Annotated in this window: 49 protein-coding genes and 2 pseudogenes (2 of these 51 only partly in view); 19 read left to right on the forward strand and 32 right to left on the reverse strand. The window is 64.4% G+C overall.

What is annotated here, in order from left to right; translation table 11 throughout:
* Together AKI39_RS21750 and AKI39_RS25795 are read left to right on the forward strand one after the other, a co-directional pair.
* A protein-coding gene (locus tag AKI39_RS21750) for an SDR family NAD(P)-dependent oxidoreductase (RefSeq protein ID WP_235610698.1) crosses the window boundary here: on the forward strand, positions 1–44 show its final stretch. The gene continues 871 nt to the left of window position 1, outside the view; only the last 44 of its 915 coding nucleotides appear in the window; its start codon lies off the left edge, out of view; it ends in the stop codon at positions 42–44.
* A gap of 331 nt (positions 45–375) precedes the next feature.
* Positions 376–675, forward strand: coding sequence for a hypothetical protein (locus AKI39_RS25795; protein ID WP_066640871.1), 300 nt, complete (start codon positions 376–378; stop codon positions 673–675).
* Between the two features lie 341 nt (positions 676–1,016).
* On the opposite strand, the gene AKI39_RS21760 is transcribed toward AKI39_RS25795, so the two are convergent.
* Positions 1,017–1,490: a TlpA family protein disulfide reductase gene (locus tag AKI39_RS21760; RefSeq protein WP_066640875.1), complete on the reverse strand. Its 474-nt coding sequence runs from the start codon at positions 1,488–1,490 to the stop codon at positions 1,017–1,019.
* Between the two features lie 516 nt (positions 1,491–2,006).
* On the opposite strand from AKI39_RS21760, the gene AKI39_RS21765 reads away from it, so the two are divergent.
* Positions 2,007–2,612 carry a sulfite oxidase-like oxidoreductase gene (locus AKI39_RS21765; protein ID WP_066640877.1) on the forward strand — a complete coding sequence of 202 codons (606 nt, stop codon included), beginning with the start codon at positions 2,007–2,009 and terminating at the stop codon, positions 2,610–2,612.
* Entirely contained in the window at positions 2,605–3,351 is a 747-nt protein-coding gene (locus tag AKI39_RS21770; protein ID WP_066640878.1) for a ferredoxin reductase, read from the forward strand. The genes AKI39_RS21765 and AKI39_RS21770 overlap by 8 nt, the downstream gene beginning before the upstream one ends.
* 303 nt (positions 3,352–3,654) lie before the next feature.
* On the opposite strand, the gene AKI39_RS21780 is transcribed toward AKI39_RS21770, so the two are convergent.
* The 7 genes and pseudogenes from AKI39_RS21780 to AKI39_RS26295 all read right to left on the reverse strand — a co-directional run bounded on the left by AKI39_RS21780 (position 3,655) and on the right by AKI39_RS26295 (position 11,496).
* A complete protein-coding gene (locus tag AKI39_RS21780; RefSeq protein ID WP_066640881.1) occupies positions 3,655–3,972 on the reverse strand; it encodes a hypothetical protein in 318 nt (105 codons plus the stop codon).
* Positions 3,973–4,417: 445 nt separating this feature from the next.
* On the reverse strand, positions 4,418–4,981 hold the full coding sequence (locus tag AKI39_RS26285) for a tripartite tricarboxylate transporter permease (RefSeq protein WP_443103668.1): 564 nt from the start codon (positions 4,979–4,981) through the stop codon (positions 4,418–4,420).
* A 176-nt stretch (positions 4,982–5,157) separates the two neighbouring features.
* Positions 5,158–5,332: pseudogene (locus AKI39_RS26290) on the reverse strand (tripartite tricarboxylate transporter TctB family protein); the annotation flags it as partial.
* A 1,246-nt stretch (positions 5,333–6,578) separates the two neighbouring features.
* Positions 6,579–7,283: an MAE_28990/MAE_18760 family HEPN-like nuclease gene (locus tag AKI39_RS21790; protein ID WP_066640885.1), complete on the reverse strand. Its 705-nt coding sequence runs from the start codon at positions 7,281–7,283 to the stop codon at positions 6,579–6,581.
* Positions 7,283–8,431, reverse strand: coding sequence for a DUF262 domain-containing protein (locus AKI39_RS21795; protein WP_066640886.1), 1,149 nt, complete (start codon positions 8,429–8,431; stop codon positions 7,283–7,285). Before AKI39_RS21795 ends, AKI39_RS21790 begins: the two co-directional genes overlap by 1 nt.
* A 10-nt stretch (positions 8,432–8,441) precedes the next feature.
* A complete protein-coding gene (locus AKI39_RS25635; protein ID WP_145925347.1) occupies positions 8,442–9,767 on the reverse strand; it encodes a DNA methylase in 1,326 nt (441 codons plus the stop codon).
* Positions 9,768–11,100: 1,333 nt separating this feature from the next.
* On the reverse strand, positions 11,101–11,496 hold the full coding sequence (locus AKI39_RS26295) for a helix-turn-helix domain-containing protein (RefSeq protein WP_083228986.1): 396 nt from the start codon (positions 11,494–11,496) through the stop codon (positions 11,101–11,103).
* Positions 11,497–11,985: 489 nt separating this feature from the next.
* Here AKI39_RS26295 and groES point away from each other — a divergent pair, with 489 nt between their 5' ends.
* Together groES and groL are read left to right on the forward strand one after the other, a co-directional pair.
* Complete coding sequence (gene groES / locus AKI39_RS21800; protein ID WP_066640887.1) at positions 11,986–12,273, forward strand: co-chaperone GroES; 288 nt, start codon at positions 11,986–11,988, stop codon at positions 12,271–12,273.
* A 38-nt stretch (positions 12,274–12,311) separates the two neighbouring features.
* Positions 12,312–13,955, forward strand: coding sequence for a chaperonin GroEL (gene groL, locus AKI39_RS21805; protein ID WP_066640889.1), 1,644 nt, complete (start codon positions 12,312–12,314; stop codon positions 13,953–13,955).
* Positions 13,956–14,157: 202 nt separating this feature from the next.
* Here groL and AKI39_RS21810 read toward each other — a convergent pair whose 3' ends face one another.
* Together AKI39_RS21810 and AKI39_RS21815 are read right to left on the reverse strand one after the other, a co-directional pair.
* Positions 14,158–15,735: a hypothetical protein gene (locus AKI39_RS21810; protein WP_066640891.1), complete on the reverse strand. Its 1,578-nt coding sequence runs from the start codon at positions 15,733–15,735 to the stop codon at positions 14,158–14,160.
* Positions 15,736–15,782: 47 nt separating this feature from the next.
* Positions 15,783–17,279 carry a hypothetical protein gene (locus AKI39_RS21815; RefSeq protein ID WP_145925348.1) on the reverse strand — a complete coding sequence of 499 codons (1,497 nt, stop codon included), beginning with the start codon at positions 17,277–17,279 and terminating at the stop codon, positions 15,783–15,785.
* 239 nt (positions 17,280–17,518) lie between these two features.
* On the opposite strand from AKI39_RS21815, the gene AKI39_RS21820 reads away from it, so the two are divergent.
* A complete protein-coding gene (locus tag AKI39_RS21820) occupies positions 17,519–18,676 on the forward strand; it encodes a C45 family autoproteolytic acyltransferase/hydolase (protein WP_066640895.1) in 1,158 nt (385 codons plus the stop codon).
* Positions 18,677–18,693: 17 nt separating this feature from the next.
* A complete protein-coding gene (locus AKI39_RS21825) occupies positions 18,694–20,280 on the forward strand; it encodes an ABC transporter substrate-binding protein (protein ID WP_066640897.1) in 1,587 nt (528 codons plus the stop codon).
* Positions 20,281–20,336: 56 nt separating this feature from the next.
* Here AKI39_RS21825 and AKI39_RS21830 read toward each other — a convergent pair whose 3' ends face one another.
* Complete coding sequence (locus AKI39_RS21830) at positions 20,337–20,708, reverse strand: nuclear transport factor 2 family protein (protein ID WP_066640899.1); 372 nt, start codon at positions 20,706–20,708, stop codon at positions 20,337–20,339.
* Between the two features lie 784 nt (positions 20,709–21,492).
* Between AKI39_RS21830 and AKI39_RS21835 the strand changes: the two genes are divergently transcribed.
* Positions 21,493–22,743 carry an IS256 family transposase gene (locus tag AKI39_RS21835; protein WP_066631610.1) on the forward strand — a complete coding sequence of 417 codons (1,251 nt, stop codon included), beginning with the start codon at positions 21,493–21,495 and terminating at the stop codon, positions 22,741–22,743.
* A 276-nt stretch (positions 22,744–23,019) separates the two neighbouring features.
* Here AKI39_RS21835 and siaD read toward each other — a convergent pair whose 3' ends face one another.
* From siaD to AKI39_RS21875, 9 genes and pseudogenes are all read right to left on the reverse strand, one after another.
* Positions 23,020–23,820, reverse strand: a complete 801-nt coding sequence (siaD, locus tag AKI39_RS21840) for a biofilm regulation diguanylate cyclase SiaD (protein ID WP_066640902.1) — start codon at positions 23,818–23,820, stop codon at positions 23,020–23,022.
* Complete coding sequence (gene siaC, locus AKI39_RS21845) at positions 23,820–24,194, reverse strand: biofilm regulation phosphoprotein SiaC (protein ID WP_066640904.1); 375 nt, start codon at positions 24,192–24,194, stop codon at positions 23,820–23,822. The genes siaD and siaC overlap by 1 nt, the downstream gene beginning before the upstream one ends.
* Before the next feature lie 27 nt (positions 24,195–24,221).
* Positions 24,222–24,764, reverse strand: a complete 543-nt coding sequence (gene siaB / locus AKI39_RS21850) for a biofilm regulation protein kinase SiaB (protein WP_066640906.1) — start codon at positions 24,762–24,764, stop codon at positions 24,222–24,224.
* An 18-nt stretch (positions 24,765–24,782) separates the two neighbouring features.
* The gene (gene siaA, locus AKI39_RS21855) at positions 24,783–26,771 is read right to left on the reverse strand and encodes a biofilm regulation protein phosphatase SiaA (protein WP_066640908.1); all 1,989 of its coding nucleotides are present in this window, start codon (positions 26,769–26,771) and stop codon (positions 24,783–24,785) included.
* 279 nt (positions 26,772–27,050) lie between these two features.
* On the reverse strand, positions 27,051–27,755 hold the full coding sequence (locus AKI39_RS21860) for an ABC transporter ATP-binding protein (RefSeq protein WP_066643582.1): 705 nt from the start codon (positions 27,753–27,755) through the stop codon (positions 27,051–27,053).
* A 104-nt stretch (positions 27,756–27,859) separates the two neighbouring features.
* Positions 27,860–28,690, reverse strand: coding sequence for an ABC transporter ATP-binding protein (locus tag AKI39_RS25835; RefSeq protein WP_443103670.1), 831 nt, complete (start codon positions 28,688–28,690; stop codon positions 27,860–27,862).
* A 114-nt stretch (positions 28,691–28,804) separates the two neighbouring features.
* Positions 28,805–29,770: pseudogene (locus AKI39_RS25840) on the reverse strand (branched-chain amino acid ABC transporter permease); the annotation flags it as partial.
* A gap of 2 nt (positions 29,771–29,772) precedes the next feature.
* The gene (locus tag AKI39_RS21870) at positions 29,773–30,693 is read right to left on the reverse strand and encodes a branched-chain amino acid ABC transporter permease (RefSeq protein ID WP_066640913.1); all 921 of its coding nucleotides are present in this window, start codon (positions 30,691–30,693) and stop codon (positions 29,773–29,775) included.
* A 7-nt stretch (positions 30,694–30,700) separates the two neighbouring features.
* Positions 30,701–31,864: an ABC transporter substrate-binding protein gene (locus AKI39_RS21875; RefSeq protein ID WP_066640914.1), complete on the reverse strand. Its 1,164-nt coding sequence runs from the start codon at positions 31,862–31,864 to the stop codon at positions 30,701–30,703.
* A gap of 160 nt (positions 31,865–32,024) precedes the next feature.
* On the opposite strand from AKI39_RS21875, the gene AKI39_RS21880 reads away from it, so the two are divergent.
* The 6 genes from AKI39_RS21880 to AKI39_RS21905 all read left to right on the forward strand — a co-directional run bounded on the left by AKI39_RS21880 (position 32,025) and on the right by AKI39_RS21905 (position 37,824).
* Positions 32,025–32,990 (forward strand): alpha/beta hydrolase, encoded by a 966-nt coding sequence (locus AKI39_RS21880; protein ID WP_083228987.1) that lies wholly within the window; start codon positions 32,025–32,027, stop codon positions 32,988–32,990.
* On the forward strand, positions 32,987–33,475 hold the full coding sequence (locus AKI39_RS21885; RefSeq protein WP_066640915.1) for a MarR family winged helix-turn-helix transcriptional regulator: 489 nt from the start codon (positions 32,987–32,989) through the stop codon (positions 33,473–33,475). The genes AKI39_RS21880 and AKI39_RS21885 overlap by 4 nt, the downstream gene beginning before the upstream one ends.
* 27 nt (positions 33,476–33,502) lie before the next feature.
* Complete coding sequence (locus tag AKI39_RS21890) at positions 33,503–34,546, forward strand: hypothetical protein (RefSeq protein ID WP_066640916.1); 1,044 nt, start codon at positions 33,503–33,505, stop codon at positions 34,544–34,546.
* A gap of 131 nt (positions 34,547–34,677) precedes the next feature.
* Positions 34,678–35,904, forward strand: coding sequence for a bifunctional glutamate N-acetyltransferase/amino-acid acetyltransferase ArgJ (gene argJ, locus AKI39_RS21895; RefSeq protein ID WP_066640918.1), 1,227 nt, complete (start codon positions 34,678–34,680; stop codon positions 35,902–35,904).
* Between the two features lie 89 nt (positions 35,905–35,993).
* Positions 35,994–36,863, forward strand: coding sequence for an ATP-binding protein (locus tag AKI39_RS21900; protein ID WP_066640919.1), 870 nt, complete (start codon positions 35,994–35,996; stop codon positions 36,861–36,863).
* Positions 36,856–37,824, forward strand: coding sequence for a Nudix family hydrolase (locus AKI39_RS21905; protein WP_066640920.1), 969 nt, complete (start codon positions 36,856–36,858; stop codon positions 37,822–37,824). The genes AKI39_RS21900 and AKI39_RS21905 overlap by 8 nt, the downstream gene beginning before the upstream one ends.
* On the opposite strand, the gene AKI39_RS21910 is transcribed toward AKI39_RS21905, so the two are convergent.
* The 7 genes from AKI39_RS21910 to AKI39_RS21940 all read right to left on the reverse strand — a co-directional run bounded on the left by AKI39_RS21910 (position 37,802) and on the right by AKI39_RS21940 (position 49,549).
* Positions 37,802–39,442 (reverse strand): efflux transporter outer membrane subunit, encoded by a 1,641-nt coding sequence (locus AKI39_RS21910; RefSeq protein WP_083229151.1) that lies wholly within the window; start codon positions 39,440–39,442, stop codon positions 37,802–37,804. The two genes, AKI39_RS21905 and AKI39_RS21910, sit on opposite strands and share 23 nt — an antisense overlap.
* Positions 39,439–42,570 carry a multidrug efflux RND transporter permease subunit gene (locus AKI39_RS21915; RefSeq protein ID WP_066640923.1) on the reverse strand — a complete coding sequence of 1,044 codons (3,132 nt, stop codon included), beginning with the start codon at positions 42,568–42,570 and terminating at the stop codon, positions 39,439–39,441. Before AKI39_RS21915 ends, AKI39_RS21910 begins: the two co-directional genes overlap by 4 nt.
* The gene (locus tag AKI39_RS21920) at positions 42,567–45,746 is read right to left on the reverse strand and encodes an efflux RND transporter permease subunit (RefSeq protein WP_066640925.1); all 3,180 of its coding nucleotides are present in this window, start codon (positions 45,744–45,746) and stop codon (positions 42,567–42,569) included. Before AKI39_RS21920 ends, AKI39_RS21915 begins: the two co-directional genes overlap by 4 nt.
* Positions 45,743–47,074, reverse strand: coding sequence for an MdtA/MuxA family multidrug efflux RND transporter periplasmic adaptor subunit (locus AKI39_RS21925; RefSeq protein ID WP_066643585.1), 1,332 nt, complete (start codon positions 47,072–47,074; stop codon positions 45,743–45,745). Before AKI39_RS21925 ends, AKI39_RS21920 begins: the two co-directional genes overlap by 4 nt.
* A 166-nt stretch (positions 47,075–47,240) precedes the next feature.
* Complete coding sequence (zapD, locus tag AKI39_RS21930) at positions 47,241–47,990, reverse strand: cell division protein ZapD (RefSeq protein ID WP_066640926.1); 750 nt, start codon at positions 47,988–47,990, stop codon at positions 47,241–47,243.
* A gap of 73 nt (positions 47,991–48,063) precedes the next feature.
* On the reverse strand, positions 48,064–48,702 hold the full coding sequence (gene coaE / locus AKI39_RS21935; protein ID WP_066640927.1) for a dephospho-CoA kinase: 639 nt from the start codon (positions 48,700–48,702) through the stop codon (positions 48,064–48,066).
* 16 nt (positions 48,703–48,718) lie between these two features.
* Positions 48,719–49,549 (reverse strand): prepilin peptidase, encoded by an 831-nt coding sequence (locus tag AKI39_RS21940; RefSeq protein WP_066640928.1) that lies wholly within the window; start codon positions 49,547–49,549, stop codon positions 48,719–48,721.
* Positions 49,550–49,824: 275 nt separating this feature from the next.
* Between AKI39_RS21940 and AKI39_RS21945 the strand changes: the two genes are divergently transcribed.
* Positions 49,825–50,625 carry a copper resistance protein NlpE N-terminal domain-containing protein gene (locus tag AKI39_RS21945; RefSeq protein WP_066640929.1) on the forward strand — a complete coding sequence of 267 codons (801 nt, stop codon included), beginning with the start codon at positions 49,825–49,827 and terminating at the stop codon, positions 50,623–50,625.
* A 115-nt stretch (positions 50,626–50,740) separates the two neighbouring features.
* Here the strand turns inward: AKI39_RS21945 and AKI39_RS21950 are convergent, their stop codons facing one another.
* The 4 genes from AKI39_RS21950 to AKI39_RS21965 all read right to left on the reverse strand — a co-directional run bounded on the left by AKI39_RS21950 (position 50,741) and on the right by AKI39_RS21965 (position 53,171).
* Positions 50,741–50,974 carry a LuxR C-terminal-related transcriptional regulator gene (locus AKI39_RS21950; RefSeq protein ID WP_083228988.1) on the reverse strand — a complete coding sequence of 78 codons (234 nt, stop codon included), beginning with the start codon at positions 50,972–50,974 and terminating at the stop codon, positions 50,741–50,743.
* A 213-nt stretch (positions 50,975–51,187) separates the two neighbouring features.
* Positions 51,188–52,030 (reverse strand): pantoate--beta-alanine ligase, encoded by an 843-nt coding sequence (panC, locus tag AKI39_RS21955; RefSeq protein WP_066640933.1) that lies wholly within the window; start codon positions 52,028–52,030, stop codon positions 51,188–51,190.
* Positions 52,031–52,074: 44 nt separating this feature from the next.
* Positions 52,075–52,965: a segregation and condensation protein A gene (locus AKI39_RS21960; RefSeq protein WP_066640935.1), complete on the reverse strand. Its 891-nt coding sequence runs from the start codon at positions 52,963–52,965 to the stop codon at positions 52,075–52,077.
* A gap of 17 nt (positions 52,966–52,982) precedes the next feature.
* The gene (locus tag AKI39_RS21965; RefSeq protein WP_066640936.1) at positions 52,983–53,171 is read right to left on the reverse strand and encodes a DUF3460 family protein; all 189 of its coding nucleotides are present in this window, start codon (positions 53,169–53,171) and stop codon (positions 52,983–52,985) included.
* Between the two features lie 166 nt (positions 53,172–53,337).
* On the opposite strand from AKI39_RS21965, the gene AKI39_RS21970 reads away from it, so the two are divergent.
* From AKI39_RS21970 to AKI39_RS21980, 3 genes are all read left to right on the forward strand, one after another.
* Positions 53,338–54,726, forward strand: coding sequence for a DHA2 family efflux MFS transporter permease subunit (locus tag AKI39_RS21970; protein WP_083229152.1), 1,389 nt, complete (start codon positions 53,338–53,340; stop codon positions 54,724–54,726).
* Complete coding sequence (glpK, locus tag AKI39_RS21975; protein ID WP_066640939.1) at positions 54,716–56,275, forward strand: glycerol kinase GlpK; 1,560 nt, start codon at positions 54,716–54,718, stop codon at positions 56,273–56,275. The genes AKI39_RS21970 and glpK overlap by 11 nt, the downstream gene beginning before the upstream one ends.
* A 164-nt stretch (positions 56,276–56,439) precedes the next feature.
* Positions 56,440–57,336 carry a LysR family transcriptional regulator gene (locus AKI39_RS21980; protein WP_066640941.1) on the forward strand — a complete coding sequence of 299 codons (897 nt, stop codon included), beginning with the start codon at positions 56,440–56,442 and terminating at the stop codon, positions 57,334–57,336.
* Positions 57,337–57,450: 114 nt separating this feature from the next.
* On the opposite strand, the gene AKI39_RS21985 is transcribed toward AKI39_RS21980, so the two are convergent.
* Positions 57,451–57,671 carry the 3' portion of an HD domain-containing phosphohydrolase gene (locus tag AKI39_RS21985; RefSeq protein ID WP_145925349.1) on the reverse strand. The gene runs 1,369 nt beyond the window's last position, so 221 of the gene's 1,590 nt are visible here — the last part of the coding sequence; its start codon lies beyond the right edge, outside the window; it ends in the stop codon at positions 57,451–57,453.

Genomic DNA, 57,671 nt, shown 5'->3' on the forward strand with positions numbered 1-57,671 from the left:
AAGCCTGCCTGACGAACAGCCCCGCTGCCCGCTACTCGGCGTGATCTGAATCCCCATATTTATGCCGACCGCCTCTGCCGGGTCGAACGGCCGGCTAACGTGAAATTCCCCGTTAGGTGGACCGAACTCGAACTGACCCGAACCCTGAATTAGTCCATAAGAGCATGCGCTCTCTTTGCGCCAGTGCGCATATTGGGGCAGTAGCCCATCTTTCCGAATCGTCCCACCGCATGTATCGGCGGAAGGCCAACTTGATCGGCATGTGCGTCCTGTCGCTGGCGTTCATGCCGGGCCGGGGCTAGCGCCACTTCTTGTGCAGTGCTCGAACCGCGCCCGTGAGCTTAATAATCAGCAGGAACGGCCGGGAGCGGCCAAATGCTCCAGGGCCGCCTCAAGCGCGGCACCGGGACTATCAAGCGGACGAGGATGCGCCCCATCGGCAAGGTCGGCAGCCGGCGCCATCCATGGATGGGCAAACGCAACGACGTCTGCGCCTTGTCGATACGCGATCTTGGCGGCCCGAGCCGTTTCCTGCAAACAAGCAGGAACATTACCCTGCCTGAAAAACTCCCAGGCTGCCGGAAGATGATGCACCGCCACCGCAGCGCCGGACCGAGCGGCATAGGTCTCGTAAAGCCGCCGGTTGCCTTCTATCGCGGATTGCGCGGCGCATAAGACGGCGACCGAGCCTCCAGTGCGCGTGGCGACATCGGCAAGCGCCGTATCCGCCCGGACGACGGGTGCACGGAACGCATCGGCACCGTCGAGAGCGGCGCCCAGCGTGACGCACGTGACGACGACCGCGTCGGCATCGCTGGCCAGGCAGGCGCGCTGTATCGGCCGGGCTGCACGTGGATGCAATCGTGTTGTAGAGCGTGTTCGTCGCCGTAGCGTGCGGCACCGCCGCGGCGGGCGCGTCCAGCGCCGTGAGAATAGGAGGCACATAGATGCCGCCGGCAAAGCAGAGGGGGAGCATGGCGACGTGTGTGCCGCGGAAGATCGGCACGCGTCGTATGTCACGTCTGCTTCAGTTGCGCCAAGAGTCGGTCCGGATCGAGGTGAAAGTCCGAAAAGACTATTTGTCCTTCCGCATCAATAATGGTGAACCAGGGCGTACCGCCGGTTTGGTAGTCCGTCATGAAGCTCGGCAACCTTTGTCCTACCTCGGGAACATCGTGACCGAACAAGATGGGAAGGTCGTACTTTATTTGGTTGGAGCGCAGCTTATCGAACGTGTTCTCAAGCTCGCCCTCAAAGACCGTCTGGATAACCGCAAAACCCACCCCTCTGGGAGCCAGGGCGACGCGAAGACTTTGCAGCGTCGGAAAGCCGTGCTCATGGCATCCGCGACACCAGTCCTGAAACGCGAAGAGGACCTTCACGCCTGTACCCAGATCCGCCAGTTTCACTGGCGTCTGCAAGATTTCGCCGTCGGCACCGATCCATCGCTGTACCCGGAGCTCCGGCGCACGTTGTTCGGTTGCTGTCACATTAACCTCCTTGCCTTTGTTAGGCCTACCGATGTCAAGAGCGGACACCGTCAGGCATTGACCACGACTCCAAACGAGGCGGGGTCTTTTGGCACCACACAGCCTGCGCACGGAGAGTAACGGGCACAGCAGTTTTGCCGGGGCGATAAACAATTGTAATGATTAGAGGGGGGCTATTTCGAATGTGCATACCCCATGGTTTCGATAGCAGGGACGATATGCTGTTTCGATTCATTCTGAGCCGCAATCCGGGTCAAATTCGATCGCGAAACGCGGACGCGGTGTCAGAAAGTACAAAGCCTATGCCGCGGGGACATTGGGAAAAATATCAAGATTGATCCATACTACAGTTTGCCCATCATGACCGCCAGAGCACGACGTCGACCCCTCTGGTGATCAGTTCCCTCAATATCGCATTCTTCCGCAGGTCGTCATAGTCGTTCGTGGCGAGAACGTTACAACGCGGACCGAGCAGAGAGTTCAAACACGCAGTCGACAGCAGGCAAAGGAGCAGCCATGGTCACCAGGGGATTTACCGGCCGAAATTCGCCAGGACATCAATCCGATCGGGTCCCGCCGGGCCAACACGTCGTCGAACACTTCCCGGTCCTGACCGCTGGGGCAACTCCACGGGTCGAGACAAGCGATTGGAAGTTCACGCTTAAAATCGGCCCGAAGCCCGTCAAGGTCTGGAACTGGCGCGAGTTCAACGCGCTTCCGAAGACCAAGGTGACGCGAGACATTCACTGTGTCACGGCATGGTCAAAACTGGATACTCGATGGGAAGGTGTGATCATTGATGACATACTTGCCGACGCCGGTCTGGAGCGGCCCACCGGCTTCGTGCTCGCGCATTGTTACGACGACTATTCTACGAATGTTCCCTTGGCGGATCTTGCCGGCCGGAAGGCGATGGTCGCGTTGAGCTACGACGGGCAGCCGCTTGCGCGCGACCACGGTGGGCCGGCACGGCTACTCGTCCCGCACCTGTATTTCTGGAAGTCCGCCAAGTGGGTAAACACGCTCCAGTTCACCGATCGAGACGAGCCCGGCTTCTGGGAGTCGCACGGATATCACACATACGGCGACCCATGGCGAGAGCAGCGATACGCCAATGATTGATACCGGCGCACGATCCGCATCGTGGCAGACAGCGACAATAGACAAAATCGTTGAGCAAACGCCGAACGTCAAAAGCTATTTCATACGGCTGGCCAGACCATTCGTTCACATCGCGGGTCAACATGTCGATGTGCGACTGACAGCCCCAGACGGTTACGTCGCGATGCGCAGTTATTCGATAGCTTCATCACCTAGTGTTTCGGACGTTCTTGAACTGACCATCGAACGCCTTCCGGATGGGGAAGTTTCTCCGTTCTTCCATGACATCGCGGCGGTCGGCGACGAGATCGAACTGCGTGGCCCATTGGGTGGCCACTTCTTATGGCCCAACGTCGCAACTGCACCGGTGCTGTTGATTGGGGCGGGTTCCGGGGTCGTGCCGCTGATGGCGATGATTCGACAACGCCGCGCCCAAGCGCAGACCGTACCAACTGCGCTGCTCTTGTCAACTCGGACACTGCCCGACATGCTGTTCTCCGAGGAACTGTTCATGCAAGAAGAAGTGGACCCGGCGTTCCAGTTGGCTCTGGCGATAACGCGAGATGCCCCGGCGCGCACTTCCGACTTTTCGCGACGCATCGACAGCGCAATGGTCGCTGCCGTAGTTGCCCGGCTTCCCGACCGGCCCGCGCACGTATTTATCTGTGGCTCAAATGACTTCGTCAATACCGCGGCCGATGGCGCGCTGTCGGCAGGCTTGGACGCGGCGACAATCAAGACCGAACGATATGGCGGCTAGTTCCACTGTCTACGGCGACCGCCCAACGATGACCAGAGCCTCCGCCACACTCCTTATCATGCGCCTGTGACTTGTGTCATCAATAAGTCGGTCGTGATTGATGACGCGCATGACTGCTTCAGTGCAAAAAGAGACGAAGCGGCACACCATCGCCGAACGGCAGAGAAGGATCGGGAGCGGACGGAGCCGAACCAAGCTTAGACGGTCCCTACCGACGCGGTCGGGGTTCGAACGTTCCACGTTCCTGACCAAAGCTCCATCCATCGTGAACTTCGACAACGAGGGCATGAGGGTGCTTTCAGGCTAGCGCTTCATGCAATAGCGCGCCCTGACAGTGCGAGACCGATACACATAAACGCTCCATAGCGCGGCGAATAGGAACGAACGGAGAATTGCGTACGGCCCGCTGCTGCCCCAGACCTTGGCGAACGGCAAGTCCAGCGCGACGGAAGTCGCGGCCAGTACGGCCACCCCCATCACAGGACCGCCGATCCATAGCGCGGAATAGATGGTCTTGACTGTGGAGGGGCGCCGGCGCGCGAATAGCAAAACGCCCGCGATCAAGCTGAGCACGCAAGAGGCCGCGATGGCCACGGCGGTGAACCACTTGAACACAACCATGGACGGCCGCAGCTCCGCAATGGCATGAACAAGTCGTACGCCCTCACTGCCTTGAAATACGAGTTGCAGCAATAGCTTGTATGCCTAGCAACATCAGCCAGGCTTTCAAGGCGCCTAGGTCCGTTCGCTCCTCTGTCGCGCCTATCGTGGGCTCCGCCATCCCAACATCTCCTTTATCCAAGGTCACATAGGATGTTTACGCGCGTTATGCGGCCTTCTTAAGGCTCAATGGCATAGGTTGTACGACGAACACAAAGCCATATGACGTTGTCTACTGGCACATTACGGAATGGACCTTCAGGAGCGAAATAGGGCCCGAGCCCGCGCCAATGCTGGTATATCGGAAATTTCCGAATTCCAAACTGGATGACCGAAATTCCAGGTTAGGTGAACTTTGACAGCCGGAACCGGCCGCAGCGGGCGCGATAAGGAGCACCGGAGATAGTCAGGCACTTTCCAGCGGCCTCGATCGTTTCTTCCACATGAATAGCGATGCCGCGCAGATCGCCATGCTCAGCGCCAGCGACGCGGCGGACCACGGCCGCAAGGCAAAGCTGGAAAAATCCCCGCGCGACAACAGCAGCGATCGGCGAAAGTTTTCTTCCACGAGGGGGCCGTATACCAAACCGAAAAACCATGCGGCGCTTACGCAATTGAGCCTATTCCACAGATAACCGGCGGCACCGAATGCGGCTGTGGCACAAATGAAGAACGTATCGGAATTCAGCCGCCAGTAGATGCCGATCGCGGCAACCACCACGGCGCTCAAGAACACCGTGCGATAACGCGAGCGCGGCAGTTTGGCCCACAGGCCGATTCCCAGCGCGCCCAGCGCCACGCTGGCCGGAGGGATACCGTATTGCAAGGCTTCAATGCCGAAGGCGAAGCGCACCACACCGGAATTGACGTCGGTGCCCACCAGACCGAACAATAGGCCCAGAACGACCATCGCTATCGCCTTGAGCAACGAGCCGCAAGCCAACGCCGCTGCACACGTCAGGTAAAGCACCAGCCACGAAAGGAATTCCGGAGGTCCTAATTGGAAAGTAAAGGAAGAGACAAGGCTGCGATCGAACAGAGTTTGAAACGCCTTGCTTAGCGCCCACGGCGCAAGCGCCAAGATCAAGAGACTCCAGTTGAACGCTGGGATGCGTCTCTCATGAACATTCTCGAAGAACGACCTGACCAGGATGGCCGCCCCCAGCAGGACCAACATGATACCTAGCCAGAACGGAAGGTAACCGGGCCCCATCCGGCCGGCGGTTCCCAGCGAGTAGCTGAAAGCTTTCCAGGCGAATCCCGCGCCGAAAGCGGCGAACATCAACCCGGCCGCGCAATCCTGATTACGGTAAGGACGCATGGCTAGATCTCCTCGAATCCAACACTACTTTCTCCCTCATTGAATATGACCGGAAGTTGGGGGTAACCCCCCGGGGATTACCCTCAGGTTAGCCTTCCAACCTTTAGTTGGGGACAGTCAACGTTCTGCGAGGGCTAAGCCCCTAACGCGACTGCGCTTCATCCACTGTATTGCCTTACCTGGACCTCTCAGCCGCTAGAACACCGCAAGGAAAGGCGGCACCTCTTTAGCAATCCCCCGGGGCCGCGCACATCACGAAATGGACCCTCGGGAGCGAAATAGGGCCAGAGCCACCGCTAATGTCATATTTCGGAAATTCCCGAATGCCAAAACTGGATGACCCAAATTCCAAGTTAGGTGAACTTCGACATGAACTGTCGAAGTTCGCCCAGGTTGGGACTCGCCCTACTCATAAATCAATGACTTAGCGAAAATGCGTCATCCAATTCAGAATCGGCGCGTCATTCAAGTTGGAAGTTTGCGAGAAAAAGTTCATTGAACGCGGAATTTTGCGATCCGCATACACGTGGCGCGCAGTCGGAGCGGAGTGCCCTAGAATCCAAACCGCTCTCGTACCACCACTTCAACGTCCTTCCCTTCGGACAGGCTATCTCGGGCAATAGATATGCAATGCCCCCACGATCGTCTTTGTAAATTCGAGCAATGCCTCGCAGAGTTCTGCGGAAGCAATCCGCAAGCAAGGGCTATAGTCGCGAGATTATCCGGTGTCAGCATTTTTTTACACGCATAGAATCTCCCTATAAACATTGAAAATTCCAATTTACGCAGAAATCATGAGGGCTTCGGGTTGACCCTCTTACCGTAACTGCGAGACCATCGAATCAAGCTTACGCCAAACTCGAACGACGCCCCGACATAGCCATTCAAACTGCGTATTGCGCGGTAGATACCTGGCCCAATCATACCTTTTAGGAAACAGCACAGACGGGTGGAACTGGATCCTTTGACGGCCGTCGCTAGCCCGCACGACGGCCGCACTTGTTCGAGTATGACAAGTTATAGAGATCAACAGTCTTGAAAGTAGTCGCTTCGCAATTACGAAATGCCAGCGCGCCTGGTACTTGGCAGTGCATCGATGTGTGGCCGCCCGTCCGTTCGCTCACCGTCGATTATTCCATTATGGCGCGAGCAGAATTGCACCAGGTCATTACAACGCAATTTTCGGTATCGGGTGAGAAACGCACCGTTGCAGCAAGAGGCAGAGCTAGACCCGACGCTGCTACGTCTAGGCCGGATTATTCGCAACGGGAAGAAGGTAATGACGATCAGCAAACGCGGTGGAAATACTGATGATGATATCGTTCATAATCCGAAACGCTGAATCTCTGAATCGCTCGTACGTTCTCTCCCTAATCCCTTCTTTTGTCTCGCCGTGTGCGATCCTATTGCGGAGTATCAAGAGTTGCTCAATGGCGTCTTCGAGAGCCACAAATTGGTCGTGTGGCAGGCCAAGGCGATAAAGAATCTTCCTTAGAATTTGAGGATTGAGATTTGATTCCGCATCAACGACCTTCTCTGGAATTACCACCACTTTTTCCATAATTTCGGCCGCATTTTCGAAAAACTCGCGCTCGCGTCCATAACGGTGCAGCTCTTTGTCGTCCGGCATTCCCATTTTTTTAAAGTTTTGCAGCTTGCCGTTCGCATCTCGCAGGTAGTGGAACATCTCGCTCAATGCGGCAGCAGCTACCGCACGGCTGGCGAATTTGCACGTGACGCCCTCGGCATTTATCGCAGTGACGTATAGCGTAAAGGCAAATTTGCACAAGCCCTCAAAGTTTGAGTACAGCAATAAAATCAATGCTCGTCTAAACTTATTCTGACTTTCTTCATTATCGATGACCGAACACTGATTTTGAAAGAAACGAATTTCGTCCAAGCGCCACGCCAATTCCGCCTCGAGTTGTGCTCGGAAGTCGGCGGCGTCCATTAATACACCTTTGACAGAGATGAGGTAACGAAATCAATCCTCCTGCTTAGCTGCCCAGGACTGTTTTTCCCACCACCCGTTGTAAGTTCAATGAAGTCGCTATTGCTCTTAATTTCCATGATTGCATCGTGGATCTTCGCTTTCTCTTCATCAGTTTCGACGTCGATTTTCTCCAGAAGAGGTTGGATGCCTAGCGTGAACGCCTCAAAGTGGTAAATACCGAATCCTCTCACTAGGTTCCCACGGGCAGTTCGGCTAAAAGCGTTTTCTCCCAGCGCTGCATTGAGCACCTTGAAGGTTTGGTCGAATACTCGCTTCTCTTCGTTAAAGTCAAAGTGACGTGACTCCTCTGGGTCAGAGACTTGTTCCATATATTCTGTAAGGAAATCTGCGACGTCATGTTTGAAATTATCCCGGGCGTTTTTTAACGCAAAGAAGCGCAACACCAATTCTTGGTCATATGCCCCGAGCTTGGCCTCATCCGATATTGCTGATATACAGGTCTTATAGTCGTCATTGGTTTGAGCCAATTCAATAATAAAATTATTGAAATCCGGGTTTAACAACCGGATTGTGCAGTTTCGAAGTTGCTGATATGTAAGAGCCTCACCGCCAGTATTCAGGCGTTTAAACATGTGATACTTGAACTTCGGATTGCTGCCTTTGCGCACAACCTCGACACGGACGAATGAACGCTTCAGCTTAATCTGCAGCGCCCCACCCAAATCATTGAAGGTTTTCCCGTTCAGCGCCGCCACGATGTCACAATCCTGAAGTACAAGCATATCTCCCTTTTTTACTGCGGGCTTAAGGTGAGGCGCATCCAGCATCCCGCGAAAATGCAAATAAGAAGAGAGCCGCTGTAGACCGTCAATGAGAAGTTTCTTGCCCTCATCTTCTTCCACGACGTAAATCGGAGGAACGGGCATCTCAAGGAGCAAAGACTCAATAAAGCGAGAGCGGGCTCCTTCCGACCATTGAAAAAGGCGTTGATAGTCAGGGCTTATATCCAGTTCCCTTGTTTCCACCATATCCGCCAACTCGTTGAACGAGATGTCTAAACTCTGGGTGTGGACGTTCTTCAGTTGAATGTCCACCTCACGAATCAAATTCGGAACCGAGATCGACGGTGCAATTTCGTTTACCATAACATACTCCTTATATCGGCCGGAATGAGAGGACGCTTTCGGTCGCCGGTCGGTTGGCGCCGTACTTTCTCGACTCTCTATTAATTCTCGCCATATTTTTTAGTGAAACGAAGTTTTCACGTCTTTCTAAACGCAGGCCGCTCTGAGACGCCATTTCATCTACTATTTTCGGGACGTCATTTAGCACGTCCTTGTAATAGGAGTCTTGAACCACAAGCACGGCCCGGCCTGTCGGGCGCAAAACTCGACTAATTTCGTTGATGGATTTGTTCAAAGAATCAAAATATTGAATATGACTCTTCAAATAGTAGCTTTTGGAGGCCTTCGATTCATGGGCGGCCACCTTATCCAAAAAAGAATTACAAGTGCCTCCCCATGCGGCAATCGGATCTATAACTTTTTTCGGAACGGTAGATGTGCCCGTCAGTGTTCTTCGCAGAAGGTCGTACTGATCCCCCGAACACCCAAGGACAGCTAGCTCTATGGATGTAGCTACCGCGTAGTCAATGCGAGTGCAATACGGGGGTGAGGTAATGATCGCATCCACGCTTCCTGTGGCTAAGTCCATGGATTCGGCATTTCCAATCCGCAGATCGATATGCGGGTGTTCTGAAACTTCCCCATCGCGCCCTTGCAGAATAGAAACAAGTTGTGCGGCCTCTTCTAGGAATATCGACCGAATTTTTTCCGCGCTGGGCATTTTACGCCGATTTGGGGCTGCTGGCTTTTTTATCCAAGTGGGGTTGCTGGGAATGTATTCCAGTAGTAGCCTTCTTGCCGCTCGGAATAAACTGACATAGAAAAAGGCCGCCAACGGCGTGGCCTTCGTCGCAATCCCTTGATAGTCCGAATCAATTGGATCGCCGTCTTCTTTTACCAGCGTCCTGAAAATCTTGTTTGAAATGGCGCGAAAGCTTCGTGCGCTCGATGGTGCAAACCACTGTTCAAGAGGATCGCTCTGCCCACGCAGGTCGTCGTTAGCTTGATAAGCATCGAGCGCGATAGCTTTTCCTAGCGGTTTGAGGCTGTCGATATCGAGGTTGGATACTAAAGACGCCTTCGCAACGACAACCATGGCGGGATTTAGATCAAATCCGGTCGCCCGGATCCCTTGCGTCGCTGCAGCCATAGTGGACGTACCACTTCCGTTCCAGGGATCAAGGAGCAGGGAACCTGGACCCAGCCTCATCGATTGAAGAAGGGAATCTGCAAAGGTGAAAGAATAGCCCGCGTAGTATGGGAAGATTTTTTTATCCTCAGCACCTTTCATATCCAGATGTCGCTTCGGATTCAAAACGTTGAGGCTTTGCGATGCAACGTAGGTAGTGATGCCCATAAGTTTGCAGTCTGTGACGCTAAATAGCGGCAATTGTACACATCCGCAGATCGTCTCAACAAGAGCCTCCTGGTGGGTAAATGGCGGCGGATTAAAGAGGCGCCTATCACACTGCTCCGCGACTCTGGCGGTGGTTGGAGCTTAACGTAATTTGGTACTAAAACTGGCCTATTCAGCGTACGGGCGCGCGTGCGGCCATTACCGACGCGAAGAACTGCCAAGCGGATAATCGCATTGGCCGCAACAACCGTGATTACCCGCATTTCTTCGTGAGGACTGCTCCCGGCCGAAGCGGTAGTAAATTCATAACTTAGACGTTAAAAATGGCGATTGACATTGGATGAGGACGATAACGGGAATGGCGGTTACGCGATTATGCTAGACCACTCCAATGCGTCGCCACTCTCGGCAGTGAAGTCACCGCATTTTGCAGCCCCGCACACTTAGGTTGGGTTATTAGAAGTGATATGTTCGCAGACACTCTAATTAGGCGCCGTCCAAAGTGAAGTTTCGGCACCCTGCGTATAGAAGTGGCATGAGGGTTTACGGGATACAAAAGCTTTGGTGTTTGCGAAAGGCAGCGCAACTGAAGAGCTTTTGTGGTGGGCTTAACCTTCGAGCGTTCCTTATCGGCCGGTATGGCGCAAACGCGCACAAGTTCTGACATTCATGTCGCTAATAAACCCCTTTTGACTTAACACTTCACGATATATCCTGTCTTGCGGCTCTTGGAAAAAACTGTTGTAAATCATGAAGAGGCCGCCGCAGCGATGAATGATGTAACCGCTCTGGCTATTCATCTGCCTTGAACTGCTGCGTTTGCTTTGGCCCGTGTTTAGATGTACTTCTGGTCTCGGATCTGCCTGGGAAAGTCTTCCTAATGTTGGTGCGCCCGGGGGGAGGCGCTATCAAGTCTTCAAAGATCGGTGGCCTCGGCGATCGCTCATGGTCGGTTCAGGGTGCGTGGTTCCGCCACTGGGCAAGCTCAGTTTGAAGGGTTGAGATTCAATTGAAGTCACACCAGGGCACAAGAGCGCAATTCGAACGAAGCTCTGCTCGAGAAGGGTTTCGTACTGAATCTGCTGTTCTTGGAACCACCGGCAACTGACGTAACCGACGCGCCTGTGCGGTGAACGAGTCACCACCTGCCGGCCAGGTTTCTGCAGCATATGTTCGCCTCCGTAAGGCAATAGGGATCCGCAACTTGTCGAGACAAGCCGGGAATTTGCTTGACGGGATTGCACAGCGGAGAGAAACTTGGCGTACCGCTACGGTGGGTTTCGCCCGCTGTACAACGCCGGTCAGCTTTCGAATTGGTCGGCGTTTTCTTTTTTTACATGGTTCTCTCCGTCAGGTTCGGCCTCGCCGCGGACTCGCGCTTTGCGACTTGTCCGCACACATCGCTGCCGCCATCTCGTTCGCGCAATATGGCTTGAACAACTGAGTCAATTACTCGATAGTCCTGCTCCGTGAACCGCGAATCATTCAGAAGAAGGGATTTCGCCAGTGCTAAGGCAGCGGTGTGTCCATTGACTCGCTTGACTTGCCATAAGCCAAGCTGATTCAGAGCGGCTCGAGTGAGTTGCTCTTCTTCGTTAGGGGTGAGCAGAAGCGCGGCGATCAACCGCCTAAGAACAGCCTCCCGAGGAGGGGGCCGGCGCCCTCGTTCTAACAGGGTGATGTAGGAAGGGTCGACGCCAGCAAGCGATGCCAGGCGATTGGCATGCATCTCTCGACGCTTCCGTAAGCGTTCAAGGCAAATGCCGAAACCGTGAGACCTGGTCAAGTTCGCCTCCCAACCGTTGTCGGGCCCAGTCAATTGGGGGGCTAAGCCGCTGACGCGACTGCGCTTCCTTTGACTGTATTGCGTTGCCCCGAACCTCTCATCCGCTAAAACACCGCATAGATAGGCGGCACCGCTCCATCAATCCCACGGGGCCCCGCACATCACGGAATGGACCTTCGGGAGCGAAATAGGGCTGGAGCCCGCGCCAATGCTCGTATATCGGAAATTCCCGAATTCCAAACTGGATGACCGAAATTCCAAGTTGGATGAACTTCGACAGCTGCGCCGACAGAGTTGTAACAACGCCGCCCCTCCCCCTTGAACCCTCCAGAACCGCCCCTATAATTAGCACTCGCCGCCGTGGAGTGCTAACACAACCCGGGCCGGCCCCTTGAGACAACCCCCTATCGTACTGAACAACAGGAGTTCTTCATGGCCCTGCGTCCTCTGAATGATCGCGTGATCATCAAGCGTCTGGACAACGAGCGCAAAACCGCCTCGGGTATCGTCATTCCCGATAGCGCGGCCGAGAAACCCGATCAAGGCGAAGTCGTCGCCGTTGGTCCCGGCAAGCGCACGGAAGACGGCAAGGTCCTGCCGGTTGACCTGAAGGCTGGTGACAAGGTGCTCTTCGGCAAGTATTCCGGCCAGACCGTTAAGGTCGATGGCGAGGAACTGCTCGTCATCCGCGAGGAAGAAATCCTCGCCGTGATCCAGTAATTCCCCATCCCGATACCGAATTCCCGTAAGGAAATACTATGGCTGCCAAGCAAGTCCTGTTCGCCGATGACGCCCGTGTGCGCATCGTGCGTGGCGTGAACATCCTCGCCAACGCGGTTAAAACCACCCTGGGCCCCAAGGGCCGCAACGTTGTGCTGGAGCGCTCCTTCGGCGCCCCGACGGTGACCAAGGACGGCGTGTCCGTCGCCAAGGAAATCGAACTGAAGGACAAGTTCGAGAACATCGGCGCCCAGCTGGTCAAGGACGTTGCCTCCAAGACCTCCGACAACGCCGGTGACGGTACCACCACCGCGACCGTGCTGGCTCAGTCCATCGTCCAGGAAGGCCTGAAGTACGTGGCCGCCGGCTTCAACCCGATCGACCTGAAGCGCGGCATCGACAAGGCCGTCGCCGCCGCCGTCGAAGAGCTGAAGAAGCTGAGCAAGCCCGTCACGACCAGCAAGGAAATCGCCCAGGTCGGCTCGATCTCCGCCAACAGCGATTCCTCGATCGGCCAGATCATCGCCGACGCGATGGACAAGGTTGGCAAGGAAGGCGTCATCACCGTCGAAGACGGCAAGTCGCTGGAAAACGAACTGGACGTGGTCGAAGGTATGCAGTTCGACCGCGGCTACCTGTCGCCCTACTTCATCAACAACCCGGACAAGCAAGTCGCCGCGTTGGAAGACCCCTTTGTCCTGATCTACGACAAGAAGATCAGCAACATTCGTGACCTGCTGCCCATCCTGGAGCAAGTCGCCAAGTCGAGCCGTCCGCTGCTGATCATCGCGGAAGACGTCGAAGGCGAAGCGCTGGCCACCCTGGTCGTGAACAACATCCGTGGCATCCTGAAGACCACCGCCGTCAAGGCGCCTGGCTTCGGCGACCGCCGCAAGGCCATGCTGGAAGACATCGCCATCCTGACGGGCGGCGTGGTCATCTCCGAAGAAATCGGCACGTCGCTGGAAAAGGCCACGCTGCAGGATCTGGGCCAGGCCAAGCGCATCGAAGTGGGCAAGGAAAACACCACCATCATCGACGGCGCTGGCGACAGCAAGTCGATCGAAGCCCGCGTCAAGCAAATCCGCGTCCAGATCGAGGAAGCCACCTCGGACTACGACCGTGAAAAGCTGCAAGAGCGCGTGGCCAAGCTGGCCGGCGGTGTCGCGGTGATCCGCGTCGGTGCCGCGACCGAAGTCGAAATGAAGGAAAAGAAGGCCCGCGTCGAAGACGCCCTGCACGCCACGCGTGCCGCGGTGGAAGAAGGCGTGGTTGCCGGTGGTGGCGTGGCCCTGCTGCGCGCCAAGCAAGCCATTTCCCAACTGAAGGGCGATACGCCTGACCAGAACGCCGGTATCAAGCTGATCCTGCGTGCCGTCGAAGAGCCGCTGCGCATCATCGTGGCTAACGCCGGTGAAGAATCCAGCGTGGTCGTCAACGCCGTGCTGGCTGGCAAGGGCAACTTCGGCTACAACGCCGCGACCGGCGAGTACGCCGACCTGGTCGAGCAAGGCGTGCTGGATCCGACCAAGGTTACCCGCACCGCCCTGCAAAACGCCGCGTCCGTCGCCAGCCTGCTGCTGACGGCCGAGGCTGCCGTGGTCGAGCTGGTCGAAGACAAGCCCGCTGCCCCGGCTGGCATGCCCGGCGGCATGGGTGGCATGGGCGGTATGGACTTCTAAGAAGTCCGGTCCGCGAGCCCCGGAGCATCCGGGGCCTTGCTTCCGCGAAAAGGCCAGGTTCATTGCGAACCTGGCCTTTTTTCATGCCAAGGACGAGCGTGCCGCCGGCGGCCTTCGCAGGCCTGGGCGCGGACCGGCGGGCCACCCTACCGGTCACGAAGCCGCCTGCCGCGAGCGGGCGCATGCCGCTTTCGGCGTGCCCTTACTGCTTGGAAATCACCGTGTATGGGTTTTGGCCTGGGTAATGGCGAGGGGCACCGATCAGCGCGTCGTACGCGCGCGTATCTTCCATGGGATCGCGGGGCGTATTCCGCAGGCCCAGGCGAGTCTGCAGCGAGCGCACGATGCCGGTCAGGCTGTCCCGGATCCCGTGCCGTCGTCGCCAGCCCGGCGCGTCGCCACGTGACGAGGCTTGCGCGCCGCCCGTGGCAGGACGCGTCTCGTAGCCGGTGCGCGCGGCGTGCGGAGACACCGACTCGTTATCGGTGGAAACGGTAGAAGCGGTGGAAACGGTTGGGGCTGGGTCCGGCGGGTGGACGGCGCTGTCCGGACCGGCGGGATGACCCATGCGACCGAGGCCCTGCGGATCGTTGGCACCACCGGGCGCGCGTACACGGGCGACCCCATCGAGCTGCTGCTCGGAGGGCGCTTTGATGCACTGGTAGAACTGGTCGACAATCGTACGGCGGTCCTGCCAGACGCTGGGTATCCACCTGGAATCCGGGCGCAGTTTGCTTCCTAGCGCATCGCATGCCGCGATCAGGTCGACGAACGCCGAATAGACGGCCTGGTCCGGCGTGGCGATTCCTTGCTGTATGCAGCGCCGCGCAAGATCTTGCCTGTCGAACATCCACACCACGTCGCCATTCTTGGTGGTGGTCAGGCCGGACCTTCCATTTCCCTCGGCGACGATCAAGGCGGCGCCTCTTCTTGCGCACATGCCCAGCTCGGTGAACAGCGTCTGGCCCGGCGCGGTGCGGAAGATCTTGCCCAAGATGGCTCGGAGCTCGTCATTGTGGGGCGCCAATCCCTTGCTGACGTGGATGCGCAGGTTGCCGCACGGGTCCTGCAATCTGGTTTTCCCTTTCCAGATGGGAAGGTGATAGGGCCGTGCGGCGTTGAGGCCTGCCGGGCGTTCCGGTTTGGGCGCCACCGACTCAGCCGATATCGATGCCGATGCCGATACATCGGCCGGTGCTAGTGCCGCAGTGGCAGCCGGATCGGCGGGCACGCCATAGCCATCGGTGCTGCCGGAGGCGGTGTGCGCCGTATCCGCCCCGCCCGCGATCGCGCCGCCGCGCTCCAAGTGCCGGCGCAGTTCGAGCAGGCAGGACTCCACCTGCATATATTGACTGGCATAGTCGGGGCTGCGCGGATCCAGGGGCAGGCGCAAGGGATCCCAGATCACCCGCCCGTTGTCGATCTGGATGGCCGGATGAACATGGCGCGCCTGTGAGCCCTGGCTGGCCGGCAAACCTTCGCCTGCGTCTGCAGCCGGCGGGGAAACCGAATCCAGGATGGGATAGATGCGATTCTCTTCGCCGATCAGGCGCAGCCTTTCGATCAGGGCACGGCCCGTACCCTCGCTGTAGATAAGCCGCAGCCGTTCCATGTATTGCGCGCGATGCTGCGCATAGTCGGGACGGATGAAGGCGGTAAACAAGCCATCCAGGTTGTCCTCGATATACCCGGCTGTGCTCAAGGCGCTCGCCGCGGCGGCCGGCACCGCCGCGATGTCAGGGTGGAAGCCGCCTTGGAGAGGGATAGAGCCGACATGCATGATGATCTCCGATGAATCAGCGAATAAAAGAGAGCGCCAGCGATGCGCTAGGCGCCTGAATGGCGTCTTGCAACGTTCACATAAGGGTTGTGCTTGTCTTGCCGTCCGCCCAGATTCCGGGGGGTGGAAGGCGAGCTGTTGAAGGTGTTGGCCAGCGCGCGCTTGGACTCCTGTAGCCAGCGCGCGAGGACGTTGTCTTGCGTTGGAGACGTTCCCGGGTCGCCCGCGTCCTGGCCGGCATCCGGCAAGCCCTTGCTTCCGCCCGGCATGTGTCGCAGCCTCAAGGCAGGCATGGGTGTGGTCGGCAGGGCAGGACCGCCTTGCGAGTACACCCTATCCATCGCCGAGGTCGATGGTCGCGACCCGAGTGTGCTGGGCAACGCCGGGGCCGGCGCGGGCAGCGCAGCTTCCACTTTCCACAAGGGGACCGCGAAGCGCAAATGCCCCCTGGACAGGACGTCCGTGCCCGGGGCGTTCGCACGCCGCGCCCGGCATCCGATAAGCTGCTGTTCGAACTGGTGCTGCAAGCCGGCGGCGGCGCCGACCTTTCCCAGCATGCCCAGTTTCGAGGCCAGCATGCCGTGGATCACCAGCAGGCTCAGGAAGGCACCGCTGGCCTGGGCTTCGCCCTCGGTCAACGCCAGGGATTGCGCCCGCGCGGCCAGGGTAGACTTGTCGAAGCCCCAGATGGGCGTCGCATCGTTCAGCCGCATGACGCCTTCCTTGCCCGAGGTGCTGCGGTGGACCAGCATGACGGCGCGCGAACGGCCGTATACCCACAGATCGCTCAGCAGGCGTTGGCCGATGGCGGTTTGATTCACGGCCTGCAATACAGTCCGGATCTCGTCCCAACTGTCCTTGGCCTGGCCCGTGAACCAGGCCGGCATCAGGCCGCCCAGGGTGTCGAAATGGACAGGACCACGCGGCCATTCCGGCATGTAGGCGGCGTCGAACTCATGCAAGGGGGCGGGGAATGTCGGCACATACCGCGATTGGGCCGCTGCCGGTGCGGTGCGCAAGGCGAGTTCCGCCATGAAGGCCGATTCGACGTCCCCGGGCTGTAGCGGAGGCACGCCCGGCCAGCCCTTTTGCGCCGCGAGGTTGCGAGCCTGCGCAAGTTCCCCGATAAGCCATCGATACGCCTCTGGAGTGGACTCCATGGCAGCCGACTGCCGACGATAGAAGCAATCCCATAGAACCTGCCCGTCCGCCGTGGCGGCCACTCCCTGGGACGGCAGATGGCCGGGCTCGGCCTCAAGATCATCGCGCGGACCGATCGCGATGCGGACGCCCTGCTCGGACAAGGCCTTGAGCTCGGCCAACACGCGGCTACCGGTGCCGGTGGTCGATAGCACCTTGAGCATGTCGAACACCTGGGCCTGGCGATCGGCGTAGGCGTGGGCCAGCAGGAAGCCGCCCAGGACGTCGACATGGGCCACCCCGTAATGACGGGGGTTTCGGTTGTCGAGTCGCTGGCGGGTGCTGGGGACGCTGTTGTCGGTATGGATCCCGGCGCCATTACCGGGATGGACATTGACATGCATGGACACCTCTGGTCGATGTAATGTGTATCTCGCCTATGCGGCCCGATTGCGTACAGCGATCACGCGGGTCGTTCCCCATCCCGCCATCATTCGGATCAATCCCCTCGCACGCTGGGACAATCCCGGATATTTTTGGCGCCAATTTCGGATAAACTTTTCCGGCTACCTGCTCCCGCACGGAAGCGCCGGCCTGGCGCGGCCGCTGGCGGGCTTCCCCCTCCCGCCTTCCCGGATGCGCCATGCCCCCTACCCCAGAACAATTCCCTTTTATTTCCGTGGCCGGACACCCCTACGAACGCGGGGTGCAGTACGGCCGCGCGGCGGTGGACCGGGTCCGCAAGAGCGCGGCGATGTACGGCCAGACGCTGGTGACCCTGGGCTACGACGCCATGGCGCGCACGCGGCTGATCGCCGCCTTCGCCAAGGAGATCGAAGCCTACGGCCCGCACTACATCGAGGAAATGCGAGGGATCGCCGAGGGTGCCGGGGTGCCGCTCGAAGATATCGTGATGATCAACGCGCGCACCGAAGTCGTCGCCAAGGCGCGCGCCGAGAAGCAGAAAGCCGCCGAACTGGAGCCGGGCGACGGCTGCACGGGCGCGCTGGTGCTGCCTGAACGTTCGGCCACCGGCAACCTGCTGCATGGGCAGAACTGGGACTGGCGCGCGGAATGCGCGGAGACCTCCATCGTGCTGCGCGTGCGGCAGGAAGACGGCCCCGACATGCTGACCTTCGTGGAGGCGGGCGGCCTGGCGCGCAGCGGGCTGAACAGCAAAGGCGTTTCGATCACCGCCAATTACCTGGAATCGGACCGCGACTTTACGCAGCTGGGCGTGCCGCTGTCGCTGATCCGCCGCAAGGTGCTGGAACAAGAGCACTTCGCCCTGGCGATGAAGGCCGTGGCGACGACGCCCAAATCGTGCTCGAACAACATCATGCTGGGAATGGCCGAGGGCTTCGGTATCGATTTCGAATGCACGACGGACGAAGCCTTTCCCATTTATCCCGGCACGGACGACCTGATCGTGCATGCCAATCACTGGGTCAGCGAAGTGGCGCTATGCAAGCTGCAAGATACCGGCCGCGCCAGCACCCCGGAAAGCCAGTACCGCGATTGGCGGGTGCGCCGCCTGCTGAACAAGCGCGAAGCGTTGACGCGGGACGACTTGCGGGCGGCCTTTTTCGACGACTTCGGCACGCCGTATTCGGTATGCCGGCCGCCGCGTCAGAACAGCCATGACAATCTGTCCGCATCCGTGGCGATGGTGGTGATGGAACCGGCGGTCGGCGAGATGGACGTGGTTCCCATGCCGGCGCTCAATCGCGTGTATACCCGCTACAGCTTGACGGCGGAACCGGAAGTCTTCACCTACGGCCAGACGGCCGATGCCCGATAACGGCCAGGAGCCCGCGCATGAAGATCGATATCGTATCGTCCCACCGGAAGCTGGGTTTTGCGCTGGGCTCGATGGCATTGGCCTGCACGGCAGCTGTAGGCATCGCGTGCGCCGCCGACGCGACGCCGCTGCGCATCGCCATGACCGCCGATATCCGCTCGACGGAGCCCGGGGTGAACCGTGACGCCAACAGCGATATGGTCGTGATGCATATCGTGGAAGGCCTGGTCGCCTTCGGCGAACACGCGGAGATCAAGCCGCTGCTGGCCAAGTCGTATGAGGTCGGTGATGGCGGCAAGACGTATACGTTCACGCTGCGCGATGGCGTAACGTTCCAGAACGGCGCGCCACTGACGGCCCAGGATGTGGTGTGGAGCTGGAATTACTTCATGAACCCGAAGACGGCCTGGCGCTGCCATGGCGACTTCGACGGCAGCGCGGGTCCCAAGGTGACGTCGGTGGAGACTCCGGATGCCCGCACGGTGGTGTACCGGCTGGACAAGCCCTATGGCTTGTTCCTGGCGTCGCTGGCACGGCCGGATTGCGCCGGCGGTGGCGTGGTGCACCGGGATTCCTTGAACCCCGACGGAACATGGAACAAGCCGATCGGGACCGGCCCCTTCATGCTGCAGGAATGGAAGCGTGGCCAGTACATCAGCCTGGCGAAGAACCCGCGCTACGCAAACCAGGATGGCAAGCTGGACGGCTTTACGGGATCGAAGCGGCCGCTGGTGGACGAGGTGCGCTTCATGATCGTGCCGGACGATGCGACGGCGAAGGCCGCGTTGCAGCGCGGCGATATCGATATCATCCAGGACCTGTCGTACACGGACGTGAAGCCGATGCAGACGGTCAAGGGCGTCAAGGTGACATCGTCGCCGGTGATGAGCCTGACGGCGCTGCTGATGCAGACGCGTGATCCCGTGCTGTCCAACGTGAAGCTGCGGCAGGCGATCGTGCATGCCATCGACAATGCGCAATTGGTGGCGGCGGTGGGAGACGGGCTGATGCAGCCGAGTACGTCGATGGTGCCGCTGATTTCCCCCTATTACGACACGATGCAGCATGAGACCTGGAAGTACGATCCGGCGCTGGCGCAGAAGCTGGTGCGGGAGTCGGGGTACAAGGGCCAGGAGATCGTGATGCTGGCGACGAAGCGCTATCCGGAGACGTATACGTCCGGGGTGATCATCCAGGCGATGCTGCAGGCAGTGGGGATCAATACGCGGCTGGAGGTGATGGAATGGGCGACGCAGATGGACCACTACAGCAGCGGCAAGTACCAGATGATGACTTTTCCCTATTCCGCCAGGCTGGATCCCAGCTTGAACTACGAGATGATGGCAGGCAACAAGGACAAGCAGCCGCGGAAGGTGTGGGACGATCCGAAGGCGCTGGCGTTGATCGAGTCATCTTCGGCGCTTACCGATACGGCGCAGCGGCAGGCGCAGTTCGATGAACTGCACAAGCTGTTCCTGGCGGATGCGCCGATGATGCCCTTGTTCAATGGGCTCGATGTGGGCGCCTTCCGGGATACCGTGCGCGGGTATACGCCTTGGGCGCTGAAGCGGGCGCGCGCCTGGGAGGTTTCGCGGAATCCGTAGGCGGTGATTCGGCGACCCCGAGCGCGTCAAGCAGGAACTGGTGGCCGGCGGCTCGCTTAACGCATGCGGACTTGTCCGAACTTGAACCAGGCGTGCGAGATTTTTCCGGCGGTGACGCGGTAGATGGCCACGACGTCGATGTCGCCGACGCCGTCGGGGAAGGTGCGCGTTACGACTTCCTGGTCCACCACGAGGTCGTCAACGACGATGCGGTTCACCAGCCTGGCATGCAAAGCGTCGTCCTTGAAGCGTTCGGTGTATCGAGCCCTTATCTGTTCTGCGCCCTCGGCCAGTAGCTTGTCGGGGAATTCGAAGTTCTGGCAGTCGGGGGACCAATGCCGCATGTAGGCATCGATGTCGCGATTGTTGTAGTCGGTGAGTTGCTGTTCGATTAGCTGCTGTGCCTGGCTTTCGGTTGGGACGTTCACGGCATTCCTCGTGATTTCGGTTCGGGGCTGCGGGCGGATATGGTAGTGGATCTTTCGGTGGTGGGTGGTTGCTGTCGGTGGTTCATGTGCTGATGCCGTCCGTCGGGGGTGATGCCTGTCGGGGCCGGCCCGATCGGGCGGTCCGGCGCGCGGGCGCCGGACACCGCTGCGCTCACCTCGTTCGGCGGCCGTTGTCTGGTGGGGTTCTTCTTGATGGCGTCCGCGGCACGCCTGCCTTCGGTGTCCGCTCGCTCGCCCTCAACGGGCCGGCCCCGACAGGCATCACCCCCGACGGACTCCGTTGTGCCTTAATCACTGCCGCTGGGACGGGCTGTGTTCTTGCGCTTCGTGGCTGATGTGCCCGGCTGCTGGAAGATTTTGGCTTGCCCGTCGTTCATGGCCGCCCAGCGCGGCCATGAAGCGACCTACGCCATCGCGTCATGCCCCGGTCGCTGGCATGCGGTGAGCGCTGCGGGGCGCCGCATGGCACCACCGCGTAGGTGACGCGTGGCCGCGCTGGGCGGCCTCGCGGCACCGGGCACCGCACCATCTTCCATCGGTCGACCTCATCGGCCACGAAGCGCTAGAAACCCGGCCGTGCCAGCGACGCGTGATTAAGGCACATCGGAGTCCGTCGGGGGTGGTGCCTGTCGGGGCCGGCCCGTTGAGGGCGAGCAAGCGGATACCGAAGGCAGGCGTGCCGCTGACGCCATCAAGAAGAAGCCAGGGAGTGTCATAAATTTTGTGTTTGAGGCCTAACATAGCTGCTCCAGAGGAGCACATTATGGCTACCAAGCAAAAGGCACCTCCGAGGGAATTGCCATCGATTCCTGCAAATCTGATGGATGAGTTCGTCAAAGGTCCGATGACGCCGGAGTCGGTGCAGGACCTTTCGATGGCGTTCAAGAAGGCCCTGATCGAACGGGCGCTGGGCGCGGAAATGGGCCAGCACCTGGGCTATGGCGCCGGCACGGACCCGCCCGAAGGCAGCACTAACCATCGCAACGGCACCAGTGGCAAGACGGTGATAACCGACGATGGGCCGCTACGCGTGGACATTCCCCGGGACCGGCAAGGCAGTTTTGCGCCGATCCTGATTCCCAAGCACAAGCGTCGATTTACGGGATTTGATGACAAGATCATCGCCATGTACGCCCGGGGGATGACGGTGCGCGAGATCCAAGGTTTTCTGCTTGAGCAGTACGGCACGGAAGTCTCGCCCGAGTTCATCAGTTCGGTGACCGACGCGGTTATGGAAGAGGTGATCGCCTGGCAGAACCGCCCTTTGGAGACCATGTATCCGGTGGTGTTCTTCGACGCGTTGCGGGTGAAGATCCGCGAAGATGGCGTGGTACGCAACAAGGCGGTGTACCTGGCGCTGGCGATCCTGCCGGACGGCACTCGTGACATCCTGGGCCTGTGGATCGAGCAGACCGAGGGATCGAAGTTCTGGATGAAGGTGTTCAACGAACTCAAGACTCGGGGCACGCTGGATATCCTGATCGCGGTCACCGACGGCTTAAAGGGAATGGAGCAGGCGCTGAACGCGGTATTTCCAAGCACCACACTGCAAACGTGCATCGTGCATCTGATGCGCAGTAGCGTCGAATATGCGAGCTGGAAGGAGCGCCGGATAGTGGCTGCGGCTCTCAGGCCGATCTACACCGCACCGACCGTGGAGGCTGCGCAAGCGGCGCTGGCAGTGTTCGAGCAAGGCAGTTGGGGCCAAAGATATCCGACCATCGCCCAGACCTGGCATCGCGCCTGGGACCGCGTGATCCCGTTCTTTACGTTTCCCCCGGCGATCCGAAAGATCATCTACACCACCAATGCCATCGAGAGCTTGAATGCGCAATTGCGCCGATCGGTAAAGACCCGTGGACACTTCCCCAGTGACGACGCCGCAACCAAGTTATTGTGGTTAGTCCTGCGCAATATCACGGGCACCTGGGGCTGCGCCACGCACGACTGGAGGTTGGCCATGAACCAGTTTGCCATCATCTATGCAGAACGCTTCACCGACCCATATCACTGAAGTAGCATGAACCTGGAGAGTCAGAAACACGACGACGTTCAAATGCCTCAAACACAAAAATCCTGACAGTCCCAGAAGCCAAACAAGGAGCGGCCGCCGAACGAGGTGAGCGCAGCGGTGTCCGGCGCCCGCGCGCCGGACCGCTCGATCGGGCCGGCCCCGACAGGCACCACCCCCGATGGACGGGATTAGCAGATTACCCACCGACAGCACCGCGCAACCACCGACAGCACCACCCGACCACCGCCGACAACCCACCCACCGGTGACCCAAACCTCAAACCGCCGGCCGACGCTCCAGCGCGACACGATCGCGGCCTGCTTGTTTCGCCAGGTACAAGGCACGATCCGCCCGGCTCAAGGTAGTGGAAACGCTTTCACCGGTGCGATGCAAAGCCATCCCCACGCTGACCGTCAACAGCAGTTGTTCGCCTTGGACCTCGATCGCGTTGCCCCGCACTCCCGCCAGGATCCGGTCGATGACGGCTTCGCCCTCTTCCAGGCTGATGTTCGGCAACAGCACCAGGAATTCCTCGCCGCCCCAGCGGGCGACGTCGTCGCTTTCACGTACAGAGCAGCGCATGATGTCCGCCAGGCGGGTCAGCGCGCGGTCGCCGGCGTCATGCCCATAGCGATCGTTGATGCGCTTGAAATGGTCCACGTCCAGCATCGCGACGACGAAGGCCGGTTGATCGGCGTCCGCGGCCAGGGACAGTTCCTTCATGCGCTCCATCAGCGCACGGCGGTTCAACAGATTGGTCAAGGGATCGCGGATCGACGATTCCTTGAGCGCGGCATTCATGTCGCGCATCATTTCCTGGTAGCCGTCGGAGATGCGCACCAGCTTGGCCAGGCGCTTCAATTCGCGGTCATAGCGCGCCACCAGCCCCAGCTCACGCTGCCGCGCCATCATCTGGAAGGCGTCGGAGAGGTACGAGATCCGCTCGATGCGTTCCAGCTGTTCGTTCGTGTGCTGCCAGAGTTCCTCGAGCACGCCGCGCAGCGGATGACCCGCATAGCCGGGCTCATCCAGCATGGACTGGATACGCGTTTCGAGATTCTGGTAGCGCTTCTTCATTAGCGGCCGACGACGGTAAAGGGAAAGGTGCAGTCTTCCTTGAACTCCTCGGCCAGTTCGCCGACCCGTTCATTCCGACTGTCGTAATACCAGGTGACTGCCACGTCGTGGCCATCCCCGTGCGCTGCTTCCAGCAGATCGAAGATATCCATGACGGCCTTCACGCTGCTGGTGTTCAGATACTGGAGTTCGAGCGTGACGGCCAGCGCCTGCTTGGTGGAAGCCAGGTAGTCGTCCACCCACTGGATGACCGGCCCGAACAGCTCGAACGAGTTCTCGGGATAGGAGTCGCCGCTCAGGTGCAGGCTTCCCTTCGCGCTGTCGGTCACGATGGACGGCGTCGACTGGGAAGCGGGGATATTGAGTTCTTTCATATTGGTGGTTGCTCGAGGGCAATACGATCAGATGACGACGCTCAGGCTGAAAAAGCCACGGCCGTCGCCGTGCGGGCTGAACGAGGCCTCCAGGCCGGCGCTGGCGCGCCGCGCCAGGTCTATCAGGCCCAGCCCGGCGCCGGTGGTGGCGGCCGGGTCGCGGGGCTGGCGCAGCTGCGTCTTGTAGGCCGCCTTCAGTCCGGCCTTGTCCATGGCGGCCAGTTCGCGCACGCGTTCGACCAGGCGCTCGCCATCGGCCACTTCGACGCGGTTGCCCGCGCTTACGGTGTAGCGGCCTTCTTCATTGCGGGCGATCACCACGGTGGCGGCGGCGTCGCCATCCCCGTAGCCCTGCTGCATCGCGTACTGTCGGATGTTCTGCGTCATCTCGATATAGGCCGAGAACACGTCCATGGCCTCGGCGGGACGTGCTTCCTGCGTTTCCAGGTAATTCTTCAGGGCGTTGCCGATTTCCTCGATCAGGCTGCGGGAGATCGGCCCGTTAAAACAAAGCAGTGTGCGGTCCTGGTTGAATCGCTCTCGCAGCGCGTAAAGGTCCGATGCTTTCATGGGTGTCCGTCTGGGGAGTTATTCGAAGCGAAAGGAAAGTATGGTGATGTCGTCGCGCTGCGGCAAGTCGCCCCGGTATTCCTCCAGGACGCGCTCCAGCGCTTCGGCCTGCGCACCCAGCGGCAGGCGCGCCATCTCTATCAGCGTGCGGGTGAAGCGCGTGGTGCCGAAGCCGAAGCCGTGCTCGCCGCCGGCCTGGTCGAGAAAACCGTCGGTACTCAGGTAGAACGTCATACCCGCGCTCAAGGGCATGGCCGTGTTGGCGTACTCGCCGTGGCGCTTGTCGCCCAGCGCACGCCGCGCGCCGCGGTGTTCGCGGCACTGGGCGCCGTCGGTCTCGTACAGCGCAATCTTGGCGCCCGCGAACAGCAGCCTGCCGGCGGCGCGGTCGATGTAGACCAGGCCGGCGTCGGTATTGGTGGCCAGGGCGTGCGGTACCTGCATATCGGCCAGCATCGCCCGGATGGCGGCGTCGGTGCGCGTCAGGATGCCGGCCGGATCGGACGGCCCCGCCTCGGCGACGGCTACGTCGACGGCGGCGCGCACCAGCATGGTCATCAGGGCGCCCGGCACGCCGTGGCCGGCGCAGTCCATCACGCCCAGCAGGCAGTTGTCGCCGTCGGCGCGAAAGACGTAGAAATCGCCGCCCACGACGTCGCGCGGCTTCCACATGACAAAATGGCGCGCCCCCAGGGACTGCGCCATCTGGCGCCGCGGCAGGATGGCCTGCTGGATCAGGCTCGCGTAGTCGATGGAATCGCCGATCTTCTTGTTCGCGCTGGCCATGGCCAGGTTGGCGGCTTCCAGCGCGCGGGTACGCTCGCGCACCTTGGTTTCCAGTTCCTGGGTATGGGTGCGGACTTTCTCCGCCATCACGCCGAAGGCGCGGCTCAGGTCGCCTATCTCGTCCGCGCCGCCCTTGGGCAGCCGCACGTCGTAGCGGCCGTCGGCGATGGCGCGCGCCGATTGCTGCAGCTTGCGTATGGGCCGCAGGACCAGGCGGTTGACCGCGTAGCCGAAGGCCGCCAGCAGCCCGCCGATCAACAGCAGCAGCGCCGCGGCGGTGGGCCACAGGCCCGCGGTATCGACGATGCGCGCGGCGTGCAGGTCCACGGCGGCCAGCACGTACCAATGCAGCTCCGGCACGTACGAGACGGAAACCAGCTGGCGCTTGCCATCCAGGCGCGCCCAGATCGCCTGCGCGATATCGGGGGTTTTCGGCGCGTCGCGCAGCGCCTGTTGCAGCGCCGCGCGGCCTGCCTCGTCCTGGATCAGGCTGAAGATCCTGCCGGGCGCGCCGACCCCGGCGGCGCCGGAGTTGTAATCGATCAGCGCGGGATCGGGATGGGCCTGGATGCTGCCCTGTTCGTCGATGATGATGGGCGTGACGCCCGGTTCGCCGCTGCCGACGAATTCGTGCAGGAAGTCGCTCAGGTCCAGGCTGGCGCCGCCGATCGCCAAGGGCTTGCCCTGGTCCCGCACGATGACGTTGAACCAGACGCGCGTGACCTTGAGCTTGCCGTCCGGATTGACGTTGATGTTGTATTCCGTGGTGGACCGCAGGCTGTCGTAGAACCAGCGGTCTTCCGGGTCGCCGGCATGCAGCTGGTAGCGCGGCGCCTCGGAAAACGGCTTGTCGGCTTCGTTGAAGTAGTACTTGCCGCTGGCCGCGTTGATCAGGAAGTAGGCATGCGAGCGGAAGGCGGTGCGATAGCCTTCGGCTTCCTTGAAGAAGCGCTCGCGCTTGGCGGCGTTGTCTTCGTCGCGCATCCACTCCAGCGCCAGCTGCGACTCGACCAGCCGCTGCGACAGCGCCAGTTCGCGCGTAATCGGGGCCAGGATGCGTTGGCGGCTGAGCAAGGCGAAGTTGTCGGCATAGGCGCGGCCGAAGTGTTCCCGCACCTGTTCCATGGCATGCCAGCCGAGCAATGCGGTGGGGATAAGCGCCAGCAGGCATGCCAGCACGAGCGCGAGCAGCGATTTCGCCCGCAGACCTAACTTCGCCATGAATTCCTTTCCTCCACCAGGCCGCAAGTGCCCAAGCCATAAAGACGGCTCTGGTGTCCGACCGGCGCCGTGGCCGCCCGCTGGGCCACGTACGGTCGACTGTAAGTGTAGAGGCGCGAATCCCGGCGATTACCCCTGAAAACGGGGCAAAAATGGCTGCTTCAAGCGGCTTAGAACCCTCGTGCCCGGGAGTGCGGCGCAACAATGCGCGGCTGTGCGAATTTATTTCCTTGGTTTGCTCCACCTGCGTATCTGGCGTGCCTTAGGACGGCATGTGGCTCAGACGCCCAGGTAGCGCGTCCACAGGCCGCGATCCGCATCGAGCTCACGGGAATCGCCCGCCCACACGATGCGGCCGCGCTCCAGGATGACGTGGCGGTCGGCCAGCGCCAGCAGCCGCTCGACGTATTTGTCGATCACCAGGATGGTCTGGCCGGCCGCGCGCAGTCGCGCCAGGCAAGCCCAGATTTCCTCGCGCACCTTGGGCGCCAGGCCCTCGGTCGCCTCGTCCAGGATGAGCAGGCGCGGGTTGGTTACCAGCGCACGGCCGATCGCCAGCATCTGCTGTTCGCCGCCGGACAGCTGGTTGCCCATGTGGCTGGCGCGCTCGGCCAGGCGCGGGAACAGCGCGCAGACGCGCTCCGGCGTCCAGGGATGCGGGAGCTCCCGGCCTCGCACCGTGGCGAAAGCGGTCAGGTGCTCGCGCACCGTCAGATTGGGGAAACACTGGCGCCCTTCCGGCACGATGGCGATGCCGGCGCGGGCGATGCGATCGGTGGCCCAGCCGCCGATCTCCCGGCCGTCGAAGCGGATGCGCCCCGCCTTCAGCGGCAATTGCCCGTACAGCGTGCGCAGCAAGGTCGTCTTGCCCATGCCGTTGCGGCCCAGCAGCGTGAGCACCTCGCCGCTGCCGATGGACAGATCCACGCCGAACAGCACCTGGCTGGCGCCGTAGCCGCTTTGCACGCCTTGCAGCTCCAGCATCGCGTGGCTCGCCACGCCGCCTTGGGCGCCGGTGCCCGGGCCATCGGTAGCCGTGCCGTGCGCCCGGGCGCGCGCGTGGCCCATGCCGCCGTCGACGCCGCTGTTCATGTCGTCACGAGCGGGCGCGTGTCCATCTCGTCTCCCAGGTAGGCCTGGCGCACCGCCGCGTCGTTGCGGATCTGCTCGGGCGTGCCGGTGGCGATGATGCGGCCGTAGACCAGCACCGAAATGCGATCCGCCAGGCGGAATACGGCTTCCATATCGTGTTCGACCAGCAGCATCGCGGCGCGGCCGCGCATCGATTCGATCAGGTCGGCCAGGCGCGCGGTCTCGTCGGGCCCCATGCCGGCCATGGGTTCGTCCAGCAGCAGCACGCTGGGCCGCGCCGCCAGCGCCAGCGCGAATTCCAGCTTGCGCTGCTCGCCGTGCGGCAAGGTGTCCGCACGGCGGGCCAGTTGTTCGGCTTCCAGGCCGCACTCTTGCGCGAGGGCGTGCGCCGCGTCGTACAGGCCGCGTTGCGCGGCGCGCGGGCGCCAGTAGCCCAGGCCGCCGCCGTCATGCGCCTGTACGGCGAGCAGCAGGTTGTCCCGCACGGTGAAGCGCTTGAAGACGTTGGTGATCTGGTAGGACCGCGACAGGCCGGCCGCCACGCGCCGATGCGCGGCCAGCCGCGTGATGTCCGTGCCGTTGAGCCGCAGCTGGCCGGCGTCCGCGGGCAGCGTGCCGGCCAGTAAATGAATCAGGGTGGACTTGCCCGCGCCATTCGGGCCGATGACGGCGTGGATCTCGCCCGGCATCAAATCCAGCGACAGCTTGTCGGTCGCGACCAGCGCGCCGAAACGCTTCACCAGCGCCCGTGCTTGCAGCGCCGGCGCATCGCTTGACGGACGTCCCCCAGCGACGTGCCGCGGCTGCGCGGTACCTGTTCCGGGCAGGACGGTGCCGTGTTCGGGCGCCGGCGCGGACGCGGTGGCAAAGCCATCCCGCCGCAGCGCGCCTGCCTGCACGCCAAGGGCGGCCGGCCCTTCGGATGTACGCCCACCGGCATCCCCGGCAAGGGCAGTGTCCCCTGCGGCCGCCTGCCGTCCGGCGAACCAGGGCGCCGCCAGGCCGGCCAGCCCGCGCGGGGCGAAGAAGACCACGGCCAGCAGCACCAGCCCCAGCGGCAGATGCCAGTACTCCGTCCACATGCGCAGTACTTCTTCCAGCGTCAGCATGAGCGCCGCGCCGGCCAGCCCGCCGTAGCGCAGCCCCATGCCGCCCACCAGCACCATGATCAGGAGGTTGGCGGACTGCGTCCAGTGCATCAGGTTGGGCGACACGAACAGGTTGTGATTGGCCAGCAACGCCCCCGCCAGGCCGGCGACCGCGGCCCCGATGACGAAGGCCGTGAGCTTGATGCGATAGACGGGATAGCCCAGCGCCACCATCCGCGATTCGTTCTCGCGCACGCCCTGCAGCGCCGCTCCGAAGCGGGAGTCCGTCAAGCGGTTCAGCGCCGCCGACAACAGCACGAACAGCGCCAGGACCACGTAGTAGAACGGCACATCGGCGCCCAGGTCCACGCCCGGCAGCACCGCCGGCCCGGGCAGGTTCAGGCCATCATCGCCGCCATACTGGCGCAGCGAGATGAACACGTAATACAGCATCTGCGCAAAGGCCAGGGTGATCATGATGAAGTACACGCCACGCGTGCGCAGCGATATCGCGCCGGTCACCCACGCCAGCAGCGCGGCCAGGACGGCGGCGGCGGGCCAGACCACGAAGGCCGAGCGCACGCCCGCCACGCCCAGCATGGCCGCCACATAGGCGCCGGCACCAAGAAAGGCCGCATGCCCCAGGGCGACCATGCCGCCGTAGCCCAGGACCAGGTTCAAGCCGGCGGCCGCCAGCGCGAAGATCAACACGCGGCGCACGAAGGAGATATAGAAATCCAGGCCGACCAGTGGCGCGACCAGCGGGAACAGCGCCAGTAAGGCCACGCCCGCCAAGGTCCACATCGCGGTACGCCGCATGATCAGCCGCGCGCCGGAAACAGGCCGGCGGGACGGAACACCAGCACCGCCGCCATCAGGATGTAGATCGACAGCGCCGCCAGCGTCGGGCCCACGCTGCCGGCCACGGACGGCGCGAAGACCTGCCGCAGCAAGAGTGGCAGGAAGGCGCGTCCGGCGGTGTCCACCATGCCCACCAGCAGCGCGCCGACGAAGGCGCCGCGTATGGAGCCGATGCCGCCGATGACGATGCACACCAAGACCAGAATCAGGATGTCTTCGCCCATGCCCACCTGTACGGCGGTCAGCGGGCCCAGCAACGCGCCGGCGACCGCGGCCAGCATGGCACCCAGGCAGAAGACGCCCAGGAACAGCAGCGGCACGCGCACGCCCATCAACGTGGCCATCTGCCGGTTCGACGCGCCGGCGCGCACCAGCACGCCGGCGCGGGTGCGGGTCACGAAGGCATAGAGGCCCAGGGCCACCAGCAGGCCGACGGCAATGATCATGAGGCGATACGAGGAATACATCAGGTCGGGCAGCAGGCGCACCGGCCCGCTCAGCGCCGGCGGCGTGGCCAGCATGACGGGCGCAGGGCCCCAGATCATCTTGGCCAGGTCGCCGGCGATCAGGATGACGGCATAAGTGCCCAGCACCTGGGCCAGATGATCGCGCACCGCCAGCCGGCGGATCAGCACCCACTCCAGCACCGCGCCGACGACGCCGGTGGCCAGCGCCGCCACGCAGACCGCCGCCACGAAGGAGCCGGTGCGCTGCATGGTTTCCGCCGCCACATAGGCGCCGGCCATGTACAGCGAGCCGTGCGCCAGGTTCAGGATATCCATGATGCCGAAGACCAGCGTCAGGCCCGCGGCGATCAGGAACAGCATCAGGCCGAATTGCAGTCCGTTGAGCAGTTGCTCCAGGACAAGCGTGTATCCCATGGCGCCGTCAGAGCTTGCACTGGCCGGCGTAGACGTCCTGGTAGTGATCGACCGCCTTGCCCACCAGCTTGTTGGTGACGCGGCCGCTGCCGTCCTTGTCCACCACGCGCACGTAGTACGCCTGGACGGGATAGTGATTGCCGCCGTAGGTGAACTTGCCGCGCACCGACGGGAAGTCGGCCTTGGCAAGGGCGCCCACGATAGCCTGGCGGTCGCTGGCCTTGCCGCCGCTTTGCCTGACGGCCGCATCCATGGCCATGATCACGTCATAGGCCTGCGCCGCGTACAGCGACGGATAGCGTCCGTTGTATTCCTTGCGAAAGGCGGCAACGAAATCCTTGTTGGCCGGCACGTCCAGGTCGTGCGCCCACTGCGCGGTGTTGTACATGCCGACCATGTCGGCGCCCACCGCCTGGATCACGTCCTCGTCGGCGGAAAAGCCCGGCCCCACCAGCGCGATGCCGTTCTTCAGGCCGGCGCCCACGAACTGCTTGACGAAATTGATGCCCATGCCGCCGGGCAGGAAGATGTACACCGCATCCGGCTTGGCAGCGCGTATCTGCGCCAGTTCCGCGGCATAGTCCAGCTGGCCCAGCTTGGTGTAGAGCTCGTCCGGAACGGGAGACTTGTAGCCGCGCTTGAACCCGGTCAGCGCATCGCGACCGGCCGGATAATCCGGCGCGATGATCAACATTTTCTTGTAGCCGCGATCGGCCGCCATCTTGCCCGCCACTTCATGGAAGGCGTCGTTCTGGTAGGCGGTGCTGAACCAGTAGGCGTTGCATTGTTCGCCCGCGTACTGGCTGGGCCCGGGATTGTTGGACAGATACGGCACCTTGGCCGCGAACAGCGCGGGGCCCACGGCCAGGGCTACGTTCGAGCCGATCGGGCCGGTGAAGAAATCGATTTTGTCGCTCCGGATGTAGCGCGTGACGAGTTGCCGCGCCTGGTCCGGATTGCCGCCCATGTCCGTCTGCAGGAATTCGGCGGGCTGGCCGCCGAGCTTGCTGCCCAGCTGCTTGATGGCAAGGTTGAACCCATCGCGGGCTTCGGCGCCCAAGGCCGAGAACGGGCCGGAAATATCGTTGGCGATGCCGACCTTGATGGGGTCCGCCGCGGCGATGCCGGGCAGCAACGCGGCGGCCGCGATGAGAGACGGGATGAAACGCATGCGATGCTCCTGGCGCGAGCCGCGCCGGCCGGTTCTTGAAATGTGTGTGATGCGATTCCATGGACGGCCCGCGCTTTGATCCCCCTGCGCGCTGGCGTCCAACATAGTTTAGGTTTAAAGTAATGCGCGGAACAAGTCTAGGGTTTTTACCAATACTCCCATGCCCGCTCTCTATCGCGACTACGATCGCGCCGCGCTGGATATCCAATACAACGCACGCGCAACGGTACCCGATTTCAGCGCCGTCATGCGCGAGTATGCCGACCAAAGCCGGCACGCGCGCGAGACGCTGCCCTGCGTGCTGGACGTGGCCTATGGCGAACACGCCGACGAAACGCTGGATATTTTCCCGGCGGCTGGCGGCGGCCCCGCGCCGGTGTTCGTGTTCGTGCACGGCGGCTATTGGCGGCTACTGTCCAAGGACGATTCCAGCAGCATGGCGCCCGCCTTCACGCGCGCCGGCGCCATGGTGGTGGCCCTGAACTATTCGCTGGCACCAGCGGTCACGCTGGACCGCATCGTCGACCAGATACGCCGCGCCATGGTTTGGCTGCACCGGAACATCGCCGCGCATGGCGGCGATCCCGCGCGGCTGCACGTCGGCGGCAGTTCCGCCGGCGGCCACCTGGCAGGCATGCTGCTGACCGACGACTGGCAGGCACGCTATGGCGTACCGGCCGATATCGTGCGCGGCGCCGCGCCCCTGTCCGGCCTGTTCGACCTGACGCCGCTGGTGCACACGCACATCAACGAATGGATGCGCCTGACACCGGAATCCGCCGCGCGCAACAGCCCGATGCTGCACCTGCCGGCCACGCCACCGCCCGTCGTCGCCAGCCATGGCGAAAGCGAAACCGATGAATTCAAGCGGCAGACGCGCGACTACGTGGACGCGCTGCGCGCCCGCGGCGGCGATGCCCGCTATGTGGCCATGCCGGGCAGCAATCATTTCGATATCGTGCTGCGGCTGAACGATCCGGACGCGCCCATCACTCGCGCCATCTTCACGCAGATGGGCTTGCCGGTGGGCCGCGGCGCGAGCGACGGCCATGAAAGCCATGATGGCAGCGCCCCTGGCGGCGCTGCCCGGATGCTGGACGCGCGCGACGGCGCGGGCCAACCATGAACCCATCGCCGGACCTGGAATCGCGCGCCGCGCCGGACGACCATCACGCGCTGCGGCTGTGGCTGCGCCTGCTGACCTGCGCCAACCTGGTGGAAACCGAGATCCGCGGACGGCTGCGATCGGAGTTCGATACGACGCTGCCGCGCTTCGATTTGATGGCACAGCTGCAGCGGGCGCCCAAGGGCATGAAGATGGGCGAATTGTCCCGCCACATGATGGTGACCAACGGCAATATCACCGGGATCACCGATCAGCTGGAAAAAGAGGGCCTGGTCATGCGCACCAAGGTAGCCTCGGACCGGCGCAGCTCGCTCATCAAGCTGACGACGCAGGGGCGCAAGACCTTCGCCCGGATGGCCCGTGCGCACGAGGCCTGGGTGAAGGAATTATTGTCCGGTTTGCCGGAAAGCAGCCGCAATGCGCTGTTTCAAACCCTGGGAGAGCTTAAACTGCAGGTCGTGGCCAGCCGCGCCCAGGCGCGCTGATTTCCTCAACGATCCGTCAGAACCCCGATGATCCCGGTCGCGCTGCCCGGCGGCAACTTCTATCCCATGCTGGCCGTTTCGCTGGTTTGCCTCGCCACGCTGCTGACCTGGATTGCCGTGCTCTGCACCAACCGGCTGGCCAGGACCCGGTTGCGCGCGCGCCCCCGCAGCAATGCCGCCGCCATGCTGGCCCTGGCCGTGATCGGCGGCATCTATCCCGCCCGCCTGGCGCTGCGCTGGGTGGATAGCCGCCAGGCCGCCGCGGACCAAGCCGCCCATACCGTCGTCCTGGACGGCCCCCGCACGCTGACCGGCATTGATATGCCGGCCGGCACGCGGCTGATGGTACGGCTGCCCGGCCGCCCGGATACCTTCGAGGCGGCACGCTTTCCCCACCCCGTACCGGTCGGCGGCATCCCGGTCGCCAGCCTGGAACGTTATCTCGCGCAGTCCGGCTTGCGGGAATTCCGCGCCACCGGGGCGTCGGCCACCCTGCCGGAAGACGAAACGGCTGAAGGCTGGCGCTGCACGCGCGGCCACAAGGTGGAATTCAAGGCCGACGGCGACGGCGCGCTGCGTTTCAGCAGCTGCCATCTGGCGGCGGGCAACAAGATGAATGGCCAGCTCCTGCCCGCCGGCACCTGGGTGGCGCTGCGCCATGGCCCGCGGCCGGCCACCGATTTCCAGCACGTGGACGGCTGGCTGTTGCGTACCGACGGCAGCGAGCCGTCCATGGTCGCCGGCATGCCGCTACTGAAGGCGGACCTGCGGTTGGACCGCGGCCGCAAGCTGGTGTGGTTCGAGGGCAGCCTGGGCACGGAATATACGCTTGGGCCCATGACCTACCCGGCCGGCACGCGGGTGGCCACGGCCAGCGCCACGGTGGCCGGCGCCCGGCCGGGCGACCTGGTCTTCAGCCCTTCGCGCGGCCGCTCCGCCGGGCGCAATGACGGCGACGACGTGCCGTCCGGGCAATCGGTACTGCAGGCGCCCGACGGCGCCGTGCGCGGTGTCATGAGCAACCGCGCCGCCGGCGTGCTGGACGTCGCGTCCATCGGCACGACGCCGTAGGCGCCGTTCACGGGTTTCACGGTCCCTGGCATAAAACACTGGGATAATAGGCGTCTTTGCCGCCGCCCCTGCCGGGACGGCGATTTGCCCACGCCGGTCCGTCGCACCGGGCCGCCACAGAGACTCCGTCCATGGCCGTCAACCTGAAGATCCCTTCCGAATCCGAAATCTTTCCCGTAGCCGGCGTCGACATCGGCGTCGCCGAAGCCGGCATCCGCAAGGCTGGGCGCAAGGATCTGACCGTGTTCCGTCTGGCCGACGGCGCTACCGTAGCCGGCGTGTTCACACGCAACCGCTTCCGCGCCGCGCCCGTTCAGGTATGCGAAAGCCATCTGGCCGGCGGCGATGCCATCGCGGCGCTGGTGATCAACACCGGCAACGCCAATGCGGGCACGGGCGCGGACGGGCTGGCCAGGACCGAGGCCACCTGCACGGCGCTGGCCGGCCTGCTGAACGTCAAGCCCACGCAGATCCTGCCGTTTTCCACCGGCGTGATCCTGGAGCCGCTGCCGGTGGATCGCCTGGTGGCCGGCTTGCCGCGCGCGATCGCGTCCCTGGCGCCGGACAACTGGATGAATGCCGCGCACGGCATCATGACCACGGACACCTTGCCCAAGATTTCGTCGACGCGCACGAGCATCGGCGGCCACGCCGTCACCATCACCGGCATCAGCAAGGGCGCGGGGATGATCCGGCCCAATATGGCAACCATGCTGGGCTTCCTGGCCACGGACGCCGGCATCGCCCGGCCGCTGCTGGAGAAGCTGACGCGGCGGATCGCCGACCTGTCCTTCAACCGCATCACGGTTGACGGCGACACGTCCACCAATGATTCCTTCATCATCATCGCCACCGGCAAATCGGGCCTACGCGTGGAAAGCGAGAGCGACCCGCACTACGCCGAACTGGCGCGCGCGCTGGGCGACGCGGCGGCGGAACTGGCGCAGAAGATCGTGCGCGACGCCGAAGGCGCCACCAAGTTCATCACCATCCGGGTCGAAGAAGCCGGCAGCACCGACGAAGCGCTGAAGGTGGCCTACGCCGTCGCCCATTCCCCGCTGGTCAAGACCGCCTTCTTTGCATCGGACCCCAACCTGGGCCGCATCCTGGCCGCCGTCGGTTACGCCGGCATCGACGACCTGGACGTCGGGCGCCTGCGCCTGTGGCTGGACGACGTGCTGGTGGCGACGCAGGGCGGACGCAATCCCGACTACCGCGAAGAAGACGGCCAGCGCGTCATGAAGCAGGCAGAGATCCTGGTGCGCATCGCGCTGGGCCGCGGCCAGGTTGCCGACACCGTCTACACCTGCGACTTCTCGCACGAATACGTCAGCATCAACGCCGACTATCGTTCCTGAATAGGCAATCCTGGCATCGACGCGGGCGACCGCCCTGTACAGCCGGCGCCGATGCCGCCTACCGCTTCTGAACGCGTGGAACCCTTACAGTGACCGTTTCTTCCGAATTCACCACCCTCCTTGCCCGGGCCGAGCGCGTCCTGGCCCAGCTGGAAGCCTACCTGCCCCCCGCCCCGCCGGACATCGACTGGAGTGCCCATGCCTTTCGCTGGCGCAAGCGCGGCTCGCGCGGCTGGCTGGATGCCGTGCGCCACGTCGCGCGCATCGACCTGGACGACCTGCAGCACATCGAGCGCCAGAAGGGCATCATCGATCGCAATACGCTGCACTTCCTGGACAAGAAGCCCGCCAACAATGTGCTGATGACGGGTGCCCGCGGCACCGGCAAGAGCTCGCTGGTGAAGGCCATGTTGGCGGCCTACGCGCAGCGCGGCCTGCGCCTGATCGAGGTCGACAAATCGGACCTCGCCGACCTGGCCGATATCGTCGAACTGGTCGGCACGCGGCCCGAGCGCTTCATCGTGTTCTGCGACGACCTGTCCTTCGAGGAAGGCGAAGCCGGCTACAAGGCGCTGAAGTCCGTGCTGGACGGATCGGTGGCCGCATCGGGTGACAACGTGCTGATCTACGCGACGTCCAACCGGCGTCACCTGATGCCCGAATACATGAGCGAGAACCTGCAGGCCAAGCACCAGCCCGACGGGGAAATCCATCCCGGCGAAACCGTGGAAGAAAAAATCTCGCTGTCCGAACGCTTCGGCCTGTGGTTGTCGTTCTACCCCTTCCGGCAGGACGATTACCTGGACATCGTGCGCCACTGGCTGCGCGAGCTGGGCTGCCCGGAAGAACACATCGAGGCGTCGCGCACGGAAGCCTTGCAATGGACGATCGAGCGCGGTTCGCGCTCGGGCCGGGTGGCCTATCAGTTCGCCCGCGACTGGGCGGCCCGCCATGTCTGAGCAGATCGTGGACGTGGCGGCGGGCCTGATCCTGCGCCGCGACGGCAAGCTGCTGCTGGGCCAGCGGCCCGAGGGCAAGCCCTGGGCGGGCTGGTGGGAACTGCCGGGCGGCAAGCTGGAACCGGGCGAAACCGTCCTGCAGGCGCTGGCGCGCGAGCTGGACGAGGAAATTGGCATCCAGGTCACCGCGGCCACGCCCTGGGTCACCTATGTCCATGCCTATCCCCATACCACCGTGCGCCTGGCCTTCTGCCGTGTTACCGGCTGGCAGGGCGAGCCGCGCGGGCTGGAGAACCAGCGGCTGGAATGGGTGGACCCGGCCCATGCCGGCAGCGTGGGCGAACTGCTGCCCGCGACGCTGCCACCGCTGCGCTGGCTGCGCCTGCCGGACACCTACGGCATTACCAGCATCGGTTCGCCCGCCGGGCTGCCGGGCTTCATGGCGCGGTTGCGGCAGGCGCTGGAGCAAGGGCTGCGGCTGGTCCAGCTGCGCGAACCGGGCTGGCCCGACGGGCCCGCATCCGCCAGCCTGCACGAGGCCCTGCAGCAGGTGCTGAAGGCCTGCCGCGAGACCGGCGCGCGCGTGCTGGTGAACAGCGTGCATCCCGAGGCGTGGTGGCGCCTGGCGGACGGCGTGCACCTGCGCGCGGTCGATGCCGCCACGCGCCCGCAGCGCCCGCTGGCGCGCGACGACCATTGGGTGGGCGTGTCCGTGCACGATACCGAACAGATGGCGCAGGCGCGCAGGCTGGACGCCGATTTCGTGGTCGTCGGCCCGGTCGCCGAAACGGCCAGCCATCCCGGGCAGCCGGGGATGGGCTGGCAGGCCTTCATGGACATCAACCGCGACGCCGGGCTGCCCGCCTATGCCATCGGCGGACAGGGGCCGCGAACCCTGGCCACCGCGCGCGAACACGGCGCGCACGGCATCGCCGCGATCAGGGCCGTGTTCGGGGAATAGCCGGCGGCACCTGCGGCGCCGCCGCGGGGCCGGACGCCGGCGCGGATGCCGGTATTGAGGTGGATGCCGCTGCCGACGTGGATGCAGGTGTCGACATGGCTGCGGGAGCGGCAACATCGGCGGGCGTGGCCACGCCGCTGGCCTGCACGTCCGCGCGCGTAGCCACGGAGGGGTCCACATTGCCGTCCCAGCCGCCGCCCAGCGCGGCGATCAGCTGCACGCTGGCCACCAGGCGATTGCCCATCAAGGAAATCGCCTCGCGCTCGGAACTCAAGGCGGTGTTTTCCAGCACCGCGACGCTCAGGAAGTCCACCAATCCTTCCTTGTACTGATTGCGCGTCAGCTCCAGCGATTCGCGGGCCGCTTCCAGGGCGCGCCGCTGCACTTGCTGTTCGCGATCGTACACGCGCAGCTGGATCATGGTGTCCTCCACCTCGCGCAGCGCGCCCAGCACGACCTGCCGGTAGGCCGCGGCCTGGGAGTCGTAGGCCGCGCGCGCCGATTCGACCTGGGACGCGCGCAGGCCGCCGTCGAACACGGTCTGCGCCAGGGCCGGGCCTATGGACCAGAAGCGCGCCGGCGCGGTCAGCCATTGCGCGAACTGGCCGCTGCGAAAGCCGCCATCGGCGCTCAGCGTCAAGTCGGGAAACCAGGCGGCCTGCGCCACGCCGATCTGCGCGTTGGCCTGGGCGGTGCGGCGTTCCGCGCCCGCCACGTCGGGCCGGCGCTCCAGCAGCTGCGAGGGCAGGCCCACGGGAATGGCGGGCACCCGCTGCGTAAAGGGCGTGCGCGCCACGGAGACCTTCGAAGGCGGCTGGCCGATCAGCACGGCGATGGCGTGCTCGAACTGCCCGCGCTGCCATTCCAGGTCCACCCACTGCGCGCGCGTGTTCTCCAACTGGGTGCGCGCCACGGCCACATCGGCTTTCGCCGCCACGCCGGCGTTGTAGCGGTTCATGGTCAGCTGCAGCGAGCGTTCGTTGGTTTCGACGGTTTCGCGCAGCAGCCGTTCCTGTTCGTCCAGCACGCGCAATTGGAAGTAGTTCTGCGCCAGCGTGCTCTGGGCGCTCAGGCGCGCCGCCGCCAGGTCGGCCGCGCTGGCCTGCGCCCCGGCCCGGCTGGCTTCCACCGACCGCCGTACCGAACCCCAGAGATCCACCTCCCAGCTCACCGTGCCCGTCAGCGTATAGACATTGCCCACCGTACCGCCATTCGTCGAGGATCCCCCTCCGCCGCCGGCGCGCGTCACCCCGGCGCCCGCGCCGACGGTGGGGAAGAATGCCGACCGCGCGCCGCGCACCAGCGCCTGGGCCTGGCGGTAATTCGCCTCGGCCTGCGCAATGTCCAGGTTGGCGGCGTCCAGCCTGCGCATCAGGTCGTCCAGCACCGGATCCTGGTAGACCTGCCACCAGGCGCCGCGATCGGCCAGTTCGTTGGGCTGCGCCGGCTTCCAGCCCGGCGTATCGTCCTGGCCTTCCTTGAACTGCGTACCCACGTCCATCGCGGGACGGACATAATCGGGGCCGACCGCGCACGCGCCCAGGGCGCCGCACAGGGTCATCGTCGAAAACAGCCGCGCCAGCGCGGCCCGCGGGCTAGGATGGAACGAGCGGGTCATGAATAGTCCGTGGAAGGCGCGACGGCGCGCGCGGCGCGGCGGCGCCGCACCCAATGTCGCAGGCGGTCCAGATAGAGATAAACGACGGGCGTGGTGTACAGCGTCAGCACCTGGCTGACGAACAGGCCGCCCACGATGGTAATGCCCAGCGGCTGGCGGATTTCCGCGCCCGTGCCGGTGGCCAGCACCAAGGGGACCGCGCCCATGATGGCCGCCAGCGTCGTCATCATGATGGGGCGAAACCGCGTGACGCAGGCCTGGAAGATGGCCTCGCGCGGCGTCAGCCCCTCCCCGCGCTCGGCCGCCAGGGCGAAGTCCACCATCATGATCGCGTTCTTCTTCACGATGCCGATCAGCAGGAACACACCGATCAGCGCGATCACGGTGAACTGGCTGCGCATCAGCATCAGGGCCAGCAGCGCGCCGATACCGGCCGACGGCAGTGTGGACAGGATGGTGAAGGGATGCACGAAGCTTTCGTACAGTATGCCCAGCACGATGTACATGGTGACCAGCGCCGCCAGGATCAGCCAGGGCTGCTGCTGCTGCGTCTGCTGCGCGGCCGCGGCCGTGCCCTGGAAGCTGGCCTGGATCTGGTCCGTCGGCAGGCCGATGCGCGCGACGGCGGCATCGATGGCTTCGCTGGCCTGTCCCAGGGACACGCCGGGCGCCAAGCTGAATGAAATCGTATCGGCCACGAACAGGCCCTGATGCTGCACGCTCAGCGGCGCGCTGCCCACCTCGAAGGAGGCGAACGAGGCCAGCGGCACCCGCGCGCCGGTGCTCGTCACGACATCCACCTTGCGCAGCGACTGCGCGTCGCGCGCGAAGCTTTGCGGCACGCCCAGTATCACGTGGTACTGGTTCAGCGGCCCGTACATGACCGACACCTGGCGCTGGCTGAACGAGTTGTTCAGCACCGCCGAAATGTCCGACATGCGCACGCCCAGCCGCGTCGCGGCTTCGCGGTCGATCACCAGGTTCACCTGCTGGCCCTTGTCCTCGACGTCGGTATCGACGTCCACCAGCTCCGGCAGCTTGGCCATTGCCTGCTGCACGCGCGGCATCCACGTGCGGAGCATGGAGAGGTCGCTGGCCATCAGCGCGTAGTCGTACGACCCGGTGCTGCTGGCCCGGCCGCCGACGCGGATATCCTGCTGCGCCACCAGGAACATGCGCGCGCCGGGAATGCTTTGCAGCCGGCCGCGCAGGCGTTCGATGACGACGTCGGCGGACACGCCGCGCTCTTCCAGCGGCTTGAGCTGGATCTGCATGAAGCTGCTGTTGCTGCCGCCGCGCCCGCCGGCGTAGCCGGTCATGCTCTGCACCGCCGGATCCGACAGCACGACCTTGCGCATGTATTCGAGCTTGGGCACCGTGGCCTGGAAGGATGTGCCCTGGTCGACGCGGAAAAAGCCCAGCAGTTGCCCCGTGTCCTGGTTGGGGAAAAAGCCCTTGGGCACGATGATGTACAGGTAGACGTTCAGGCACACGGTCAGCAGCAGCACCAGCAGGACCAGCGGGCCGTGGTTCAGCGTCCAGGCCAGCGTGCGGGAATAGCCGTCGCTCAGCCGCTGGAAGCCGCGTTCTGACCACCGGCCCAGCCGGGCCAGCAAGGCCCAGCGCTTTTCCGGCGCGGGCTCGTCGCGCTCGGCGCGCAGCATCCTGCCGCACATCATGGGCGTCAAGGTCAGCGAGGTCACCAGCGATACCAGGATGGCGGCCGAGAGCGTCACGGCGAATTCACGGAAGAAGCGCCCCACCACGCCGCCCATCAGCAGGATGGGAATGAACACGGCCACCAGCGACAGGCTCATGGACAGCACCGTGAAGCCGACTTCGCGCGCACCGCGCATGGCCGCCCGCATGGGCGACATGCCTTTTTCGATGTAGCGCATGATGTTCTCGAGCACCACGATGGCGTCGTCGACGACGAAGCCGGTGGCGACGATCAGCGCCATCAGCGAAATCGTGTTCAGCGTATAGCCGCACAGGTACATGATGCTGAAGGTGCCGACCAGCGATACCGGCACGGCCACGCTGGGAATCAGCGCCGCGCGCAGGCGCCGCAGGAAGACCAGCACCACGACCATGACCAGGCACACCGCGATGGCCAGCGTCATCTCGGCTTCGTATAGCGACGTGCGTATGCTGGGCGTACGGTCCTGCGCCACCGCCAGCTGCGTGCCGCCGGGCATCTGGGCCTGCAGCTGGGGCAGTTCCTCGCGCAGCGCGTCCACCACCTGGATGATGTTGGCGGCGGCCTGGCGCCGCACGATCAGCAGGATGGCCTTGCGCTCGTTGTAGAAGCCGGTCTGGAACAGGTCCTCGACCGAGTCCTCCACGGTGGCCACGTCCGAGAGCCGCACCGGCGCGCCGTCGCGCCAGGCGACGATCAGCGGCCGGTATTGCGCCGCCTTGCTCAGCTGGTCGCTGGCCATCAGGGTCCATTGATACTGGCCGCTGTCGATGAAGCCCTTGGGCCGGTTGGCGTTGGCGTTGGAGAGTGCCGTGCGCACGTCATCCAGCGACACCCCGCGGCTGGTCAGCGCGCCGGGCAGGACCTCCACCCGCACGGCCGGCAGCGAACTGCCGCCCACGGTCACATCGCCCACGCCGTTCACTTGCGACAGCTTCTGCGCCACGATGGTGGACGCCAGGTCGTACAGCTCGCCCTGCGTGTGCGTGTCCGAGGTGAGCGCCAGCGTCATGATTGGCGCCGCCGACGGATTGGCCTTGCGATAGGTGGGATTGCTCTTCAAGCCGCTGGGCAGCAGCGTGCGCGACGCATTGATGGCGGCCTGCACGTCGCGCGCGGCGCCGTCGATGTCGCGGCTCAGGTCGAACTGCAGCGTAATGCGCGTCGAGCCCTGCGTGCTGCTGGACGTCATCTCGGTCACGCCGGCGATCGCGCCCAGTGCGCGTTCCAGCGGCGTCGCCACGCTGGACGCCATGGTTTCCGGGCTGGCGCCGGGCAGGCTGGCCGTGACGGAGATCGTGGGAATATCCACTTCCGGCAGGGGCGCCACCGGCAACAGCCGGAATGCCAGCGATCCCGCCAGCACCACCGCCAGCGACAGCAGCGTCGTGGCCACCGGCCGCACGATGAAGGGCGCCGACAGGATCATCGCGGCGCCTCGACGCGTCCCGCGTGGCGGCGCGCGGCCCAGCGGCGCGACAGGCGGTCGAACATCAGGTAGATGACGGGGGTGGTGAACAGCGTCAGCACCTGGCTGACCAGCAGGCCGCCCACCATGACCAGGCCCAGCGGCTGGCGCAGTTCCGAACCGGTGCCGGTGGACAGCATCAGCGGCACCGCGCCGAACAGCGCCGCCAGCGTGGTCATCAGGATGGGCCGGAAGCGCAGCAGCGCCGCCTCATGGATGGCCTCGCGCGGCGGCAGGCCGCGCTTGCGCTCGGCCTCCAGGGCGAAGTCGATCATCATGATGGCGTTCTTCTTGACGATGCCGATCAGCAGGATGATGCCGATGATGCCTATCATGTCCAGTTCGGTGCGCGTGATCAGCAGCGCCAGCAGCGCGCCCACGCCGGCCGACGGCAGCGTCGACAGGATGGTCACCGGGTGGATGAAGCTTTCGTACAGCACGCCCAGCACGATGTACATGGTGACGATGGCGGCCAGGATCAGCCACAGCGTGCTGGTCAGCGAATTCTGGAAGGCCTGCGCCGCGCCCTGGAAGCGCGTCTCGATGCCGGCGGGCACGCCCATGTCCTGTTCAGCGGCATGGATGGCGTCCACGGCATCCGACAGCGAAGCGCCCGGCGCCAGGTTGAACGACACGGTCACCATGGGAAATTGGTCCAGGCGGTTGATCGCCAGCACCGTGCTGGATTCGCTGATGCGCGCGACGCTGGACAGCGGCACCTGCGCGCCGGTGGAGGTGGGCACGTAGATCTGCGACAACGCGTCGGGGCCGCGGCTGAACTGCGGCTGCACCTCCAGCACCACGCGGTACTGCGCGGACTGCGTGAAGATCGTGGAAATCAGCCGCTGACCGAAGGCGTTGTACAGGGCCTCGTCGATGACCGCGGCCGTGATGCCCAGGCGGGACGCAGCATCGCGGTCGATGTCGATATAGGTCTCCAGGCCTTCATCCTGCAGGTCGTCCGTGACGTCGGCCAGCTGCGGCAGCTGGCGCAGCTGTTGCACCACGCGCGGCGTCCAGGCGCTGAGCAGTTTCAGGTCCGGGTTGGACAGCGTCAGCTGGTATTGCGTGCGGCTGACGCGGTCCTCGATGGTCAGGTCCTGTACCGGCTGCATGTAGACCGTCATGCCCTTCATGTCGGCCAGCGAGCGGCGCAGGCGCGCCAGCACGTCCGTCATCGTCGCGCCGCGCTGGTCGTGCGGCTTGAGCGCGATCTGGATGCGGCCGGCGCTGAGGGTGGCGTTGCTGCCGTCCACGCCGATGAAGGACGACACGGTCTGCACGTCCGGATCGGCCAGGATGATGCGCGCGGCCTCCTGCTGCCGCTCGGCCATGGCGGGGAAGGATGCCGTCTGCGGGCCCTGGGTGATCGCCTGGACCAGGCCGGTGTCCTGTAGCGGGAAAAATCCCTTGGGCACGACGGCATACAGCAGCACAGTCAGCGCGAAGGTGGCCAGGGCCACCAGCAGGGTCAGCGGCTGGTGGTCCAGCACGATCCGCAACATGCGGTCGTAGCCCGCGATGGTCCGATCGATCGCGGCGCCCGTCCATTGATGGAAGCGGCCATGATGCGCGACGGGCCTTGCATCGTCCGGACCGGCGGCATCGTCGCCGGCAGGCAGGGGCCGGCCGGCCGCGTCGCGGCGCGCGGGCTTGCCCTCCGGGCGCAGCAGCCGCGCGCACATCATGGGCGTGAGCGTCAGCGATACCAGCAGCGAAATCAGGATGGAGACCGCCAGCGTGATGGCGAATTCGCGGAACAGGCGGCCGACGACCTCCGTCATGAACAGCAGCGGGATCAGCACCGCGATCAATGAAAACGTCAGCGAGATCAGCGTGAAGCCGATCTGTCCGGCCCCCTTCAGCGCCGCCTGCAGGGGCGTTTCGCCTTCCTCCAGATGGCGCGCGATGTTCTCGATCATGACGATGGCGTCGTCCACCACGAAACCCGTGGCGATGGTCAGGGCCATCAAGGTCAGGTTGTTGATGCTGAACCCGGCCAGGTACATGATCCCGAAGGTGCCGATCAGCGACAGCGGCACCACCACGCTGGGAATCAGCGTGGCCGTCACGCTGCGCAGGAACAGGAAGGTCACCATCACCACCAGCGCGACCGACAGCAGCAGTTCGAAGCGCACGTCGGCGATCGAATCGCGGATGGTCTGCGTGCGGTCGGCCACCACGGTGACGTCCAGCGTGGCCGGCAGCGACGCGCGCAGCTGCGGCAACAGCGCGTTGATGCGGTTCACCACGTCGATGACATTGGCGCCGGGTTGGCGCTGCACGTTCAGCAGCACCGCCGGCTTGTCGCCGGCCCACGCGGCCTGGCGCACGTCCTCCGCGCCCTGCACCGCCTTGGCGACATCCGACAGCCGCAGCGGCGCGTTGTTGCGGTAGGCGATGATCAGGTCGTTGTAGTCGGTGGGCGCCTTCAGCTGGTCGTTGGCGTTGATGGTCGTCGAACGCCGCGGCCCGTCCAGGTTGCCCTTGGGCTGGTTGACGTTGGCCGCGACGACGGCGGTGCGCAGATCCGACATCGCCAGCCCGTTGGCCGCCAGCGCCTGCGGATTGACCTGTATGCGCACCGCCGGACGCTGGCCGCCGGCAATGCTGACCAGGCCTACGCCGGGAATCTGCGACAGCTTCTGCGCCATGCGCGTATCGATCAGGTCGCGCACCTGCGGCAGCGGCATGGTGGGCGAGGTAATGCCCAGCGTCAGCACCGGCGCATCCGCGGGGTTGACCTTGTTATAGGTGGGCGGCAGCGGCAGGTCCGTCGGCAGCAGGTTGGACGCGGCATTGATGGCCGCCTGCACTTCCTGTTCGGCCACATCCAGCGAAATATCCAGCGTGAACTGCAGCGTGATGACCGATGCGCCGCCGGAACTGGTCGACGACATCTGGTTCAGGCCCGGCATCTGGCCGAACTGCCGTTCCAGGGGCGAGGTCACCAGCGAGGTCATCACGTCCGGGCTGGCGCCCGGGTACAGCGTCACCACCTGGATGGTCGGGTAGTCCACTTCCGGCAGCGCCGAGACCGGCAGCAGCCGATAGGCGATCAGGCCGGCGATCAGGATCGCCACCATCGAAAGCGTGGTGGCGACCGGCCGCAGGATAAAGATGCGCGACGGGCTCACGGTTCGGTCCGCGCGGACGTACCGGGCGTTGCGGTGGCGGGCCCCGCGCCCAGCGAAGCGCCGGTCGTGGGGGGCGTGACGTCGGCCGCATCGGTGACCACTTCGACCTTGCCGCCGGCCCGCAGGCGGTCCGTGCCTTCGGTGACGACGCGGTCACCGGGCTTGAGCCCGTCGGACACGACCACCAGGTCGCCGCTGACCGGCCCCAGCTTGAGCTGCCGCACGGCCACGGTGTTGTCCGGCTGTGCCACGAAGACGAACGGCCCCTGCGATCCGCGCTGCACGGCCCCGTTGGGGATGACCGTCATGCCCTTGCGCGTTTCGACCAGCAGCTGGATGTTCACGAACTGGTTGGGAAAAAGCGCGTCGTCGGTGTTGTCGAAGCGGGCCTTGGCCTTGACCGTGCCGGTACTCACGTCGATCTGGTTGTCCAGCGTTTCCAGCACGCCGGTCGCCAGGCGCTTGGTATTGGCGCGGTCCCAGGCATCGACGCGCAGCGTCCGGCCGTGGGCCAGCTGCTCGCGCACGTCGGGCAGCTGCGTTTCGGGCAGCGTGAAAATCACGGCGATGGGCTGGGTCTGCGTGATCACCACCAGGCCCGTCGTATCGCCGGAGGACACCAGATTGCCGGGATCGACCTGGCGCAGGCCCAGGCGCCCGTCGATGGGCGCGGTGATGCGGGCGAAGGTCAGCTGCAGTCGCGCGTTATCGACATTGGCCTGGTCAGTTTTCAGCGTGCCTTCGTATTGCCGCACCAGCGCCGCCTGGGTGTCGACCTGCTGCCTGGCGATGGAGTCCTGCTTGAACAGGGCCTGGTAGCGCGCCAGGTCGCGGCGGGCGTTTTCCAGCTGGGCCAGGTTCTGCTGCTGCGTTCCCAGGGCCTGCTGCAGCTGCACGTTGAAGGGACGCGGGTCCACCTGGGCCAGCACATCGCCGGCCTTCACGCGCTGACCTTCCTTGAAATTGACCTGCACCAGCTCGCCGTCCACGCGGCTGCGCACCGTGACCGTGTTGTAGGCGGTCACCGTGCCCAGCGCCGGCAGCGAAATATCCACGTCCTTGGTTGCGGCAACGTATACGCGCACCGGCACGGGCGGCTCGGCCACGGGGCCCGCCCCCGGGCCCGCGCCTGGCCGATGCCTGCCGCCGGCCGCCGCCCCGCTGCGCTGCCCGGCCGCCCCGGCCCGCGCCTGGCCACCCGGCTCCGCGGCGGGCTTGGGACGGAATACCAGCCAGGCGATGCCGGCCACGACCAGGATCGCGACGATCCACGCGACGGTGCGCCGGCGGGACCGGGAAGACGGAGAAAGGGAAGTACGGTCGGACATGTGGGCCAAAGGGGGACGCTACCGGGACCCGCTATTGTCCATCAGACAAGTCTCGTTTTATAGCAAGCGCGCGCCATTTGAAATCGGCCGCAACAGGTATCCCGGCCGCGCGCGGGCCCGTGGGACTTGCCGGGATATGGGGAGCAGTACGGCGCCGCCGGGCGCCTCAGGCACACAGGGACATTTCGAAACGTATGTCCCGGCCCACCTGCTGGGGCTTCAGTTCGCCGTCCTGGGTAGAAAACCGTATCCAGATCATGTACTTATTGGCGCTGATTTCCGGGAAGATGCCGCTTTCGCCATCGACCCAGACGCGCAACAGCTGGTGCGCCTTGCCCGCCAGCATCTGCTGATACGTGCCCTGCTCGGCCACGGCTTGGACGCGGCGGCCGGATTCGCGCAGCAGCCGCAAGCCGATCTGCAGCCCTTCGTGCAAGGGCAGCAAAGGCTCGATCCAGGATTTCAGGTCGGCGCAGCGCACGGCTTCCGGCTTTTGCTGCCAGGCGTAGTACGACGGCATTTCGATCTGGGTGCCGCCGCCGGGCACGGCCAGGCGGCCACGCAGGCTGACCAGCCATTCGTTTTCGCGCAGCGGCTGGCCGGTCTTGCCCTGGCTGACCAGGGACGCGCTGGTCTTCTCCATATCGCGCAGCATGCCTTCCAGGGCGTCCTGCGCCACGCTGGGATGGTCGCGCAGCGCCACCAGTTGCAGCCGCTGCCGTTCGATGTCCTGCAGCACCGAGCTTTTGACATCCGTGCGCTCGATCGCGTCGAGAATATCAAAAATAGTGCCGACGGCGATCTGGTGGTTCTTGGGATCACCCGGGCGTGCGAAGAAGAACAGCCGGTCGAAGAGGTATTCCAGGCGCAGATACGCCCGGATGCGCTCATTGAAGGGATATTCGTAAAGGATCACGCTCGATACAGGCCCGTCGTAGGATCGGCCGCAACCGGAGTCGCGCCGAAGTTGTCATGGATGCCGCCCGCCGTCACGCGGCGCGGCCCGATGCCGACGCCAGAGCGCACCACCTGTCGTGCAGTGCCCTGGTGCGCGCGCACAGCGTTTCCGCGGACGTGGCGCCGTCATTCAAAATAACGTCGTGCGCAGCGGCCAGACGGGTATCCCGCGTGGCCTGTGCCGCCATAATACGCTCTATGGTGTCGGTCGTCAGCCCGCTGCGCGACTGCACGCGGCGTATCTGTGTTTCAGGATCGCAGTCAACCACGCATACCCTGTCCACACGATCCGCCCAGCGTCCCGATTCGATGAGCAGCGGCACCACGAACACCACGTAACATCCTGTGGCGCGAGCGCCGGCATCGACCGCCGCGCGCGAGATCAGGGGATGCAGAATCGCTTCGAGCGCCGCGCGGGCATGCGGTTCGGCGAATACCTTCGCGCGCATCCAGGCGCGGTCCATGGCGCCGTCCGCGCCCGCGGCCGGCGGGCCGAACGCGCGCACGATGTCCGGCATCGCCGCGCCCCCTGCCGCGGTCAGCGACCGCGATATCTCATCGGTATCGATGACCGTGGCGCCCCACGACGCCAGCAGATCGGCGACGCGGCTCTTGCCGGACCCGATGCCGCCCGTCAGGCCGATCTTCAAGCGCGGCACTACGCTGTGCATGGTCTTCCCCTTCGCCCTACCCAATCGGCGGGCGGGCCATCAGAAGGCCAACGATACCAGCCAGCGCGAGATAAGGCCCGAAGGGCTGCGGCTGGTGACGGCCGACGCGCCGCGCAAGGATCAGCGCCAGGCCCACCACCACGCCGGCCAGCGAGGCGGCGAGCAGCACCATGGGCAGCGCAGCCAGGCCCAGCCATGCGCCCAACGCGGCCAGCAGCTTGAAATCGCCGTACCCCATGCCTTCGCGTCCCGTCACCCACAGAAACGCGTGATGCAGTCCGCGCAGGAACAGGTAGCCGACGGCCGCGCCCAGGACGGCCTGGACGGGCGATGTAAATACCGAAAGCGTGTTGACGAGCAGGCCCGCCCAGACGAGCGGCAGAGTGATAACGTCGGGCAACAGCCCGGTTTCCGCGTCGATCCAGGCCAGCGCGACCAGGGCCGCGGCCAGGATCATCGCGCAGGCCGCCGCCAGGCCAGGACCGTAGTGCCATGCGCACAGCGCGAACAGCGCCGCCGTCGACAGTTCGATCAGGGGATAACGCCACGCGATGCGGGCGCCGCAATCGCCGCAGCGGCCGCGCAAGCCCAGCCACCCGAGCAAGGGGATGCGCCGCCACCCGCGTATCGCGGCCCCGCAGGCCGGGCACTGGGCCAATGGCCGCCATAGGCTGGGACGCGGCGACGCCGGCCCCGCGCCGCCGTCGGGCGACGATGCTTCCCAGTCGTATTCCAGGATGCGCGGCAGGCGATGCACCACCGTGGTCAAGCAGCTGCCGACCGCCAACCCCAGCAGGGCGGCGAGCAGGATAACGGCATGCGGAGCGATAGACACGAATGGATCCATGAAGGAAGGCCGCGAGCGATATTGGCCGCGTACAACGACCCGTGTACTACCGTCCCGGAAGACGGCGTACGTGGGCATGGCGGGGAGCGGGTTCCGGGCATGCGGTATGCAACCGCCGCCCGGCGCCCGCTCGCGGACACCGGGCGCCGGCATTATCCGACATGCGTGGATTTGTTCAATGCCGGCCCCTGGCCATCCGAGGCAAGGGGCGACGCGCCGCGGTAGAGCATTCATGCGAGAATTGTGCGCATGTGTTTTAACCAGGATACGCTGTCATGCCCGCCCTCTCCGACGCTTGTGAACCCCCGGCCCCGTTCGTACCGTCCCTACGGCTGCGCCCTGTCGCGGTACTTGCCTTGGCCCTGGCCGGGGCAGCCGGCGTCGCCGGCTGCGCGGAACAGAAACAGGCCGGCTATTACGACTTGCCGCGCGGCAATACCATCCACGACGCGCAGGTCATGGGCACCGGGGCGGACTACCGGCCCGTGGTGCGCGCGCCTTCGCAATTGCAGATCGACCTGAAGGCGCCGACGCCCACCCAGCAGCAGCAGATGGACGCGCAGCGTGCCCGTGCCGTCCAGGAGGGCCGCACCAGCGAAGACGGCCAGCCCGTGCCGCCGCCGGCAGTGGCCTCGGCCGACACCGACGCGGCGCCCGCGCCCGCGCCGTCGCCCAACGCCGCGGAACGCAGCCTGGTGCCGCAGCCCCAGACCTACATGGGCACCTTGCCCTGCTTCGCGGCCGGCATGGAATGCGACGCGCAGCGCATCACGCTGACGCTGGCGCCCAACGGCCGCTGGCGCGGCCGTTCCTCCTATCTGGATGGCGCTGCCGGCCAGGGCAAGCCGATCGCGGAACAGGGCTGCTGGCAGGTCACCGACGAAAAACCCCCGCGCGTCTTCCTGATCGGGCCGGACAACAACACCCGGGCGGAATTCGTCCTGGCCGCCAACAACGTATTGCGCCTGCGGGCCATCGCGGGCGTCACGCCCACCCTGAACTACACCCTGACACGCCAGCCGGATCTGGATCCGATCAACGAACTGGCCAGGCAGACGCCGCCCAAGTGCCCCTGAGCACCTGGAGAGCAGCCGCCGCGCGGCGCCGGTCATGCCGGCCCGCCAGGCGGCACACGGAAACCGCCCATGCATGGGCGCTGATCCGCCCGCCCCCAGCGGCCCTTCCCGCGGCCTAGTCGTTGCAGCGCCTATGCGGGCACATGCGGCAGGCCAGCTCCACGGCGTTGCGCACGCCCATCTTGCGAAAGATGCGCGCCCTATGGGCCTCGGCCGTCCGCGACGAGATATTCAGCTCGATGGCGATGTATTTATTGGATTTGCCGGTGACGAGATAGGTCGCGATGTGCCGTTCGCGCGGCGTCAATGCCACCGTGGGTTTTCTTGCGCACCCGTGCGCGTGAATCATGCTGGCCTCCCTGGTGATGGGTAGGCCGGTAGTCTTGCACGGATGCCGGGGCGCCGAAAGCTGTCAGTTCTGACAGGGTGACGATTTCGCCACGGGACCAGTACAGATGGCGACGTTTCCAGAGGGAAGACATGCCGAAAAAAAGCCCCGGCGCGCGGATGCGGCCAGGGCCTTTCGTGTCGGATGCGTCCGATGTTGCCCGCCTTACCCTTTCTACAATTCCAGGTTGTCGATCAAGCGGGTGGCACCGAGCTTGGCCGCGGCCAGGACGACCAGCGGCTCGCCGGCCGCCATGTCCGCGGCATCCGGGGCTTTCAGGTCGCGGCGGCGGCGCACGGCGATGTAGTCCACCTGCCAGCCCCGTCCCGCCAGGGCGGCCGTGGCGGCCGCTTCCAGCGCCGCGGCGTCGTGCTGGCCGCCGGCCAATTCCTGCTGCACCTGTTGCAGCTGGGCATAAAGCGCGGGGGCCTCTGCCCGTTCGGCCGGGCTCAGGTAACGGTTGCGCGACGACAGGGCCAGGCCGTCCTGCGCGCGCACGGTTTCATGCGCCAGCACGTCCACCGGCAGCTGGAACTGGCGGCACATCGCCCGCACGATCATCAGTTGCTGGTAATCCTTCTTGCCGAAGACGGCCACCCGCGGCTGCACGCAGGAAAACAGCTTCAGCACCACCGTGCACACGCCGGTGAAGAATCCCGGGCGGAATTCGCCTTCCAGGATATCGCCCAGGTCGTCGGGCGGCCGCACGCGGTAATTCTGCGGTTCGGGGTACATCTCGCGTTCGTCGGGGGCGAACAGGACGTAGACATCGCGCTCACGCTCCAGCTTTTCGATGTCGTCGGCCAGGGTGCGCGGGTAGCGGTCGAAGTCTTCCGACGGGCCGAACTGCAGGCGGTTGACGAAAATACTGGCCACCACCGGGTCGCCATGCTGGCGCGCCAGCTTCATCAGCGCCAGGTGGCCTTCGTGCAGGTTGCCCATGGTGGGTACGAAGGAAACCCGGTTCTGCCCGCGCAGCTGGTCGCGCAGTTCCTGGATGGTGTGTACAACTTTCAAGAAGGTCTCCGGGAATGGGCGCACCGCGCGGCGGGCGCCGGAAATCAGGCTGCCTCGGCCGCGACGCTGGTATAAGCCAGCCGCACGTAGATGGGCGCGTAGGGCTCGGCCTGCGTAATTTCCAGCAGGGATTCGCGCGCCAGTTCCAGCATGGCGATGAAATGCACCACGACCACGGCGACGGGCGCGCCTTCGTCGATGCGCTCCATGAACAATTCGCTGAATTCCATGAACCGCACATCGCCCAGGCGCCGCAGGATGTGGGTCATGTGGTCGCGCACGGACAGCTGTTCGCGCGTGATGTGATGGTGGGCGTTCAGCTTGGCGCGCTTCATGATGTCGGCCCACGCCTGGCGCAGGTCTTCGGGCGACACATCCGGCATGGCGCGTTCGACGCTGAGGTCCGCCACGGCCTGCGTCCGCTGGAAATCGCGGCCCAGCTGGGGCAGCGCATCGAGCTTCTGCGCCGCCAGCTTCATCTGTTCGTACTCCAGCAGACGGCGGACCAGTTCGGCGCGCGGGTCTTCGACTTCTTCGCCGGTATCGCTCTTGCGGACCGGCAGCAGCATGCGCGATTTGATCTCGATCAGCATCGCGGCCATCAGCAGGTACTCGGCCGCCAGCTCCAGGTTATGCACCCGGATCTGCTCTACATAGGAAAGGTATTGCCGCGTGACATCCGCCATGGGGATGTCCAGCACATTGAAGTTCTGCTTGCGGATCAGGTAGAGCAGCAGATCCAGGGGGCCTTCGAAGGCCTCCAGGAATATTTCCAGTGCATCGGGGGGGATGTACAGGTCCTGCGGCAGCTGGAACAGCGGTTCGCCATACAGGCGCGCGAAAGCCACGCTATCGACGGTGTCGGGCGTGCTATCCACCGGCGGCTCCACGAGCGCTGCCAGGTCCTTCCCCGGCACGGAAGCGTTCTGCGACATAAGCGAGGCGCGCCCGCTCAGTCGTTCTGATAGACGTATGGCCTTTGCGGGACACGCGCGGCACGGAAGCCTTCCAGCAGCTCGGGATCCTGAGGCTTGTCCCAGAGCAGGCCGCGGCCTTCGCGCTGCCGCTTTTCCACATCGGGATGCGTCTTCTTGTAATCCTTGAGGAAAAGGGTGATTTCCGATTCGTAGTTGGTGGCCATGGGACCGTGCTTCGGGCAGTTGCGATACCGGCCAGTTTACTTCAGGGCGGCGGAAAGCGCGGCGCTACAATGGCCCGGCTCTCCGCCGCCCCTCCCCGACATGTCCACCAAAACGCTGGCCTCCGTCCCTCCGCTCGCCGATCCCGCCGCCTTGCGGGCGGCCAGAATGATCCCGTTCATCGTAGGCTGCGCCCTGTTCATGCAGATGCTGGACGCGACCGTCGTCGCGACCGCCCTGCCGGCCATGGCGGCGTCGCTGAATTCCACGCCGGTGCGGCTGAACGTTGCGATCACCTCCTATCTGCTGGCGGCCGCCGTATTCGTCCCGGTCAGCGGCTGGGCGGCCGACCGTTTCGGCGCCCGCCGCGTCTTCATCGCCGCCATCGCCCTGTTCACCCTCAGCTCGGTGGCCTGCGCGCTGTCGCAGACAGTGGCGCAACTGGTCCTGTCGCGCATCGCGCAAGGGGTCGCCGGCGCCATGATGGTGCCCGTGGGGCGGATCATCCTGCTGCGCACCGTGCCCAAGGAAGACCTGCTCAAGGCCATGTCCTTCCTTTCCATTCCGGCACTGCTGGGGCCGGTGATCGGCCCGCCGCTGGGCGGCTTCCTGGTGACCTATGCCTCCTGGCACTGGATCTTCCTGATCAATGTGCCCATGGGGGTGCTGGGCATCGCACTGATCCTGCGCCATATCCAGGAGATCCGCGAAAAAAACGTGCCGGGGCTGGACTGGCTGGGCTTCGTGCTCAGCGGCATCAGCATGGCCACCCTGGTCGGCGGCTTCGAAGCCGTGGGGCAGGACGCCGCCGCCAACATCCACGCCCTGGGCGTGATCGCCATTGGCCTGGTCAGCGGCTTCTGGTACGTGCACCGCTCGCGCAAGGTCGCGCACCCCATCATCGACCTGTCCCTGATGCGCATCCCGACCTTCAAGATCTCGACGCTGGCGGGCAACCTCTGCCGTTTCTCGGTGGGCGCCACGCCCTTCCTGCTGGCCATGCTGCTGCAGGTGGGCTTCGGGCTGACGCCCTTCGCGGCGGGCATGATCACCTTCGCCAGCGCGGCGGGCGCGCTGCTGATGAAGTTCGTGGCCACGCCCATCGTGCGCCGCTACGGTTTTCGCCGGGTGCTTACCGTGAACGCCGTGCTGACGGGGGCGTTCATTTGCGTGTGCGCCCTGTTCCAGCCGAATACGCCATCCTGGCTGATCATCGTGGTGCTGCTGATCGGCGGCTTCTTCCGTTCCCTGCAGTTCACCGGGGTCAACGCGCTAACCTACGCCGATATCGGGCCAGACAAAATGAGCCGCGCCAGCAGCTTCGCGGCCATGGCGCAGCAGCTCGGCGTCAGCCTGGGCGTGGGCGTGGCGGCCGTCACGCTGAATGTCAGCATGGCCCTGCGGGGGTCGGAACGCGCCAGCATTGCGGACATCGTCGCCGGCTTCCTGGTGGTGGGCCTGCTGTGCGCGGCCTCGTTTTTCTCGTTCCGCCGGCTCGACCCGGCGGCCGGCAGCCAACTGAACGGACAAAAGGCGCAGACGAGCGATGAAGAATGACTACATTCTGGCCCTGGACCAGGGCACGACCAGTTCCCGCGCCATCGTATTCGACCGGGAGGGCCGCGCCCGCGGCGTCGGCCAGCGCGAATTCCGCCAGTACTATCCCCATCCCGGCTGGGTCGAGCACGATGCCAATGAAATCTGGCGCAGCCAGCTGGAGGTCGCCCGCGAAGCCCTGCACAACGCCGGCGCGACCGCGGCCGACATCGCCGCCATCGGCATCACCAATCAGCGCGAAACCACGCTGATCTGGGACCGCGCCAGCGGGCGGCCGCTGGCCCACGCCATCGTCTGGCAGGACCGCCGCACCGCCGAGGCCTGCGACCGCCTGCGCGGTGAAGGCGGGGCCGAGTTCCTGCAGGAACGGACGGGGCTGGTGCTGGATGCCTATTTCGCAGGGACCAAGCTTGCCTGGCTGCTGGACAACGTGCCCGGTGCACGCGCCGCGGCCGAACGGGGCGAGGTCGCCTTCGGCACCATCGACACCTGGCTGATCTGGCAACTGACGGGCGGCAAGGTCCACAGCACCGATTGCACCAATGCATCGCGCACGCTGCTGTTCGACATCCACAAGCAGGACTGGAGCGATGAACTACTGGAATGCCTGAACATTCCGCGCGCCGTGCTGCCCGCCGTCGCGCCCAGCAGCGCGGTGGTGGCCGAAACGCTGCCGCAATGGTTCGGCGGCGCCATCCCCATCGCCGGCGTGGCGGGGGACCAGCAGGCCGCCACCTTCGGCCAGGCCTGCTTCAAGCCCGGCATGGCCAAGAACACCTACGGCACCGGCTGCTTCATGCTGATGAACGTGGGCGACAAGCCCGTGGTGTCGCGCAACCGGCTGCTGTCCACGGTAGGCTGGGGCCTGCCGCGCCCGCCGGAAGACGGCGCCGATGCGCAAGTGTTCGCCAACGGGCGGCCCGCCTGGACGCCGACCTTCATGCTGGAAGGCGGCGTGTTCGTGGCCGGCGCCGCGGTCCAATGGCTGCGCGACGGCCTGGGCATCATCCAGCGTTCGGAAGACGTGCAGGCGCTGGCCGGTAGCGTGCCGGATACGGAAGACGTCTTCCTGGTGCCCGCCTTCGCCGGCCTGGGGGCACCGCACTGGGACCCCTATGCGCGCGGCACCCTGGTCGGCCTGACGCGCGGCACCACTCGCGCCCACGTCGCCAGGGCCACGCTGGAATCCATCGCCCTGCAAAGCGCCGAGCTGCTGATCGCCATGAAGGCCGACTGCGGCATAGAACTGTCCGAGCTGCGCGTGGACGGCGGCGCGGCCCGCAACGATCTGCTGATGCAGATGCAGGCCGACCTGCTGGGCGTTCCCGTGGTGCGGCCGCGCGTGTCCGAATCCACCGCGCGCGGCGCGGCGGGGCTGGCCGGCCTGGCGGTCGGTTTCTGGGACGACATGGACGCCTTCGCCGCGCAGTGGCAGGCGGAACGGCGTTTCGAGCCCGCGTGGTCCGCCGACCAGCGCGAGGCGCGCCTGCGCCGCTGGGGCCAGGCGGTGGAGTTGTCCAAGGGCTGGGCCGCGGGCGCGAGCCGCTGAGGTGAAACCCATTCCCGAAGCGCTGCGCGCTTCCCGCTTGTATCTTTACGGTTCGGACGGTTCAAGATGCCGCGGCCGCGGACCGGCAAGGCAGGCGCCTGCCGCGTCCCGGATCCGATCTGTTCATGCGATGTGGCGGCGCAAGCCGCGGTGGAGCACCTGAAATGAACCTCGCCCGCATCGACCTTGTCACGCTTGCGCTGTTCGTCTCCGTCGCCCGGCTGGGCAGCATTTCGGCCGGCGCGCGGCAGGCGCGGCTGGCCGTGGGCGCGGCCAGCAAACGGATTTCCGACCTGGAGGCGGCCCTGGGATCGCCGCTGCTGTTCCGCAAGGCGGCCGGCGTGGAACTGACGGACGCCGGACAAGCCTGCCTGACGCACGCCACCCGCATCCTGCAGGAAGTCGACCAGATGGCGGGCACGCTTTCCGATTACGCGCAGGGCGTGCGCGGCCAGGTGCGCATCGCCGCCAACACATCGTCCATCACGCAATTCCTGCCCGATGACCTGTCGCGCTTCATGACGGAACACCCCGCGGTGCGCATCGACCTGGAAGAACAGAACAGCAGCGATATCGTCGCCGCCGTGGTAGAGAATCGCGCCGATATCGGCATCTTCGGCGAACGCACCCCGGAAGCCGGGCTGCAGACCTTTCCCTACCGGCGCGACGAATTGGTGCTGGTGGTGCCCGACAGCCATCCGCTGGCCGCGCGGGCCAGCGTGGCCTTCGCCGAAACGCTCGAATATGACTACGTGGGCCTGCCGCCCACCACATCGCTGGCCAGCCTGCTGGCGCAAGCGTGCACGGGCCTGGATATCCCCATGAAGCTGCGCATCCAGGTACGAAGCTTCGATGCCATCTGCCGCATGGTGGTTGCCACGCGCGGCGTCGGCGTGCTGCCGCGCATCGCCGCCGAACCACACGCGCGGTCCATGCAATTGCGCCTGATCGCGCTGACCGACGACTGGACGCGGCGCTGGCTGCTATTGGCGGTGCGCGACGCGGAAACGCTGCCCCTGGCGTCGCGCATGCTGCTGGCGCAGCTGCGGGCGGCGGGCTGACCGGCGCTGCGGGGCAGGCGCGCGAAGCGCGCAGACCGATGCTTGGGCCCTTGCGTGCGAAGCGCTCGGATTAAGCGTCCAGGTACGGCAGATACCAGGCAGCCCCGCCCTGCTTCACAGCAAACCCAGCGCGGATGCCTTCAGCGTCGCCGCGGCCCGCGTGGAACATTCCAGCTTGCGGAAGGCGTTCTCGACGTGGGTGCGCACGGTGCTTGGGCTCAGCGCCAACAGGCGCGCGACTTCCTTGTTGGTGCTGCCCCGGCTGATGGCGCGCAGTACGTCGCGTTCGCGCGGCGTCAGCAAGGCGTTGTCCGCGCGTGGCACGCCGTCGGTGC

This window comes from Bordetella sp. H567, from assembly GCF_001704295.1.
GTDB lineage: Bacteria > Pseudomonadota > Gammaproteobacteria > Burkholderiales > Burkholderiaceae_B > Bordetella_C.

Bases quoted from the DNA above. Each gene is read 5' to 3' on its own strand.
- AKI39_RS21890 (WP_066640916.1), top strand. From the start codon at position 33,503: ATGATCCCGGTCGCGCTGCCCGGCGGCAACTTCTATCCCATGCTGGCC.
- AKI39_RS21910 (WP_083229151.1), bottom strand. From the start codon at position 39,442: ATGACCCGCTCGTTCCATCCTAGCCCGCGGGCCGCGCTGGCGCGGCTG.
- AKI39_RS21880 (WP_083228987.1), top strand. From the start codon at position 32,025: ATGCCCGCTCTCTATCGCGACTACGATCGCGCCGCGCTGGATATCCAA.
- AKI39_RS21965 (WP_066640936.1), bottom strand. From the start codon at position 53,171: ATGGCCACCAACTACGAATCGGAAATCACCCTTTTCCTCAAGGATTAC.
- AKI39_RS21925 (WP_066643585.1), bottom strand. From the start codon at position 47,074: ATGTCCGACCGTACTTCCCTTTCTCCGTCTTCCCGGTCCCGCCGGCGC.
- AKI39_RS25795 (WP_066640871.1), top strand. From the start codon at position 376: ATGCTCCAGGGCCGCCTCAAGCGCGGCACCGGGACTATCAAGCGGACG.
- glpK (WP_066640939.1), top strand. From the start codon at position 54,716: ATGAAGAATGACTACATTCTGGCCCTGGACCAGGGCACGACCAGTTCC.
- AKI39_RS21835 (WP_066631610.1), top strand. From the start codon at position 21,493: ATGGCTACCAAGCAAAAGGCACCTCCGAGGGAATTGCCATCGATTCCT.
- groL (WP_066640889.1), top strand. From the start codon at position 12,312: ATGGCTGCCAAGCAAGTCCTGTTCGCCGATGACGCCCGTGTGCGCATC.
- siaC (WP_066640904.1), bottom strand. From the start codon at position 24,194: ATGAAAGAACTCAATATCCCCGCTTCCCAGTCGACGCCGTCCATCGTG.
- AKI39_RS21815 (WP_145925348.1), bottom strand. From the start codon at position 17,279: ATGCATGTCAATGTCCATCCCGGTAATGGCGCCGGGATCCATACCGAC.
- AKI39_RS26295 (WP_083228986.1), bottom strand. From the start codon at position 11,496: ATGCATGCCAATCGCCTGGCATCGCTTGCTGGCGTCGACCCTTCCTAC.
- AKI39_RS25635 (WP_145925347.1), bottom strand. From the start codon at position 9,767: ATGGGCATCACTACCTACGTTGCATCGCAAAGCCTCAACGTTTTGAAT.
- AKI39_RS21795 (WP_066640886.1), bottom strand. From the start codon at position 8,431: ATGGTAAACGAAATTGCACCGTCGATCTCGGTTCCGAATTTGATTCGT.
- AKI39_RS21810 (WP_066640891.1), bottom strand. From the start codon at position 15,735: ATGCATGTCGGCTCTATCCCTCTCCAAGGCGGCTTCCACCCTGACATC.
- AKI39_RS21970 (WP_083229152.1), top strand. From the start codon at position 53,338: ATGATCCCGTTCATCGTAGGCTGCGCCCTGTTCATGCAGATGCTGGAC.
- AKI39_RS21870 (WP_066640913.1), bottom strand. From the start codon at position 30,693: ATGGGATACACGCTTGTCCTGGAGCAACTGCTCAACGGACTGCAATTC.
- AKI39_RS21915 (WP_066640923.1), bottom strand. From the start codon at position 42,570: ATGATCCTGTCGGCGCCCTTCATCGTGCGGCCGGTGGCCACGACGCTG.
- AKI39_RS21960 (WP_066640935.1), bottom strand. From the start codon at position 52,965: ATGTCGCAGAACGCTTCCGTGCCGGGGAAGGACCTGGCAGCGCTCGTG.
- siaB (WP_066640906.1), bottom strand. From the start codon at position 24,764: ATGAAAGCATCGGACCTTTACGCGCTGCGAGAGCGATTCAACCAGGAC.
- AKI39_RS21790 (WP_066640885.1), bottom strand. From the start codon at position 7,283: ATGGACGCCGCCGACTTCCGAGCACAACTCGAGGCGGAATTGGCGTGG.
- AKI39_RS21945 (WP_066640929.1), top strand. From the start codon at position 49,825: ATGCCCGCCCTCTCCGACGCTTGTGAACCCCCGGCCCCGTTCGTACCG.
- AKI39_RS21885 (WP_066640915.1), top strand. From the start codon at position 32,987: ATGAACCCATCGCCGGACCTGGAATCGCGCGCCGCGCCGGACGACCAT.
- groES (WP_066640887.1), top strand. From the start codon at position 11,986: ATGGCCCTGCGTCCTCTGAATGATCGCGTGATCATCAAGCGTCTGGAC.
- AKI39_RS21905 (WP_066640920.1), top strand. From the start codon at position 36,856: ATGTCTGAGCAGATCGTGGACGTGGCGGCGGGCCTGATCCTGCGCCGC.
- AKI39_RS21860 (WP_066643582.1), bottom strand. From the start codon at position 27,755: ATGCTGGAGCTGCAAGGCGTGCAAAGCGGCTACGGCGCCAGCCAGGTG.
- AKI39_RS21980 (WP_066640941.1), top strand. From the start codon at position 56,440: ATGAACCTCGCCCGCATCGACCTTGTCACGCTTGCGCTGTTCGTCTCC.
- AKI39_RS21950 (WP_083228988.1), bottom strand. From the start codon at position 50,974: ATGATTCACGCGCACGGGTGCGCAAGAAAACCCACGGTGGCATTGACG.
- AKI39_RS21875 (WP_066640914.1), bottom strand. From the start codon at position 31,864: ATGCGTTTCATCCCGTCTCTCATCGCGGCCGCCGCGTTGCTGCCCGGC.
- AKI39_RS21765 (WP_066640877.1), top strand. From the start codon at position 2,007: ATGGTCACCAGGGGATTTACCGGCCGAAATTCGCCAGGACATCAATCC.
- AKI39_RS21940 (WP_066640928.1), bottom strand. From the start codon at position 49,549: ATGGATCCATTCGTGTCTATCGCTCCGCATGCCGTTATCCTGCTCGCC.
- argJ (WP_066640918.1), top strand. From the start codon at position 34,678: ATGGCCGTCAACCTGAAGATCCCTTCCGAATCCGAAATCTTTCCCGTA.
- siaD (WP_066640902.1), bottom strand. From the start codon at position 23,820: ATGAAGAAGCGCTACCAGAATCTCGAAACGCGTATCCAGTCCATGCTG.
- AKI39_RS21825 (WP_066640897.1), top strand. From the start codon at position 18,694: ATGAAGATCGATATCGTATCGTCCCACCGGAAGCTGGGTTTTGCGCTG.
- coaE (WP_066640927.1), bottom strand. From the start codon at position 48,702: ATGCACAGCGTAGTGCCGCGCTTGAAGATCGGCCTGACGGGCGGCATC.
- AKI39_RS21780 (WP_066640881.1), bottom strand. From the start codon at position 3,972: ATGGTTGTGTTCAAGTGGTTCACCGCCGTGGCCATCGCGGCCTCTTGC.
- siaA (WP_066640908.1), bottom strand. From the start codon at position 26,771: ATGGCGAAGTTAGGTCTGCGGGCGAAATCGCTGCTCGCGCTCGTGCTG.
- AKI39_RS21770 (WP_066640878.1), top strand. From the start codon at position 2,605: ATGATTGATACCGGCGCACGATCCGCATCGTGGCAGACAGCGACAATA.
- AKI39_RS21820 (WP_066640895.1), top strand. From the start codon at position 17,519: ATGCCCCCTACCCCAGAACAATTCCCTTTTATTTCCGTGGCCGGACAC.